Raw genomic sequence first — 57,671 nt, forward strand, 5'->3', positions numbered from 1 at the left:
TTTTGAAGTTTGGCATACGAAGCGTTCCTGTTTCGATGCCTGATTTTATCAAAAAACGCCTGTTTTTGAGAGTTTTTCTACAGCTTCAACGCCCAAAGCAGCGGCGAGCGATAGCGAGTCCAGCCCGCAGGGCGATGCTGCCTTTGCTTGTTATGTGTTTAGTTAAGACGCTCAACACTTTTTGCCCAAAACGTAATTGAACCATTAGATGCTTCAAAATCACCGACATATATACCAAGTGATTCGAGGCCATGCGACTTAATATCTTCGATGAACATCCCACCAGTAGCCCAAGGAAACCCCTTTTCTATCTCTAAGTCTTGAGGCCCCCAAAACCTAAGCTTGATTATCTCGTTGTCTTTCTTGAGATGCATATCTATGTAGGAGCTTAAGTTATCTTCCTCTACAAATTTGTATGAAAAGAAATCGATATCATACAAGTGTGGCGACTCTACAATTGGGTGATAAATTCGATCCATATTCACCTATACCTAACAGCTAATTATAAGGAAGAACGTCCCCTTTTCTTTTTTTGGGTCAATTCTTGTTAATTTGGTTTAAAATTTCTTTTTCGAGAAAAAATAGCAATAAAATCAATAAGCTAAAAAACCAAAAGAAGTTCGCCTCTCAGAAATTATGCCCTTTCCGCAGGCTCTGGGTGTTAAATCCTGATCTCCCTATACTATCTGGCAGCCCTTAAAAATCAATCAGTTAGCGATCAGTTTTCCTTGTACAGACGACGATTTTCCACTGTACACGGAAATAGCGAATTCAGGCGACGCTATCGGTGTGGATCAAGTGAACAATTCGTGACCTCACAGGCATCATCCGCAGTCACAAGTACCGATCTTAATCCTCTCTAAACCGGATAACTGTCGATGCAGGGCAGGTGATAATGATGTCGGATAGGTTATGGGCGGCCCAAAGCAACCGGGACGTGCTGTAGCGCGAAGCCCATGGGCAAGCGTAAATTCTGGGAAGGGGCGTTTGAGCAGAGGAACAGAAGAGAAAACAGGCCGCGTCGATGACCCAGGCAGGTCATCGACGCATAAAACCCTCACCTATTCAGGCAGACGGCTGGCCTTGAGAATTACGATATCTTCCTTGGGCACGTTCTGGAAAGAACCGCGATTTCCGGTAGGGCTGGTGACAATCTTGTCGACCACATCCATGCCTTCAATCACTTGACCAAATACGGCATAGCCCCAACCACTTCGGCTTTCGCTTTTGAAGTCCAGGTAAGGGTTGTCGTTGACGTTAATAAAAAACTGGGCGGTGGCTGAATGCGGGTCGCCAGTACGGGCCATGGCCAATGTGCCACGGGTATTTTTCAGGCCATTGTTGGCTTCGTTTTCGATCGCGCCGCGGGTTTGTTTGCGCACCAGACCGGGTTCGAAACCGCCGGCCTGAGCCATAAAGTTGGGAATGACCCGGTGAAACAGTAAACCGTCGTAGTAGCCATCATCGACATACTTGAGAAAGTTTTTGGTGCTCTTGGTGGCCTTAACGGCAAAGAGCTCGATGGTAAAATTACCGAGGCTGGTTTCCATAACCACTTTGGGGTTGTCGGCTACGGCCACGGAGGAAACTGCCAGCAACAGGGTTAGCAGCAGGGCATTAAGGCGTCGAATCATTCGAATGCTCCAGGGTTGGGTTGGTTAAGGTTTGTTCGTTGTTACGATAAGCCCCCGGAGTAACACCGGTCCATTTCTTAAAGGCACGATGGAAGGTGCTGGGTTCGGAGAACCCAATTTCGGTGGCTATTTCATTGATGGAGAGCTGGTTGCGCTCCAGATGATAGATGGCCGCATCCCGGCGCAGGTTGTCTTTGATCTCCTGGTAGGAGGTGCCTTCATCTCGCAGCCGGCGTCTGAGGGTCTGTGGCGTCAGGTGCAAACTGTCGGCGATCTGTTCGAAATCGGGAAAGGGGCGACTGAAGTCTTTGCCCAATCGGCTGCGAATCACTCCGGTGATGCTGTTGCCGTAATCGGGTTTGGCCAGCAGCATGGAAGGAGAGGTTTGCAGAAACTGCTTGAGAGTGCGTTCATCCTGCAGTATCGGCAGTTTCAGAAACTGGGCCGGAAAACGCAGCCGCGTCGCGGTGCTGGAAAAATGGTGAGGGCAGGAGAACAGGCGCCGGTATTCACCCTGGTGTTCGGGGGCCGGGTAGCTCAGTTCGACACTGTCCAGCGGAATACGTCGACCAATCAGCCAGCTGCCAAAGCGCGACCAGATCACCAGCAGGGATTCGGTCAGGTAATGCAGGGGGTCGGTTTGTTCATCAATATCAAAGGTGAGAATGGCTTGTTCTTTTTCCAGCTGCAGCTCGAAGGTGGGTGTGTCGGGAAACAGGCCGTAGAATCGGCTGGCCCGGCGCAAAGCCTGTTCCAGGGTGGTGCAATGGATAATGGCCAGGCTCATCATGGCAAAGCTGCCAGGACTGCTGGGAGCGGGGCCATAGCCACCAAATTCATCGTCCAGTTCATGCCAGATGGTGCGGATCAGGCGGGCGTATTGGGTCGCCGTTACCCGCACGCCCTGTTCTTTGATCAGTTCGGTCGGTAAGCCGGCCTGGTGCAGAATGCTTCGCGCAGAGCGTTGCTTGCGCTCGGCGCCGGCCAGTGCGGCCATAACAAAATGGTGTGGAATGGTGTGGTTCTGCATCAGTGAACGCGGTTATCTATTGGTATCGCACGGCAGTGTGTACGCTTTTGGCGCTATTGGCAACCGAAGCGCCCGTCGGGCCGTATGGGTTCATTATCTCCGATTTGTCTTCAAACTGTCACCGATCTGTCATCTTCGGGCGATAGCGTGAAGCTATGAAACAGAACTCAGCCGCTATCTACTACCGAACCCTCTGGTTGTCCGACATCCATCTGGGCAACAAGGATTGTCATGCCGATTACCTGCTGGACCTGCTCTCTCAGGTGCAGTGTGATCACCTGTATCTGCTGGGTGATATTGTCGATATTCTGGCGTTGAAAAAACGGCTTTACTGGCCGTCCAGCCATTATGAGGTGCTGCGGTGCTTCCAGCGTATGGCGGCCAATGGCACGCGAGTCACCTACATTCCGGGCAATCATGATGCGCCGCTGAGAGACTTCGCCTACGGTGAGTTATTGGGTATCGAAGTCTGCCCGGAAGCGATCCACCAGACAGCAGATGGCAAGCGACTGTTGCTGCTGCACGGGGATGAGTTCGACCATGCCGTGATGTTGCGCAGCATCAATCGGCTAATAGGGCTGCATGCCCATGACCTGGCCGTCTTCCTTAACCGCTGGACGCACCGTGCGCGTCGGTTGCTGGGCATGCCTTACTGGTCCTTTGCCAACTACTTGAAGGAGCATGTTAAGCAGGCACGTGATGCCATTGAGAGCTACGAATTACTGGCCATGCGCACGGCGGCAATGCGAGGCTTCGATGGTATCGTGTGCGGTCATATTCACAAACCCGAAATACGCTATGGCACTGATGGGCAGTCGCTTTACTGCAATACCGGAGACTGGACCGAAAGTTGTACGGCGATGGTGGAAACCCTGTCGGGAGAGCTTCAGTTGCTGCACTGGAGTGACTGCCAGGAAACGATAAGAAGCCACCATCCTCATGCCAAAAGCGTTGAGCAGGACACTCGCGCATTAAGCAGGGGATTGCTGTGATCAGTGTTGAAACCGCGTTGGAGCAACGTTTTCCCGGGCTTTCCAAGCGTCGTCCCAAACTGGGTAAAACCCTGACCGCTTTCTTACGCTACTTGCTGCATGAGTCAGAGTTTCGGCATTTCGAACAGAAATACCCGCACCTGCAAGGTTTCGACTTTGTTGAGCAGGTGCTGGAGTATTTTGATTTTGACTATCGGGCTTTTGATCGTGAGTGCCGTCGAATTCCCCATCAGGGCAGGGTGGTGGTGGTGGCCAACCATCCGATAGGCTCTCTCGATGGCCTGGCGCTGTTAAAATTGATCGGCTCGGTGCGCAGGGACGTGAAGGTGATTGCCAACGATCTTTTGTATCAATTACCACCGCTGCGCTCCTTGTTATTGCCCGTAGACAATATCAATGGCCGTACGCCAGCCGAAAACGTTCGGGATATTCACCGCTTTTTGCAAGACGATGGCGCGGTGGTGGTGTTTCCGGCTGGTGAAGTTTCCCGCATGGGGCCTGCGGGTATTCGTGATGGCAAATGGAACGCGGGTTTCCTGCGCTTTGCCGAGCGCGCGCAGGCGCCGATCGTACCCATGCATCTGGATGGCAGGAATTCGCTGTTCTTTTACGCGTTGTCGATGTTGGCCAAACCCATTTCCAGTTTGTGGTTGGTTCGGGAGATGTTCAAGCAGGCCAATAATCATATCGATGTGCGTATTGGTAAACCGATTTACCCTCATCAATGGCAGGGCCTGGGTCGCCCCTCGAAGGAGCTTGCTCGGCAATTAAAGAGGCAGGTGTATCGCCTGGGGCGGGGTAAAACCATGCATCGTTTCGAGGCAGAACTTGAGGCCATTGCGCACCCGGAAGAGCGGCGCCGTCTGCGCACCGAAATTCACCAGTGTCAGCTGTTGGGCAGCACATCCGACAATTTGTCCATTTACCTGTGTCGTTATCGTGCCGATTCGACCATTATGCGGGAAGTGGCCCGGTTGCGGGAGTTGACCTTTCGCACGGTACAGGAAGGCACCGGTTATTGCCGGGACTGGGACCGGTACGATCTCTATTACGATCATCTGTTATTGTGGGATGACGACGCGTTGGAGATTGCCGGTGCCTATCGCATGATGGCAAGTAGCCAATGTGTGGACGAGCAGGGGGAGATCACAGGGCTCTATAGCCAGACCCTGTTTGATCTCAACCCCGGCTTTGTCCCCATCGCCCGGCAAGGTTTGGAATTGGGACGAAGCTTTGTTCAGCCCCGTTATCAGGGCAAGCGCAGTCTGGATTACTTGTGGTACGGCATTGGTGCCTACCTTAATTTGCACCCGGAAATTCGTTACCTGTTTGGGCCGGTATCGATCAGCCATTCCTACCCGGAAAAGGCCAAGCAGTTGCTGGTGCGGTTCTATAGCGACTGGTTTTCGGATGGTGATGGTTTGGCTACCGCACTGCAACCCTTTGGTGAGGTCTTTTCATCTACGCCGAGTGCTGGCAAACAGATGCCTGACGTGAGCAGCGATGCCTATGGCACAGCCTGGAAAACCTTGCGCGCCGAGCTGGCTGAGCTGGGTGTGAAGGTGCCGGTACTCTATAAACAATACGCCGAGGTGTGTGAGCCCGGTGGGGCCCGTTTTTGCGACTTTAATGTCGACCCGCAGTTCTCTAACTGTATCGATGGGTTTATGGTGGTTGAACTGGAGCGGGTGAAAACCAAGAAACGACTACGCTATCTCGGGCAGCCCTGATTCTTTTTGCTTGTGATTGGCTATACTGACTCCTGACTTAAGCGGGGGCAAAGGATGCCAGAATCAACAGGCCGCAACAGGCGGGTCAGAGGTTATGCCAACATTCAGGGGCGGGTATTGTGAGTTGGTCTATTGCGGCGGCCCTGTCGACAGGCGCTGCTATATCGCCTGAATTACGCTCGGAATTAAAACAAGCCGTTGCCAGTCCTCCTTCGTTTCAGCCGACATGCAACAACTATCATCTGGAAACGACGTTCTGTCATATCAGTCTGGCCTGGAGTGACTGGCGAAACAAGCCTCTGGCCGAGGTCACTAGCGGCCCAAATAATGCCCGGCTCAGTCTGATCCTGTTGGGTGAGTGTTTCGAAGCGGCCAGTATCAATCCCCGAGAGTTGCTGGCGCGTTATCAGCAACAGGGTATCACTGCGCTGGAAGGGCTCAACGGGCGTTATATTGCCCTCGTGGTTGACGAAGTCCGGCAGCGATTGCAGGTGGTCACTGACGCGTTGGGCTTGCGTAAACTCTACCAATGCGAACTGTCGGGACAGCTGCTGCTGTGCAGTTCTCTGGAATCCTTTCGGGCGATCAGCGCCTTCAGGCCAAGGCTTGACCATTACGGTGCGGCGCAACTTCTGATCACCAGCCATCTGTGCGATGAGCACTCCTTGTTGGAGGGGGTGACACTGTTGCCGCCTGCCACACGCCTGCAATGCCAGGGCGCTACAGTGCAACACGAGCGTTATTGGACGCCCTCTATCGAATCTGCCGATGCTGAGCGAGACGACAGTATCGAGCGTATGATGGCCGAGGCGAGTCAGGCACTGAACTGTCGTTTGCAAGGCACGGAGCGTTTGATGTTACCGCTTTCCGGTGGCCTGGATTCGCGTCTGTTGGCCGGTCTGCTGCCGCCTTCATTGCATTCTCGCACCCACAGTTGCAGTTATGGCCATAGCCACAGTTACGACCGTCGAATTGGCCAAAAGGTGGCCAGGGCTTTGGGGCTGGCTCACCAGTCTTTATCGCTCCCGACACAACTCTATAGCGATTACCAGCAGTGTGCCCTGGGGCTGGCTGATGGTGAAATTTCGATCGAAGCCTTCCCGTTGTTTCGTTTACTGGAGGCCGGGACGCCGGGCGAAACCCTGTTAAGTGGCTATGCAGGGGATTGGATATCGGCCAAAAAACTGTTGCACGAACAGGGTTCGATGGAAGCCTCCATGGCCCATCTATGGCAGAAACTTTATGTGCGTATGGGGTTTCAAGAGGGACTCTTTGCCCAGGTGGTTTGTCACCCGGAGTTAAAGCGGGGCTATCAGCGTTTGCAGCAAACAATGCAAAGTGCGTTTGATCAGGCCCGGGCAGACAGCTTTGCCGAGAAAGCCCAGCTGCTCGAATTCTGGCATCGGCAGCGTCGCTATGTCACCTATCAGCTCAGTGCCCTGGAAGCTCGTTTTCGGGTCGTGGCGCCGTTGTGCGACAGCGAACTGGTAAAGCGCTGGCTATGCCTGCCCATGTCCCTGAAGGAGGGGCAGCGGGGCTACCGTCAGTTGATTCATAAGGTATCGCCTGCGCTGGCGGCTTTGCCGGTTGCGGGTAGCCGCCGCTACCAGTCTCTGGGACTTGAGAATACCGAGGAACGGCTGGATGCCCTGGCTCGACTGCAACAGAGTCTGGCCAGTAGCGGCCTTAATGAGGGACTTAAATGGCGGCTTAATACTGGGCTGAAAGGGGCAGGGCGGCTGTTGGTAAAAGCTTCGGGAGGCTGGTTGGGGCCCCACAATCGGGGGTTGCTGGTGCACCATGATCAGGACATACGCCAACAGAATCCCCAGTGGTTCAAGCAGCAGTTGTTTGATCCGGCAATGACCGAGGGTGTTTATGACGTACGGGCCTTGCAGCAACTCTGGGACGAGCACTGCCGTGGCTTGCAGGATCATTCTGTGCGCATCAACAACCTTATAATGCTGTCGGCTTTTCGCCGCCATTGGTCGCTATGATCGAATAGTCCGCTGGTTATCTTGCCAACCAAGCGCTCGCTTGGTATTTTGTTCTGATGCTCGATAAAAGCGGAATGTCACAATAACACAGCGTGCCGGTACCCAAAGCAGTACAAGGGCCGGCGGTTAGAACAATAAAAAGAGGTGAGCAATGAGTCAGGCAGGTGCAGTGGCGGTAGAGTCACCAGTAGAGACGGTCGCGGATACGACTTACAAAACGCCGCTGGAGATGTTTTACCATTGGGAAAGCAGTCGACCACAACAGATTTATCTTCGCCAATCCACCGGGGACGGATTTAGGGAACTCAGTTGGAAAGAGGTGGGTGATCAGGCGCGAAGAATTGCCAGCGCCCTGAAGGATAAAGGCTTTGAGCCCGGTACTCGAATTGCCACTTTGTCCAAAAACTGCGCCGAATGGTTTATTGCCGATCTGGCGATCATGCTCGCAGGATATGTGAGTGTCCCTCTTTACCCTTCACAGCACGCCGATACCATTGCCTATACCTTGCGTCACTGTGATGCGCGGGCGATTTTTATTGGTCGGTTGGATGACTGGGAATCTATGGAACCTGGTATTCCCGGCACGGTGATTCGTATCGGTTTTCCCTACGAAACCATGCCGGTCGATCATCATTGGAATGATCTGTTGCGTTTATATCAGCCGATGCAGGAGAGTCCACATCGTGATGCTGATGAACTGATGACCATTGTTTATACCTCCGGTACTACGGGTAACCCCAAGGGAGTAATGCACAGCTTTGCCAATTTTGGTTTTGCCTGTACCCATTCCGTTGGGTTCCTGCCTTTGAAAGAGAGCGATCATTTCTTCTCGTTCCTGCCTTTGTCACACATCGCCGAACGCTTTTTCGTTGAAGGTAACAGTCTGTACTGTGGCGCTCAGGTTTCCTTTACTGCCTCGTTGGAGACCTTTGCTGAAGACCTTGTGTCGGTGCAGCCTACGGTGTTTTTTGCTGTCCCCCGGCTTTGGACCAAATTCCAGATGGGGATTTTGCAAAAAATGCCTCAAAAAAAGCTGGATCGTTTATTGAGCATCCCCCTGCTCGGATCCTTTATCGCGAGCAAGATTCGCAAGAAGTTAGGGCTGGGGCGGGCGCGAGTCATCGTCTCCGGCGCGGCGCCCATTGCCCAGGCCTTGCTGGACTGGTATCGCCGAATCGGTATTCGTATCAGCGAAGGTTATGGCATGACGGAGAACATGGCTTACGGGGTGATTAATCTGCCCGAACGTTATCGTCGTGGAACACTGGGGCATATCCATGTGATGCCCCACAATGATGTAAAAATTTCCAGCGAAGGTGAAATACTGTTCCGTAGCAAGGCACTTATGCAGGGCTATTATCGGGACGTTGAGAAAACCAATGAGGTATTACAGGACGGTTATTACCACACCGGAGACCAGGGTGAGATTGATGCCGATGGCTATCTGAAAATTACCGGCCGCATTAAGGACAGCTTTAAAACCGCAAAGGGTAAATTTGTCTCACCGGCACCCATTGAAAGCCTGATCAGCGAGAATGAGCTGGTCGAGCAGGTCTGCCTGGTAGGCCGTAGCCTTGCCCAACCGGTGGCGTTGATCGAGCTCTCCGAGCATGGGCAAACGCTTCCTCACAGCGAAGTAGAGGCGGCGTTGGAGCGTTCACGGCAAGAGGTGAATCGACGGGTTGAGCATCACGAGCAGATCGATGCCTTTATGGTCGTGAATCAGCCCTGGACGATTGAGAACGGTATGATGACTCCGACGCTTAAAATAAAGCGTAATAAAGTGGAAGAGGTCTACCAGTCCTGGATCGAAGCCGGCCGTGTGGCTACGGTTGAGTGGGAGCCCCAGTAAGCTTGTTGTCGTGTCCGCGTTCGCACTTCCGGTTAGCTTCCAGCATAGCGGTATCGTTTTATATCGTTGTGCTGGTTTTGTACTGAAAAACCGGCCTGTAACTCTGAGCGTTATTGCCATTCTTTCGTTGCTAATGAGCTTGTAAGCTTTTCAGAAGACAATCAATCACCAATGGAGTACCACCATGAGCGGTGCCTTATCTGGCCTCAAGGTCCTCGACTTTTCTACCCTGCTTCCAGGGCCCTACGCGACCATGATGCTAGCCGATATGGGCGCCGAGGTTCTTCGTGTGGAATCCCCCACACGCCCTGATCTGGTCAAGCTACTACCGCCCATGGATCAGGGAGTTTCTACCGCGCATAGCTACCTGAATCGCGGCAAGGGTTCCCTGGCGCTGGATCTGAAAAACGCGAAAGCGATCGATATCATCAAAAAACTGGTGCAGGAATACGACATTCTGGTTGAGCAGTTTCGCCCGGGGGTTATGGCCCGGTTGGGGCTCGATTATGACACCCTGAGAGAAATCAATCCGCGGTTGATCTATTGCTCCATTACCGGCTATGGCCAGACCGGACCTTATAAAGACCGGGCCGGTCACGACATCAATTATCTGGCGACAGCCGGGGTCAGTAGTTATACCGGTCGCCGTGATAGCGGGCCGTGCCCTATAGGGGTTCAGGTCGCCGATGTTGCAGGGGGCAGTTTCCACGGTGTGATGGGAGTTCTGGCGGCGGTTATTGAAAGGAACAGCAGCGGGCAGGGGCAGGCAATCGACATCAGTATGACCGATGCCAGCTTTGCGATGAATGCCATGGCCGGTGCCGCCTGGTTGGCCGGTGGTGTTGACGCGGGATTGGAGTCTACGGTGCTCAATGGTGGCAGTTTTTATGATTACTATCGCACGCGTGATGATCGTTATATGTCGGTTGGCAGCCTGGAGCCCCAGTTTATGGCTCAGCTCTGCCAGGCGCTTGATTGTGCCGACCTTGCCCACCAGGGGCTATCCCCTGATCCAGCTGTGCAGCTGCAGATCAAACAACGTTTTGCGGCCAAGTTTGCCGAGCAGGATTTTGACCATTGGCGGGCATTGTTTGCCGAGCTCGATGCTTGTGTGGAACCGGTACTGTCACTGGATGAAGCGAGTCAGCATCCCCAGTTGAGAGCCAGGAATATGGTGGTGGAGGTATCCGGGGAGGGGCGCAAAGCTCAACCACAAGCCGCCTGTGCCCTGCGTTTTTCGCGCAGTGAAAACCGGGAAAGTCATCAGGGTGTCTCACTGGGGCAGAACGGCGAATCGGTTCTTTTAGGTCTGGGTTATAGCGAGGCTGAGATAGCCGCGTTACGCCAGGAAAAAATCACGCTGTGATGCGGCTGCTGTGACGAACAGCTATTGCTGAGAGGCTGTCGAGGTTCGGGATTGGGTGGTGCGACGTTGATTAAAAAATAATGAATCACCCGCGCGCTGCTTGGCTATTTTTTTCGCATCGTTAGCCAGGCAAGCCACTTCATGGTGGCTGTTGCAGTGCTGGCTGTCTGGTTGGGCGACGCCGATCGATAAGGATACCAGAGGAAAAAAGGTTTGCTTGCCCGCTCGATCCTGTCCGGTAATGCCGCCCTCTTCCAGAGCGGGGGCATCGTATAAGCTGCGAGACCGATGGCGGAAGCGAGTCAGTACCTGATCGCATAAAACTCGCCACTCGGAAACTGTCATTAATAGTAAGAAATCATCACCACCGATATGAAACACCTGGTCTTTGTCTGAATCGCAGAGCTCGGCCAGAACATCGGCAAGCAGGCAGATCATGCGATCACCACGTTCGTAGCCATAACTGTCGTTGAACGCTTTGAAATGATCGATATCGACGTAAGCCACGTAGAAAGGGGTGTGTTCGCGCAGGTGCAGGCTAATGGCTTCGTTGGCAATGGTACTACCTGGCAGAAGAGTCAGTGGGTTGGCATAGCGTGCGTGCCTGAGCTGAAGGTCTGTGACCTGCTTTAATAGGTCCATGATCGAACCGGTACCCAGGTAACGACCCTGTCTGGTGACGATAAAGTCGGATCGAACCGAAGAACGATCACTCTCTGCGATTCGCTTGCTGACTTCTTCCAGTGCGGTGTGTTCTTCCAGTACCAAAGGGGCCGGATCCATAAATTGGGCAACCTCTTTCTTGTCGTAAACCTCTTTACCAAAAGGATTGAGATAGAGCGATAGAAAACGCTCATGATTGAATAGGCCTACGGGCCGATCCTGGTCGACGATAGCGATGGAATGCAAATCCTCGTTTTGGCGAAAAATGTCGGCAACTTCACCCAACAATGTGTCGGTGGTTACTGCAGGCCGAATGTGGGTGATACTACCCAGATCCTGATGATGCTGAGTATCCAGGATGGAGGAGAATTCAGATTGAAAACAGGCTTTGTTGATATAGCGAGCCGGCTTGGGTGAGGGGCGGCCAAAATAATAACCTTGCTGAAACTCGAGGCCGAGTTCATTGAGTACCAGATGTTCCTCTACCCGTTCGATGCCCTCGGCAATAACACAGCAGTCGATCGAACGTGAGACCTCCAGGATTGACCTGACAAACTCTCGTTTCACGTTATTGCTGTCGATCTGTTCGATAAAGTGACGATCAATTTTAACAAACTGGGGTTGCAGCTCTGACCAGGATTTGAGTCCGGAATAGCCTGCTCCCAAGTCATCGAGCGCTACCTCAAAGCCCAGTTCCCGATAATGGCGAGTGGCTTCTTTCATCAGCGCGTAGTTTTCGATAGGCAGTTGCTCGGTGATTTCAATGACTATATCTCGGGAATCCAGCCCTACCTGATGAAGCAGTTCGAGTGTTAGCCCGCTGCGGAAATCCTCTTCGATTAAGGTTTCCGGGGTTACATTCAAGAACAGCTTACCCTGCAAATTGAGTTGCTTGAAACGCCGGATAGAACGCTCACGGCAGAGTAGCTCCAGTTCCAGTAGTCGTTCGCAACGTTGGGCGGTATTGAACAGTGTGAGAGGAGAGTGTAAAGGGCTGCTGTCGGGTGCTCGTATCAGAGCCTCGTAGCCAATGATGCAACGCCGTTGACTGTTGATGATGGGCATAAAGAATGGTGTCAGCAAGCGGTTCTGGAGAATGATATCCAGCTCTTTAATCATACAGTCTTGCTTGTCTAAAGACTGACTTACTGCAACGGGAACAGCTTTCATGATTAGTAATAGATCCCAGGTTAAAAATTTGCGTCGAAATCAGGCTGCTTGGCGGCAGAAGCAATCGTTCTTGTATAGCTATTAAATGAGTAATTCGTTTTCAAAGGTACAATGTCATCATATTTATATGACGCGCCAATGACAATCTTCCGCATTAACGGAGTAAGGAGAAAGATAATAAATACGTATTGCTGTCATATAACTGCAACAGAATTTTCATAGGGTGACCTGGTTTTCATATTTTACGGTTGATATCGATGCGAATTGTGACGCTGACGTGGTGGAGTGCAGCGATGCTACTGCTCTCGATTGTTGGGATGGCATTAAGTGTTGCCTGGGGGTTTCGGCAACTGCAAACCCCCTTTGCCGCTAATGCGGCTTATTTTTATCTGGTGGAGAAAGTATCCGTCGACACTCGGCAACGGATTGAAAAATATCTTGATTCCGGCGATGCAGCACAGTTACAAGAGGCTCAGAGCTTTCTCGATGGTGAACTTAGAGAAGCGTTTGAGATTCTGCCTGAAGCGTTGCAGGTGTTGATCAGTCCGGCACTGGACGGCTTGCGTCAAGGCGTGAAGACGGATCTGCGAGCGGCGGGTAAATTGGCTGGGGATCAACAGGGTTTGCTATTGCAAAACGAACGAGAAACCCTCGATGCATTGACGTCTCTGCAAGAGTATGCGGCCGCCGCACCTGAGGCCGAACCGGCAACACTGAATGCCTACCGAACAGCGGTTTATACATTGCAGCTTTCTGTGGCGCGTCGGGCTATTGTTCGTTCGAGTTATTTTGACAGGCCTTCCCTGGCGGGTCGCCAGCAGTTATTGAGCGATAGTGAGCAGATTGTCGGTCTCGCCAGAAGACTGGCAGATTTACCTGCGCTGGGGGTTTGGGTCGAGGCCGAGGTCGATGATTTTGCGGCCATGATGGGCAGCGAAGATTCTGGAACGGAACGCATCGAGCAGGGGGAAGAACCCAAAGCCGAGCTGAGTTACCTCGCTGGCCGTTATGTCGCCGAGCTCAACAGATCATTGAGCAATATTGATAATGCCCGATTGGCGAGTGACAAGGTCAATGCGTTGCTGGCTGAGCTTGAGCAGACCCTGCAGCAGGGTCAGGATCTATTGAGCGAACTGAAGGCGCAGATAGAACAAAGGGTTATGGCCATTGTTGTCTTACTGCTCGGTGTGCTCACTGCGGTCGGTTTGTTGGCTTCGGTGGTACAGCGCAGTCTGGTCAAGGAGATCGATCAGGTCGGTGAATTCCTCAGTCTGTTGAGTGGTGGCGACTTTTCTCGCCAGCGCAGGAGCCCATCACGCTTTCCTGAACTGCGTAAGCTAAGCCATTGTGCGAATCAGGTGCAGCAGTATATGAAGGACGTGGTGGGTACGATTCGTCAGGAAGTGATCACTCTTGATCGTTCCAGCGGTGACATTGAGCAGGTTGCAGAGCGCATACACGCAGGCATTCAACACCAGAACCAGCGTACCGGTGATGTGGACAGGGCGATCGAGCAGCTTGCGGACTCCTTCCAGTTGGTTGCAACCCATGCGGCTGAGGCACAACGGGCGGCGGATGAAGGCTTGAGTTCAGCGGGCGAGGGTACTCAGGTCGTGCAGGCGTTGGAAGATACCATTATCAAGCTGGCCGAAGATGCCGATCAGGGCGGCCGGGTGATGGCCAGGTTGCGGGACGATTCGCAAAATATTGATCGGGTGTTGAAGGTGATTATCGCTATCGCCGAACAGACCAATCTGTTGGCCCTGAATGCGGCGATTGAAGCCGCCCGGGCTGGCCAGCATGGACGCGGCTTTGCCGTGGTAGCTGATGAGGTGCGCCAGCTTTCCCGTCGCACCTCGGAATCGACCCAGGAGATACGCGATATTATCCAGAGCTTGCAGGACTCCTCCCTGCTTGTGGTGGAGTCTCTCGAGCGACAGCAGGCACAGGTCACTCGTTCGGTCAGCGGTGCTCGCGCGGCTACCCGGCAACTTACTCAGGTATCGGCGGCGATTGAACGGATTCACGGCATGAATATATTGATTGCCCAGGCCTCGGAGGAGCAAGCGAGTTCGGCATCGGCGGTGAGTCAGAATGTTACCCAGGTGCAACAGATGTCAGCCCATGTGGTTCAGGAAACCGGTCAGGCGCACGAGCAGAGTAAACAGCTGGCGTCGGTCAGCAACGATCTGGGTTTGCTGGTAAACCGTTTCAACATTTAGCAGGGTGGGGTATGGGGTAGCGCGCAATCTATTGTCAGGCCTGACTTGGCTAACAATAGATTGCGTTTGGATCTGCGGCGCCCTAGTTCTCCAGTTTGAGATGGCTGGTATCTGGTGGCGGGGGATCGTTTTTGGGTGTCGGTTCCACCAGGTTGCCTTGCATGGGGCGTAACGACAGGTGGCTGGTGTCAGGCGCCTCAGTGTCATCCTGATCGTATTCTTCCTGCATATCTGAACCCGCAGGGGCGATATTCCAGTCAGGGGTTTCCATTTCGACCTGATCACTGGCGGTTCCTACCAGGGCTTGTGCAGGACGAGGCGCAGTCGCTGGAGCAGCGTTGGTTGGCGAGCCGAAACTGGCTGGAGATGAAGGCGCGGGAGAAGGCGTCGGTGAAGGCGAACTGGCAGGTTCCGGGGCCTTGGGCTGAAAGGCCGGCGGTTCGGCTTCCGCAGTCACCGGTTGTGCCAGTGGGTCAATCCACTCCTGGCCGCTGGCCATATCGAACAGATGACCGCGGACACCGGCCTTGGTGAAAGCCTGCAGGTATTTTCGGCCTACCGGTAATTCCAGGTTGTTTTTAATAACAGCGGCCTTGCCCGAGAATAAGCGGTCAAGTTGCGCGTCATTGGCTTTGAAGAGCTTGCCGAGGTTTACCCGAGCCTCTGCCGGGTTGACACCCTCAAGCAGTTCGCCGCTAAAAGAGAGTTCATACAGCGTTGTCGACATGGTGTCGTAGGATCCTTTCGCTATCCAACGGATTATAGTTGCTACTCTAAGGAGCAGCCCCCTGCGCTGTCAATTATTACCTGGCAGGTAGTTGATTATCTATCTGCGCTGCGACGGACATCTTATAAAGTGGTTTACGCCGCTCCTTTGTGCAACACGACCCTCTTTCTGTCCGTTGATGCCTTGAGTCGCGGGTCACAATGACCAAAATCTCAGACTGTAGGCCAACTCCGTTGAATGACTAAGCGTTTACCGCTTGTGCCGGAGTTGGCAGGGGCTGACGAGCAAAAGTCAGAGGGTGCTTGGAAGAGGTGTTTGGTGTGATCTGGTTCAAACTTTAAGTTGGTGAGAGCCTGTCATCTTTCTGTCATATTTTCGTCATACCCTAGCTGCGCCTTCCGCAGTTAACAGTAGGGAATAGTATGCGAATCAACATTATAGGAAACCATTTGCAGCGAGTTTTGGGTCTTGGTCCTAACCAGCAATCTGTGCGTCGCTGGTCTGTTTATTTTCTGGCGTTGTTACTGGGTTCGCCTTTGGCAACAGCCGCTGAGGAAAAAATGCTATTTTCGATGGCGGGTTCTAATACCGTGGGGGCTGTGCTGGGCCCCGAGTTGGCAAAAGCTTATCTACGAAGCCTGGGCGCTAGAGATATCAGCCAGATAGCGGGAACGGTCGCTAACGAATCGGTGATCCGGGGTTGGCACCAGGAAAGTGATAGCTGGTTGACAATAGGGGTTGAGGCTCATGGTTCCTCTTCCGGCTTTAAGGCGCTGAAATCCAATAACGCGCAGTTGGCTGCCGCTTCCAGACGGGTCAAGACGAAAGAGGTCAGGGCGCTGGAGGAGAGCTTCGGGAATTTGCGAGGGGCCTCCTCGGAGCACACGGTGGCACTGGACGGCTTGGCCATCGTTGTTCATCCCGAAAATCCCATTGGCTCGCTCAATCTGGAGCAGGTGGCCCAAATCTTTGCCGGGAATATAACAAACTGGACAGAACTGGAGGGGCCTGACCTGCCCATCTCGCTCTATGCCAGGGACGATCTGTCCGGGACCTGGGATACTTTCAAGAGCCTGGTGCTGGCCAAGCGCTATAAACTCTCGGAGAAAGCCCGTCGCTTCGAATCCAACCAGGAACTCTCTAATTTAGTCAGCCAGGATCCCGGGGCCATCGGTTTTGTCAGCCTGAATACCATCGCTCCGTCGAAACCCCTGGCGATCGCGGCCTCGGCAACCAGCCCGGCGATGTTGCCCGAGCCCATTCGTGTGGCGACTGAAGACTATCCGTTGGCCCGACGTCTGTATCTGTATCTGCCGGAAAAAGCGACCAATCCTCAGGCCCGGTCTTTTGTAGACTTTGCTCTGGGAGATGCCGGGCAGCAGATTGTTGCCAGTACGGGTTATATGTCCCAGGAGATTCGTGCCCTGGATGCGCCTATCGTAACGGAGGCCCCCAGCCGTTATCTTGAGCAGATTAAGGGCGCCAGAAGGCTGTCGGTGAACTTTCGTTTCAGCGAAGGTAAAGCCCAGCTGGATAACAAGGCGGCTCGTGACCTGCAGCGCCTGGGAGCCTTTAGTCAGAATCTGGACCGGGATCAACGCCTCTTGTTATTAGGATTTGCCGAGGAAAACGGCAATACGCGCAATGCACAGCTGCTGTCAGATCTGCGTACGGGCGTGGTCAAGCGTGCACTGGTTAAGGCCGGGGTCTCACGCAAGCAGCTGGATGCGGCGGGAATCGGCGCCTTTATGGGGCTCAGTGATCAACAAAATCTGGTGTCCAAAGTTCGTAATCGCCGGGTAGAAGTGTGGCTGGTTAATTAAGCCCCGACGGTTCAAACATCGTTCGTAGAGCCCTTTTTGCAAGGGCTCTATTGAAGATAGCAAGCAGAGTGATGAGCAAATCATTCCAGAGAGGAATGGGGTGCCAGGCAATCGTTTAACGCTTGCCTGGTTGTTTTTTCGCAGGTCGTTTACCCCCTTTGGCATTACCGCCGGCTTTGCTATAACCGGGCTTCTCCTCCGGGGCCTGGTATAAGAGATAGAGCTCGGTCAGCACCTGGGGAAGCTGTTGCGCCATGTCGGTGATCAGTTGGGGGTCAGAGGCCATCTCGGCAAACTCTTCACTTTCTTCAGTGAACAGACCGGACAATACCAGTACGGGCAGTAACAGCTCGCTGGCCAGTTGTTCATCTCGTTCGTACCAGCTTTCTTCGTCGAGGAAGAGGGCGGCGGCAAAGCCAACACACCAGGCACTGAGATCGGAGTCAAAAAGCTCCTCTTCGCTGTCGAACTGGCAAGGTAGTAGCAAGTCGCTGTCGGAATAGAGCGTACGATGGATGGCGTCTTTGAGCTCAACAAGTGCATCACAGATACCTTCAGGGCGAGCGCTGTCGGGAATGTCGCCACCAAACAGTTCCGTGATCCACTGGTTTTCGGGGATCGTATTGGGGGCAATGTTGAGGGCGGTCAGAAAGCCATGGCTTTCCATCAGCTCGAGAGCATCTTCCGGGAGTTGGTCGGAGTTAAAGTATTGCTCTAGCTTTGCGCTGAAAGGCGTATCCTGCGTCATGGTCGATTCCGTGCCAGAAAAGCTGCATTGTAGTCCCTCGCTACGCAATGGGAAAGCGAACACTGTATCGGTTTGGCGGCTGATAGGTTTCCGTTTTTGAGGTTGCCAATGCCCGGTATAAACCGCCTTAGTGGAGATGCAGAGAGACATCAAGCCTCTGTCAGGCACTTGATAAAGAACTTCTTGGCCACCATATTGAAAGCTCTGGTTTTTCTTAACGGAGTTTGGATGAAGCCCAATCTAATAGTTGGTATTGCCGCGCTCGGTAGTTGGTATCTGGCAACGATAATGTTTTCGCAAGTGCCTGTGCCATCCCAAAGCGCGCCCGCAGAGCGGGAGGTTATCGACGATGTTGCACTGCCTGATTTCGCGGAAATTGTCGATGTGAAAGAGAAGAAACAGCAATTCTTTGCTTTTCTTTATCCTTTTATTGAGCAACAGAACCGGCTGATGGATGAAAAGCGCCAACGGTTGATCGCCCTGAAAAACCAGGTGCGACTGGACGATGCCGATGTTCGCTGGCTGGCGCAACTAGCGACAAAATACAGGGTGAAATGGAAAGCAGACGAAACCTCTCAGGAAACTTCACAGCTACCTTCCAGCCTGTTTGATGAGCTTCTGCAGCGTGTGGATCAAATCCCTCCCTCCCTGGTGATGGCCCAGGCGGCGAATGAATCGGCATGGGGCACATCCCGCTTTGCCCGGGAAGGCAATAACCTGTTTGGCCAATGGTGCTTTAAGTCCGGCTGCGGGATTATTCCAGCCTCTCGACCGGAAGGAAAAACCTATGAAGTAAAGCGTTTTGGTTCGGTTGCTGGCTCGGTGGCGGGATATTTTCATAACATCAATAGTCAGCCGAGCTACCACCAGTTGCGAGAATTACGGCGAGGATTTCGCCGGGTGGGTCGTGGCCATGAAGCCGGTGAATGGCTTGCTGAAGGGTTGCTGGCCTATTCCTCTCGCGGAGAAGCCTATGTTGAAGAGATTCAGGCCATGATTCGAAGCAATGGTTTATCCCGTTACGACCAGGGGCTGTTGGGCAGTCCAAGCCTGGCAAGTGAAGTGCGAGGCACCGATGCCGGCTAGGGAAACTCTTGCCGGGTACCTCAAGGCTTGAAACAGAACCCGTTGTAGCGAGGTCTTGTTGGCAATACGACAGTCTATGGGGAAATTGAATGAAAGGTTTTAGCTGGTTGTTGCGACTCTGTGGAACCTTGCTCGTGCTGCAGAGTTTGCCGCTGTCGGCGGCACCTGCGTCTGAGCTTTGGCCGCTGTGGCAAGCCCATGATGTCAGCAGCACATTGAAACCGGATCATGGTGCCTGGCAAAGGATGCTGGATCGTTATCTTGTAGAGGGGGCGAGCGGCAGGTTGTTTGACTATCGGCAGGTGAGCGGGCAAGACAAGGCTTTGTTGTCGGACTACCTCAAACAGATGGCGGCTCTGGATCCCCGACTCTTGAACAGGGAGCAGCAGTTTGCCTATTGGGTGAATCTATACAACGCGTTGACCGTGGACCTGATACTGCAGCATTACCCGATAGAATCGATTCGCTCATTAGGTGAGGGCTGGCTGAGTTTCGGTCCCTGGGATGATGAGGTGATCAGGGTTCAGGGGCAGGCATTAACGCTTAATGATATCGAGCACCGCATTCTTCGCCCTGTGTGGCAGGATCCCCGTATTCATTACATCGTCAACTGTGCCAGCCTCGGGTGTCCCGACCTGGCTCGAGACGCTCTTGATGGCACCAACAACGAAACACAGCTGGAACTGGCCGCAAGGCGCTTTATTAATCAGGACAAAGGCCTGCAATCTGGTGGCAGCAGTCTCAGGCTGTCGAGTATTTACGATTGGTACGCTGTCGATTTTGGCGATGCAGCGGGGCTCGTCGCTCACCTCAAACAGTATGCTGAACCTGAGCGCCAGCGATGGCTGGAGGGTAACCCCAGCTTCAGCTTTGGTTACGACTGGCAGCTCAACGAAGTGAAGTAATCGACTTCGGCTTTTAACTTGGCTGTGACTGGCGCTATAGATTGACGATATTGACCAGAGGAGCCGATCCCTTGGTTTGTTCGTCATCACTGCCCTGGAATTGAAGGGGCAGATCCGGTTCGTCGAACGCGGTATCGCCATCTTCAAACGGGCTGTCCTGGGTTTTCAGGTGTTGGAAGTCGAACAGTTCGGTATCCGCCATGTGAGAGGGAACGATGTTTTGCATGGCGGTAAACATGCTTTCGATGCGGCCAGGAAAACGCTGGTCCCAATCATTCAGCATCTGTTTGATCGCCTGGCGCTGCAGGTTTTCCTGGGAGCCGCACAGATTGCAGGGGATGATGGGGAATTGTTGCATCTCGGCGTAACGGATAATGTCTTTTTCGTGACAATAGGCCAGGGGGCGTATCACCATCTGCTGGCCGTCGTCGCTGACCAGTTTGGGCGGCATGCCTTTCATCTTGCCGCCATAGAACATGTTTAGCAGCAGGGTTTCCAAAATATCGTCACGGTGGTGCCCCAGGGCAATTTTAGTGGCACCAAGCTCGGTTGCGGTGCGGTAGAGAATGCCCCTACGCAAACGTGAGCAAAGGGCGCAGGTGGTTTTTCCTTCGGGCACCTTATCCTTGACAATGCTGTAGGTGTCTTCCTCAACAATGTGGTACTCGACGCCCAGGGCATCCAGGTAGTTGGGCAGTACTTCGGCGGGGAAGCCGGGCTGTTTTTGGTCGAGGTTAACGGCAATAATGTCAAAATTTACTGGAGCGTACTTTTGCAGGTTACGCAGTATATCAAGCATGACAAAACTGTCTTTCCCGCCGGAAAGACAGCACATCACCCGGTCACCATCGGCGATCATATCAAAATCGGCAATGGCGCGTCCTACATGGCGGCGCAAGCGTTTATAGAGTTTATTCTGGTTAACGCTTTTAGTAGCCGAGGTGTTATCTGGAGTGTTGGGTGACATGCTGGACATATTGCTCGTATACCTGAAGACCGGGTGGCGGTCGAAGAAAAAGGGCGCCATTATAGCGGATGCCTGACGCGCAGGTAAGCTCAAAAAATGTTCTATTGTGGAGGTGGGTGTGGAGTCGTTTGAACGAATCAGGGAACGAGCGATTGGCTTATGGGGAGAGCAGGCCTTGCAGGCGAGATTGCCGGTGCTGGCCACGACCAGCGAGCTGATCGATCATACGGATAACTATTATTTATCGGCTATCGTGCGCCGCGTATTCCGTGCGGGGCTTAAACATTCCCTGGTAGATAGCAAATGGCCCGCTTTTGAAGAGGCCCTGTGGGGATTTAAGCCGCAGAGCCTGGCGTTACTAAGTGAAGAGCAGATTGATGCTCTGATGCAAAACAGGGCGTTGATTCGCCACCGAGGAAAGTTAAGGACGATTCCCCTCAACGCTCAGATGGTGCTGGATATTACCGCCGAACACGGCAGTGTAGGGCGGTTTCTGTCAGATTGGCCGTCCAGTGACATCATCGGTTTGTGGCGTTACCTGACCAAGCGAGGCGCTCATTTGGGAGGGCGTTCTGCGTCTGCTTTTTTGCGTATGGTGGGAAAGGATACCTTTATGCTGTCTAACGACGTAGTAGCCGCACTCAAGGCTCAGGGCGTAGTGGAAAAAATGCCGACGGCTCAACGAGATCTGTTACTGGTGCAAGAGGTATTCAATGGCTGGCAGGAGCAATCCGGGGCGCCATTGAGTGAAATCAGTATGACCTTGGCCTGTAGTATCTCGTCGCCGCACTAGTTCGAAGCCCCCCTTGACCTGTATCAAACGCAGCGGGCCCAGAGGCCACTACACTAGTAGCTAGTAGTCTATAGTTTTACCTTTGCTAGTCCCTTTTATTAACCGCTATCAGGAGTGCTCATGAAGTACGCACAGGTGCGCGAAGACCTGCTGAAGAAGCAGGAAGAATTGGAAGATCGTCTTGGCCGTATTGGCAAGCATTTAACCAAACCGGGTAATCAGGATTGGTCTGAGCAGGCGCAGGAACGAGAGAATGATGAGGTTCTTGAAGCCATAGGGCAGGAGGCTGAGTATGAGTTGCGCAGTATCAAGCTGGCGCTGCGTCGTATGGATGAAGATGAGTATGAAGTCTGCGATAGTTGCGGCGAAACCATCCCTGAGGCTCGTCTGGAGGCTATGCCCTATACCCGCCACTGTATTAGTTGCGCGGAGAAACAGCAGGGTTAGCCTTTCCTTTATCTGTTAGAGTATCAAGTCTTGGCGGATTTTAAGCCCTGTCATGGTGACGCTTTCCAAGCGCCGCCATTGGCGGGAACTCAATGGTTGAGGCTTGCTGCATCGCAGGAGGAAGTTGACTATGCAATGGAAAGTGTTTGTTTTGCTTGTTCTGACCCTTGGGTTATCGGGGCAGGTTGCTGCGGCTGACAGCTATCAGATGGAATTTATCCTCCATTACGATGGCAAGCAGGAGCAATACCAGTATCGCAACCGCTTTGATCACCCCTATTCGTCTTTTAGCGGTAAAGAGCTCAGCTATGTGAAAAACGTCGAGACCAGCGTGACCTCTGGAACGGTGGTGACCAACCTGACCTCGGGCAAGGTGGATGACGGATTCCGCGTCAGTTTTACATTAAAAAATCCGGCCTTTAACCTGCGCCAGCTCGCCGAGTTGGAGTACCAGTTTTCTCGCACCCTTTTGATCTCCCTGAAAGAGCAATCCGGAGGTGTTCAGGTACCTGAAACCCGGGTTATGCAAGGCAAGGGGCTGATCAATATCAAGGCGGGCGAGAGCACATTGATACATGAGGATGCGGGCGCTGGCTTTCGGGTCGAAGCGCGTTTTATTCCCCAGGAATAATTTTCCCAGCTCAGCTCAGCACCTGGCTAGCCTGGGCGGTTTTCCATAAGCGCATCAGTTGTTCGATACAGCGTTTTAGGAGCGCCGGAGCCTGTTCCATCGCATTTTCCAGTGTTAAAGCACTATCAACGATACTGTGGATGCTGGAAATGCCTTCGGCGTGTGTTAATTCGGCACCTTGTCCAATTTTTCCCACCACAGCAATGACCGGAATCTTTCGGGGGGCGGCCAGACGGGCGATACCCACAGGCAGCTTGCCTTCCAGTGTCTGGTGGTTGATTTCCCCCTCACCGGTGATGATAAGGTCGTACGCCTCAGAATCGAGTCTGGCTTCCAGTTGCAGGCTGTTAGCAATGATTTGAAAGCCTGGCTGTAAGCTCACACCCTGGATAAGTTCCAGACCCGCTCCGAGCCCTCCAGCGGCCCCGTATCCGGATTGCTGGAAACGTTCGGTGTTGATGTTGTAATCACGACAGGCGATGCGAGCAAAACGTTCAAGCGCTCTCTCCAGATTGTCCATATCCTGAGGTTTGGCACCTTTTTGCGGAGCATAAATGGCGGTAGCGCCGTTAGGGCCAAGCAAAGGGTTGGCAACGTCACAGGCAATGTCGATGGTGACTCCGGATAAGCGTGGATCGAGTCCGCTAAGGTCGATATGTTCCAGTTCCAGAAGGCCTTGGGCACCGGCCGAAACAGGATTGCCCTCGGCATTGGTCAGGCGCGCGCCCAAGGCCGAGAGTGTTCCCGCTCCGGCATCGTGGGTTGCGCTACCGCCTATGCCCAGAATGATATGCTGACAGCCTTGATCCAGCGCATCGCTAATGATTTCACCGGTACCGAAAGTGGTGCAGTGCATAGGATTCCGTTGAGAGGGTGCAACCAGAGGTAATCCGGATGCACTGGCCATCTCGATAATGGCCGTGTTGCCATCGCCCAGGATGCCGTAATGAGCCTTAACGGGAGCACCCGTTGGGCCGCACACTTGCCGTTGGAGCAGGCGACCGCCGGTGTTGGCTATCAGGGCTTCGACGGTGCCTTCACCCCCGTCCGCCAGAGGGCATTGATGAACTTCAGCATCGGGATACTGACTGAGAATGGCTTGTTCGGCAATTGCACAGAATTGTGCGGCGCTGAGCGAACCCTTAAAAGAGTCAGGGGCAAGCAGAACTTTCATAGATAGGGGCCTTGCTAATGATGACCCCTATGTTGTATCAGGATCTGGGCACTAAGGCCATGTTGCCCGGTTGTTCGGGGCTGGCGCCAACTGTCTATGCCGCCTGCATATGGGGGCAGCGTGTGAGAAACAGGTTACCGTCGGGATTGGTCGGGTGGTAGTAGTGCCACCAGATGTTGGCCAATGTATTGGTGTCTCTGGCGTCGACACCATCAAGGTTAGCGCCGCAGCGAAGATAGTTGAACCAGGCGATAGCCGTGGCGTAAGCCAGGTTATAAATCAGCTCCTGATGTGGATTGCACAGGAACTGACGCTGGCTGGCCATCCCCCTGACCAGGCTGGCCTGATCAGGAAAATGGACCAGATAATCATCCCAGACGCGTTGATGAACCTCGGCCGATATTCGATATAGCCCAAGTCCGCCATGGTCGTCACAGAGTTGGTCGCCCAGTTCACTCTCGGCGGCAGCTGTCCCTACCAGTAATTGCAGCGCTGCAGGGCTGAAATTGCCGCATAGCTCAAGAGTAGGCCGGACAACTTGTTCCCCCAGTTGATCAGCATTGATTCCCATCGATTCCCCCCAACATCCAGTTATCGAACATCATAGGTTATTCAGCATGAAGTTAGCTGTTGAATCTAATTTTAGACTTAACAGATAAAGCTAACAGGCTGTTTTATAGGATTTTTATGGGTTTTTGGGAATGATTGGCTATGTCCATAACTAACACTTAGTCGATTTGCTTATTTAAGGCACCTCTGATTAATTCAGATAGATCTCTGCGGATCCTAAAAATGGTTTTTATCAAGGCGAAGCCCGCCGTTCATGTCGAGACCTGGACAAGGGTTTCAACACCGAGAAAATCATTTTTAGAACCGCCCTACGGGGCTTTCAGGCGACCCCAGACTCTTTGTTACGCCTTATTTGAAAGGTCTAGACCTTACTGCCAAGACGTGCCGCGATTCCGGATTCGCCTGAAAGCCAGAGTTCATCTGAATTAATCAGAGTTGCCTTAAGTGTTCAAGAACCCAATATATAGCGCAATCTTGTGGGGCTGATAGCCTAAAAGGCGCATAGGGTATAGGTTGGAATACCGAGATCCTGAAGCTTTTGACTGCCACCAAGATCGGGCAAGTCAATGATAGCGGCAGCTTCATAAATAGTGGCATCAAGCTGCTTGACCAGCGATGCTGCGGCGCAAAGGGTACCGCCGGTAGCTATCAGGTCGTCCAGTAGCAATACTTTGGCAGCGGCAGGGATGGCGTCTTTGTGAACCTCCAGCACCGCTTGACCGTATTCGATATCGTACGCTTCTTCCAGAGTTTCAGCTGGAAGTTTGCCTTGCTTGCGAAAGAGCACCAGGGGTTTGTTGAGCTCGTAGGACAGAACCGAACCGAGCAAAAAGCCACGGGCATCAAGAGCGGCAATATGAGTGATGTCGGTCTCTACATAACGCTGTATAAAGCTGTCGGCAACCATTCTTTGCGCTTTGGGAGATAGGTACAGCGGAGTGATATCGCGAAAGGTAACCCCGGGTTGTGGCCAGTCTGGAATGGGGCGCACGAGGGATTTGATAAAGTACTCGTCAAAAATCATCCGGGATCCTTAAGCGGAATTACAACGATTGAGCGGAATCTTTTGGATTGTCGATCACGCGGCCGCCGGCCAGTGCACACAAGCGTTCGGAATCAATGATGTTGATATCCTTGCCGTTGGCTTCGATCAGGCCATTACGCTGAAAACGGGTGAAAACCCGGCTGACGGTTTCAACGGCAAGCCCCAGATAGTTGCCCATTTCATTGCGAGACATCGACAGGCGAAAGGCGTGGGAAGAGTAGCCGCGGCGTCGGAATCGTGCAGACAGGTTAACCAGGAAGGTTGCGATACGCTCATCGGCGTTCTTCTTGCTGAGCAATAGCATCATCTGTTGGTCGTCGCGAATGCGGCGGCTCATCAGCAGCATTAACTGCTTTTGTAACTTGGGCAGTTTGTCGGAAAGCTCATTGAGGCGTTCAAACGGAATCTCGCAGATCATAGTGGTTTCCATGGCCTGGGAAGAAACCGGGTAGGTGTCGCCATCCATACCGCTTAGACCGAGGATTTCACTGGGTAGCTGAAACCCCGTGATTTGCTCTTCGCCTTCGTTGGTTGAGGTATAGGTTTTCAAAGCCCCGGAACGCACGGCGTAGATTGAGGTGAAGGGATCTCCTTCAAGAAACAGGTGTTCACCCTTTTTTAGTGGGCGGCCCCGCTTGATGATGTCGTCCAGTTGATCAATTTCATCCATCGCCAGGGCAATCGGCAGGCAGAGGGAACTCAGACTACATTCCTTGCAGGCGACATGGTTGACGTGCTTCACGGTGAGTTTAGAGCTCATAGGCGGGGACAAGACCCTTTAATATGTCAGATTATATTCCGACATATTGTAGGGGAAATTACTCACAAAACAAACAGAGCACGCAATGCACTTTTGTGGACAGTGCTCTGGGAGGATTTACTCATAGAACGTTATGCTTGCAAGCCAGGGCTAGATAACCTTCGAAAAGCGTCCCTTGTTGCTTTCCTGGCCCAGATAATGGTCAAACTGCATGCAAATATTGCGAATCAGCAGGCGGCCTCGACCAGTGACCTCGATACCCTGTTCATCGAGGGTGATCAAACCGTCTTCGGCCATGGGTTTTAATTGATCCAGCTCTGCAGCGAAGTAATTCTTGAAGTTGATATCCCAGCGTTGCTCAACCGCAGCAAAATCCAGCTCAAAATGGCAAATGAGTTGGGAAATAACCGCCTGACGAATAAAGTCATCCTTGTTCATGACCAGACCGCGTTTGATGGCAAACTGATGGTTCTCGATGCGGTTCATGTACATCTTGATGTCGGCATGGTTTTGGCTGTAAGCCCCGTTCACCTGACTGATAGATGATACGCCCATGCCGACCAGATCGCAGTGAGCATGGGTAGTGTAGCCCTGGAAGTTACGGTGCAGGGCTCCGGACTCCTGGGCGATTGCCAGCTCATCGTCCGGACGCGCGAAATGATCCATACCAATATAGACATAACCGGCGTCCAGCAAGCGTTCGGTGGTGCTTTGCATGATCGCCAGTTTTTCCGCAGAAGAGGGTAAATCCTCCGCATTGATGCGGCGCTGGGGCATAAACCGCTCTGGCAGGTGGGCGTAATTGAACACCGATAGACGATCCGGGGCGATCTCGATGACCCGCTCTAGAGTCGTCATAAAGCTCGCTTCGCTTTGAAAGGGCAAACCGTAGATTAAATCGATATTGATCGACTGAAACTGAAGCGTGCGTGCGGCGTCAATGATGGCCATGGTGTCGGCTTCGGATTGTTCGCGATTGACTGCCTTTTGCACTTTGGGATCCAGGTCCTGCACGCCCAGGCTGCAGCGATTGAAACCCATTTCACGCAGTGCATTCATGGTCGCCCAATCCGCTTCGCGAGGGTCAATCTCGATGGAAAAGTCACCCTCGGTTTCGTCTACCAGGTTGAAGTGTTGGCGCGTTTTCTTCATTAACGCCTGCATCTGCTCGATGCTGAGGAAGGTGGGGGTGCCGCCGCCCCAATGGAGTTGTTCGACGCGTTGTTCGGTACTGAAAAGTTCGGCCTGCATTTCGATTTCTCGATGCAGTAACTCTAGGTAGGGAAGCGCCTTGCTACGATCTTTGGTGATAACTTTGTTGCAGCCACAGTAGTAGCAAACATGGGTACAAAAAGGCAGGTGGAAGTAGAGTGACAGAGGGGTGTTCTTGGTGACACTTTCGCGCGCAGCCTGGCGATATTCATCAATACTGAAAAGTTCGTGAAACTGCACCGCGGTTGGATAAGAGGTGTAACGAGGCCCGGCACCTTCGTAGCGCTTGATCAGTTCGATATCCCAAACCAGCTTGTTACTGCTCATTGAATGCTCACTTCCATTTGTTGATGTTGGGGCGCATGAAGAGGAGGCTCAACACACAGCCAATCAGACCCACAGTTTAGTCGTAGCGGGTATGGAATGTGTTGATTCCCATCAAGCGCGGACCGACAATTGATGAAACAGCTGCATTAACCACTGCTGATGGGGGCCGGGTAGCGTCCAGAGACCGAACAGGATAACCAATACACCCGCCAGGCTACGGGTGGTCGGGTTTTGCATAAAGGCGGTCAACCGAGAGGATACCAGACTGGCAGTAACCAGCAGCGGTAAGGTACCCAGACCAAAAGCCAGCATCAGCAGGGCCGAATTGAGCGCGCTGCCCTGGGTTGCCGTCCAGATCAGGGTGCTGTATACCAGGCCACAGGGTAGCCAGCCCCAGAGCGTGCCCAGCAACAGGGCTGAAGAGGGCGATTTTACCGGCAACAGTCGACGCGAATAGGGCTGCAAGGGTTTCCATATCACGCCACCAATTCGCTCGATAGCGACCAGTCCGCGCCACCAGTTGGCCAGATAAAGCCCCATGGCAATGAGTAACAAACCAGCCAGTGTTCGCATGCCAATGATCACTGCACTGCCTTGTTGCTGCAAGGCCCAGCCCAGACTACCCATTAGGGCTCCGGCCAGGGTATAGCTGGCAATGCGGCCCAGGTGGTAGCCCAGTACAATGGGTAACAGCGCTTGCTTATTGCCTGAGGGGAGTCCCGAAGAAAGCGCGGCCATAATGCCCCCGCACATTCCAACGCAATGAGCACCGCCAAACAGGCCCAGTGTGAACGCAGTGAACAGCAGTGAAACATCAACCATGAGGCTTATCGGAGTCTGAGTCAGCTGTGATTCGATCGGTTGGAGCCGCCGGATCGGTACTGCTGGGCGATCCGGCTGTGTCGTTGCTCTGCGGAGTCTCTGGAGAGCGGGGGGTAGGCTCTTCATCAAACAAAATGCTATGGGCCGGACCTTCGAGGTCGTCGAACTGACCGTCATCGACTGCCCAGAAAAAGATCCATACGCCGATTGCTACAAACAGCAGGGCGATCGGTATGAGTAGGTAGATCGATTCCACAGTTTACTCCGTACTGCGTTACAGGCTTTTGCTGGCAGGGCGGCGTCCAAGGCGCAGGGCATTGCCGACCACCACCAGAGAACTGCTTGCCATACCGATAGCCGCCATCCAGGGCGCCAGAAATCCACTGGCTGCCAGAGGTAGGGCAAGCAGATTATATCCCAATGCCCAGGCAATGTTTTCACGAATGATGGTGCGGGTTTTGGCCGCAATATCCAGGGCGTCCGTCAGTTGGTTCAAATCGCCCGAGAGTAACACCATGTCGGCATTGGTTTTTGCCAGATCCGAAGCGCTGCCCATGGCAACTGAAATATTGGCGGCTGCCAGCACCGGTACGTCGTTGATGCCATCACCCACCATCAGAACCTGTGCCCCTTGTTGCTGCAGGGATTGTAAGCGTTCCAGTTTGATATCCGGGGTCGCGGCAGCCATGGCGGAATCGATGCCCAGGCGCTTGGCCATGGCATTTACGACGGTTACTGCATCACCACTCAATAGCTCGACCTGATAGCCTTTTTGTTGCAGAGTTGCGATGGTTGCTGCCGCTTCGGATCTGAGTTGATCATCCAAGCGAAACCAACACAAAGGCTCGTTATTGCCTGTCAGTAAAATCCACTGGCCTTCAGGTCGGGGTGGTGCGGGCAGCGGGTTCTGGCCGCAGGCAAATGAGGGTTTACCCAAACGATAGCGTTGTCCGCCGATAACCCCTTCAACCCCTTCACCGGTCACATGCCGCAGTTGCTCGGCAGCTTCGATGCCATTTTGGTGGAAAACCCGTGCGATGGGGTGTTCTGATTCGGCTTCGAGCCGGGCGGCAAGTGTTAAACCCTGATCTACGTCGAAGTCGTTGAGGCTGACAACCTCTTCGAGGCTGAGCTTGCCCTGGGTAAGGGTGCCTGTCTTATCAAACAGGATATGGGTTACCCCGTTGAGGGCTTCAAAAACGTGTCCGCGGGTAACCAGTAAACCCTGGCTATGGAGAAAGCCCGTAGCGGTAGTCAGTGCGGTAGGCGTAGCCAGCGAGAGGGCACAAGGGCAGGTGACGACCAGCACTGACAGGGTGATCCAGAATGCATCGTCGGGGCGTTCCAGGTACCAGAACGAGAATACGCTGCCAGCGGTCAGCAAAACAGCGGCTACGAACCAGCTGGCGACCTGGTCAGCAAGTTTTGCCGCCTTGGGCTTTTCCTGCTGGGCGCGATCGAGCAGGCGGACAATGGCCGACAAGCGGGTTTCGGTACCGATATCGGTAATTTCAATCATCAGGCTGTTTTCAATATTGGCACTTCCCGCTATCAGGTTGTCACCCGGGGTTTTGCGGATGGGCATATATTCGCCGGTCAGTGCCGATTCGTCGACGCTGCTATCACCCTTTAGCACCAGGCCGTCGGCCGGGACGTTCTGCCCCGGGCCAACCCGTACCCGATCTCCCACGGCCAGCTCGGTAATGGAGATCCTCTCTTCAACCTCGGCGCCTTCCTCATTCGTCACAAGTCGAATGGCACTGGCCGGCAGCAAACTGAGTAAGGCATTGCCACTTCGATTGGTGCGATGGCGTGCACGCATCTCCAGGAATCGTCCGAGCAGCAACAGGAAGGTAAACATGCAGACGGAGTCGAAGTAGACTTCGCCGCTGCTAAAAAACATCGCCCAGCTACTGGCGATATAGGCGCCGCCAATGGCGATGGAAACTGGTACATCCATACTCAGGTGGCGGGTTTTGATATCCCGCCAGGTGGCTTCGAAGAAGGGACGGGCGGCATAAAAGACGACGGGTGTGGCGACCAGGAAACTGACCCAACGTAGGAAATCCCGGTGCTCGGTTTCCATGCCCTGTATAGCGCCGGCATAGAGCGCAATGGCATACATCATCACTTGCATCATGCCGATGCCACTGACCGCGAGTCGGCGAATGGCAAGGCGATTTTCGCGGCTGGCGATCTCATCCTGCTGACTGGGCAAGTAGGGGTGTGGTCGATAGCCGATGCTGGCGATACGTTCCAGGATATCGCTTAGCAGCAGCTGGCCTGGGCGCCAGCGAATATTGGCTTGATGGGTACTCAGGTTAACCGAGGCGGACTCAACCTCGCTAAATCGGCTCAATTGTTGTTCCAGCAGCCAGGTGCAGGCGGCGCAGGTGATCCCTTCGATAATCAGGGTGGCTTGCAGGGTGCCATCGGAATGGTTGTGCACAAAGCCCTGCTGCAAGGCAGGTTGATCGTAGAGTTTCAGTTCTGCCCGGTACTCATCCGCGACAGGTTCAGGAGTCACTGCTACGTTGGAGCGAAAGCGGTAATAGTTACCCAGGCCGCCCTGGTCGATGGCTTCTGCCACCACCTTGCAGCCCATACAGCACATAGGGTGGGATACGCCGGCAATGGTTGCCTCAAACGGCACGCTGCCGCGCATCACTTCGCCGCAGTGGTAGCAGGCCGTAGACTGATCAGTCATTGTTATCAGGGGCCGGTATAACCAATTTGGATATCTGTATTACCGTCGAAGTTGTGCTGGCCTTCGATTAGCCAGCCTTCCTCAGAGGGCTTGTAGGAAACCTGGTCTTCAATGGTTTCCAGGTGCAGATAGCGACGGCCACTCAGTTCACGCTCAAGTTGTCCGGTATAACGACCGGCCGAAACCTGCTTCACATCGATGATCTGGTCCTGCTTGGCCTGGGTTGGAGAGAGGAAACTCAGGCGAAGCGAGGGGGGGAGTTGTTCACCACGGCTGCGCAGCTGCAGGCTGACTTCACCGGTCAGTTGATCAACCTTGAGGTCGGCGCCAATCTGCAAGGTCTCGGCGCGTTGGTTACGAGCAATCACCTGATTAATGGCTTTGCCGCTTTTGTAATACTCGTCTTTGACCAGGCTGTCCTGGTTCGTGAAAGCCACGATGAGCATGGTGGTGCCCAGGCATACGGAAGCCATAGGGATGCCAAACACAAACCAGAACCAGCCCTGGCGATACCAGGGCGCTACAGGTTCGTCAGATTGTTGGGTTGAATAAGCGCTCATGGATAATGACTCATACTTTGTTACTACGTGAAGGATTGGCGATTGTACGGTTTACAGGTCGGTAGGACCAATAAATCGGCTGTCATGTACTCCAGTGACGCTGCTGTCGTCGGTGGAAATCACGGTGAACTCAATATCACTGGAACGTTTTGTGATATTAGCCGGGTCAACTTCCAGACGAACCGGAATAGAGGCGACATCCCCGGAGCGCACCAGAACCACTTCGTCACCCTGGTAATTAAGCCCTTTGAGGCCGCTAGCAGAAATTTTGAAATGGTGATCACGACCATCCATATTAGCAACCTTCAGGGTGTAAACGTTCTCAATCATGCCCTGACTGGTTTCGTTATACAGGCTATTGCGGTCTCGAAGCACCTCCATCGAAAGCGGTACGCGAGTATTCAGGGTGTAAATAACGATGCCAATCATGACCAGCAGCACGGCCAGATAACCCAACAGGCGAGGTCGCAGGATATTGGTTTTGCCGCCTTCCAGGTTGTGTTCCGTGGTGTAACTGACCAACCCTTTGGGGTAGTCCATTTTATCCATGATTTCATCGCAGGCGTCGATACAGGCCGCACAACCGATGCATTCGTACTGTAGACCATCACGAATATCGATGCCGACCGGGCAGACGTGCACGCAGACCTTGCAGTCGATGCAATCTCCTAGCCCCTGTTCTTTGTAATTAGTGTCCTTTCGACGAGGGCCTCGGCTTTCACCACGTTTGGGATCATAGGAAACAATCAGGGTGTCCTGGTCAAACATAACCGCCTGAAAACGAGCATAGGGACACATGTAAATGCAGACCTGTTCCCGCAAAAAGCCTGCATTGGCGTAGGTGGCGACCGTAAAGAAGAGAATCCAAAAGGCAGCCCAGGGCCCAATTTCAAACGCCAGTAAGCTGGGAACCAGCTCGCGTATCGGAGTGAAGTAACCCACGAAGGTGACACCGGTGGCAAAGGCAACCACAAACCAGATGCCATGTTTAGCGGCTTTACGCAGAAATTTTTCGACACTCATGGGTTGTTGGTCGAGTTTGATGCGGCGGTTACGCTCGCCTTCTGTAACCCGCTCGGCCCACATATAAACCCAGGTGTAAACGCTCTGGGGGCAGGTGTATCCGCACCAGACGCGGCCGGCTAGCACGGTAATAAAGAATAATCCCATGGCGCAGATAATGAGTAACCAGGACAGCAGCATGAAATCCTGGGGCCAGAAGGTGGTGCCAAACATATGGAATTTACGGGCCGGAAGGTCCCATAGGACAACTTGCTGACCGTCCCAGTTAATCCAGGCAAAGCCAAAATAAAGGATAAACAGAAACCATCCACCGGCCATTCGCAGGGTTCGGTAGATCCCTTTGAAAGAGCGGGTGTAGATCTGCTCTCGGCTTTGGTATAGGTCGACGACTTCGATGGATTCTACAGGGCTGCTACCAGTTTCCTTGGGATCTACGGGTGTGTTCATGTTGCATCCAGGCGGTAAGATCAAAAAAATCCGGCAAGCTGAGTCCAGCGAGGAGGAGTGGCCGGTTTTCCATAAAGCTGGCAGTCAGCGCTATGGAAAACCGGCTGCCCGGGAGGGCAGCCGGGTATAGCGTTACTTATTCGACAGGCTGTAGATGTAAGCTGAGACAAGGTGGACCTTGTCTTCACCCAGAATGTCATTCCAGGCAGGCATTACGCCGTTACGGCCGTTACGAATGGTGTAAGCCACACGAGCAGGTGATGAACCATAGAGCCAGATGTTGTCGGCCAGGTTAGGCGCACCCAGCGCCAGATTACCTTCACCGGCAGCACCGTGACAGGCGGCACAGGTTGCATCGAATACGACCTTGCCTGCGGCTAGCTGAGCGGCATCGGCATTTTGCTCGAGACCGCTCATGGAGCGAACGTAGGCGGTGACATCGGTCACGCCCTTGTCACCAATCACGGCCCCCCAGGCTGGCATCTGGCCCTTACGTCCCTCAGCGATACTGGTTTTAATGGCATCGGCGCTGCCGCCATATAACCAGGAACCATCGGTCAGGTTAGGGAAGCCAAAGGCACCACGGGCATCGGAGCCATGGCACAGGGCGCAGTTGTTGGCAAAAATGCGCTGCCCCATCTGCAAGGCCTGCTCGTCTTTTGCCACATCTTCAACGGAAAGGGCGCTGAACTTGGCATAGATCGGGCCATATTCTTTCTCGGCTTGCGCCATCTCTTCTTCGTATTGGCCGATCTGGGTCCAGCCACCGATACCGGGGAAATTACCCATGCCTGGGTAGTAGATGAGGTAGACAACACCAAAAATCAGGGTGCCGACAAACATCTTGAACCACCAGCCTGGCAGGGGGTTGTCGTATTCCTCGATACCGTCGTAACTGTGACCCGTTGTTTTACCGCCACCCAGGGTTGTGGTGCGGTTGGCAAACAGAATCCAGGTGATCAGTCCGACGCACGTGGTGGTCAGGATGATGATCCACCAACTCCAAAAGCTATCCATTATTCTTCTCCTGATCAGAGTTTTCTAACGAGTCCGGGTCGTCTGCGAAGGGCAGGTTAGCCGCTTCGTCAAAGTCTTTTTTCTTGCTGGAGCTGTACGCCCAAAGGACAACGCCGATGAACGCAAGCAGCGCGAAAACAGTAGCCAGACCTCGTAATGTATTGATATCCACTGTGATTACCGCTTCTGAGAAATGACGGTGCCGAGGTTCTGCAGATAAGCAACCAGTGCATCCAGCTCGGTTTTGCCGCGAACGGCATCGCTGGCGCCTGCTATATCCTCATCGGTATAGGGAACGCCTACGGTACGCAGAGCTTCCATCTTGGCGGCGGTGTACTTGCCGGTGAGTTTGTTCTCAGCCAGGAAAGAGTACGCCGGCATGATGGAGGTCGGGACCACATCACGGGGGTTGATCAGGTGCGCACGGTGCCAGTCATCGGAATAACGCTGTCCAACACGAGCCAGATCAGGACCGGTACGCTTGGAGCCCCACAGGAAGGGGTGCTCGTAAACGCTTTCACCGGCAACCGAATAATGGCCGTAACGCTCGGTTTCTGCACGGAAAGGGCGAATCATCTGTGAGTGGCAGCCGACGCAGCCTTCACGGATATAGATATCGCGACCTTCCAGTTGCAATGCATTGTGAGGCTCAAGGCCCTCAACAGGCTCGGTAGTCTCTGCCTGAAAGAACAGAGGTACGATCTCAACCAGGGCGCCAAAGCTGATGGCGATGATGGTAAAGAAGATCATCAAGCCGATATTTTTTTCGACAATTTCGTGATTCATGATTCTGTTCCCCTTAGGCCATCTGCGCCGCAGCGTTCGCTTTAACCGGATCGGCGTTACGGACGGTGGCCCAGGTGTTATAAGCCATCAGAAGCATGCCCAGCAGGAAGAAAGCACCGCCGATCGCACGGACGATGTAACCAAATTCACTGGCCTGAACTGATTCGATAAAGCTGTAAGTCAAGGTGCCGTCGGTATTTACTGCGCGCCACATCAGGCCCTGAGTAATACCGTTTACCCACATGGAAGCGATGTACAGAACGGTACCGATGGTCGCCAGCCAGAAATGGGTATTGATCAAGGATACGCTGGCCATCTCATCTTTACCCCAGAGTTTGGGGATCAGGTGATAGAGGCAGCCGATCGATACCATGGCAACCCAGCCCAAGGCACCGGCGTGTACGTGACCAATGGTCCAGTCGGTGTAGTGGGAGAGGGCGTTGACGGTCTTGATGGCCATCATTGGGCCTTCAAATGTCGACATACCGTAGAAGGAGAGTGATACCACCAGGAAGCGCAATACCGGGTCGGTGCGCAGCTTATGCCAGGCGCCACTCAGGGTCATCATTCCGTTGATCATGCCACCCCAGGACGGTGCCAGCAGGATCAGCGACATCACCATGCCCAGGCTCTGAGCCCAATCCGGGAGAGCGGTGTAGTGCAGGTGGTGAGGGCCAGCCCAGATGTAGATAGCAACCAGAGCCCAGAAATGCACGATAGACAAACGGTAAGAGTAAACAGGGCGACCTGCTTGCTTGGGTACGAAGTAGTACATCATGCCCAGGAAACCGGCGGTCAGGAAGAAACCTACCGCGTTGTGTCCATACCACCACTGAATCATGGCGTCTTGAGCACCCGCGTAAACAGAGTAGGACTTCCACATGTTAACCGGAATGGCCATGTTGTTAACAATATGAAGCACGGCGACGGTGACAATAAAGCCGCCGAAGAACCAGTTGGCAACATAGATGTGCTTGCCCTGACGCTTCATGATGGTGCCGAAGAAGACAATCGCGTAGGAGACCCAAACAATGGCGATGGCAATGCCAATAGGCCATTCCAGTTCGGCGTACTCTTTGGAGGTTGTCAGGCCCTGAGGCAGGGTGATAACAGCAGCAACGATGATTGCTTGCCAGCCCCAGAAAGTGAAAGCGGCCAGACTGTCAGAAAACAGTCGAGCTCGACAAGTACGCTGCACGACGTAGTACGACGTAGCGAAGAGGGCACTACCACCAAAGGCAAAAATAACGGCGTTCGTATGAAGCGGACGCAGGCGGCCAAAGGTTAGGTAAGGTTCAAAGTTTAGGTCAGGAAAAACCAACTGGGTAGCGATTAACACTCCCACTGCCATTCCAACGATCCCCCAAATGACCGTCATAATGGCAAACTGGCGTACGACCTTATAGTTATAAAATGAAGTATTGGTTACCGTACTCATCTTTCAGGTTCCATCAGTTGCACGTGCTGTTTTGTCATAACATCAACCCGAACGCGGTCCAAGCGTAGGTGTACGCTCTTTATTTATAATTTTTATTGTGCGGAAGTTGTCCGCTGAGGCTATGACTCTTTGTAAGCAGGCGAAGGTCGAAGAGCTTCGGCCGCTTGGCTCCCTTATAAGGCGGTTCCGATTACCAAGGCAATCGATTCCGGCTGCGGAGGATAAGTGTTGCGCGTGATATATGTCAACAAGCATCCACAGGGCCTTTGTACCAAACCACTCTAGGTTGCTGCTTGATCTAAATCAATCTTTTATGGACTGTGTCGCTCAATGGAAATATAGCAACGGATTAATCGGCTTTTGGCTGAGGTAGCCCGGCTGTGTTCAGGAGTTGCTCATAGTCGGTCAGCACCAGTTTTCGGGCGTCTATATCGATTAAACCTTGCTGTTGGAATTTGCTCAGCGCACGGCTCAGGGTTTCTTTCGGCAATCCCAGGAAGTTGGCGATATCATCACGCCGCATGCTCAGGGTCAGGGTCGGGTAATCGAATCCGCGTCGGCGGGTGCGTTGCTCCAGGTTAATAAAGAAAGCAGCCACGCGTTGGTCGACATTTTTTCTTCCCATGAGTGTGGTAAAGCTGAGCTGGCTGTGGAAGCTCTCCATGCTGAGCATGGTAAAGAGATTGCTGCGCAGTTCCGGTACTTTGTCGGCGTAGTCCATTAAACGTTGATAGGGGATTTCGCAGACATAGCTTTGTTCCAGGGCAATGGCCTTGTATGGGTAATGGCCTACGGCCATGCCGCTGTAACCCACCAGCTCACCGCTAAAACTGAAGCCGCATACCTTTTCTTTGTGCTGCTCATCCGGTAACACCAGCTTGAAGGCACCGGCGCTAATGGCGTAGATGGCATTAAAGGCGTCGCCTTCGCCAAACAAGACCTCTCCTGCAGCAAGTGGCACCCGGCGCTGAAGGAGACCTTCTATCAGGTCAAACTGGTTGCCGGATATTTCGAGTGGATTGCACAGAGGGAACAGGGCGCAGTGTTCGCATTGGACGTACTTGTCCTCTTCTGCTTTGGTGCAGTCTCTTTTGGGGCAACTGGGCTCTGTTGGTTGAGTCATCGGGCGCAAGTCTAGGGTCAAAATGCCATCTTAAAGCAGTCGCAATCTGTCGGCTTTGATAATTATCAACTTTCACCAGAAAGCGAACGGGTTGTTATTGCTACTGCTTGCCTTTGCCTTTGCCTGGCAAGCAGTGCAGTCATTGATTGATTAATTAATGGGAAAGAACGGTGGCTTTCTCTTCAACTTCGAGCATTGGCTTGATGGCTTCCAGTAACTGCCGACGTTGCGGTGAATTTTCCCACATTTGCCAGGACTGGACATTCGCCCAGTTAATGATGACGAGGCGATGATTGGGGTTAGCAACATCTTTCAGCGATTCGCTGGAGATAAAGCCTGGCGCCTGAACAACGCCTGAAATGGTTTTTTTGATGGCTTCTTCGTAGTGTGGGCCAAGGCCTTCTGCTATTACTCGTTCGATGACGACTTTGATCATTGATATTTCCTTACTGATCGCTACTTATGAATTATCTGTCCAGATAATCTCTTTATAACCGAACTGCCTGCTAACGCAAGTACTTACCTTCTGTATTCTGGTGTTTTTCAGGTAATTAGGCCGAAGGTCTTACAGGGCTGTGAATTGATCAGGGCAGGCAGCTGAATCGTTTGGACTCAGGCTTTTGGTTCCGATGGTGGCTCTGGTAAAGTAGCGGCTTTCATTGTTAATGATCAAAGGGAATGCCTTCGATGCCCCACAACCCTACCCATGTATTGGATGCTTGCGGATTACTCTGTCCGGAACCTGTTATGTTGCTGCATAACAAGGTTCGTGAGATGGCATCGGGTGAAGTGTTGGAGGTGATCGCCACAGATCCATCAACCACTCGGGATATTCCAAAATTTTGTAACTTTCTGGATCATGAACTGCTTTCCCAGGAAGAGCGTGATCGCAAATATTTCTACTATATTCGCAAGGGTTAGAGGGTCAGGAGGTTAGGCAGGGTTCCTTGCTATTGAGCTAACTTGCCAGCACTTTATGATGTCGTTGCTGTTTTTCATGTGTTTTCGTGGGTATCAGATGGATGTCTGATTGCGGCGGAAAATACGAAATAAACGCCATCCTAATAAGAGTGCTGCGGTGCTGAGGCCCGTTAATAACCCGATCCAAAACCCTGCAGGCCCCATAGCCCTGGTGATATGGTCGGTTAACCCCAGGGTGTAGCCCAAGGGCAGGGCGATGACCCAATACGCGATCAGGACGATCAGCATCGGCATTCGAGTGTCTTTGTAGCCTCTCAGGCTGCTGGCTGCGGCTACCTGCAGAGCATCCGGTACTTGATACAAGGCCGCGAACAGCAATAAATAGGAGGCAATTTCTATTACGCCATTATTGTCCGTATACAGCGACACAATCTGCAACGGAAACAGTATTAGCAGGATGGCGGTTGTTGCTGAAAGCAGGGTGTTAAAGCCCAGGCCCGTCAGGGAGGCTATTTGGGCACGGTAATAGTTGCCGGCCCCCACTTCATAACCTACCCGGATCGTCATGGCCAGGCCGACGCTGAGCGGTAGCATATAGGTGATCGAAGATACGTTGAGTGCGATCTGGTGCCCGGCAATGATTTCAGTTGGCAGTCGGCCAATGAGTAATGCGATTACGGAGAAAATGCTGGCTTCGACAAAAATGGTGATGCCGATAGGGGCGCCCAGGCGGGTCAGGGTAAGGATACGATTCAATTGGGGCTTAACGGAACCTTTAAGCAGGCCCAGCGCCCGGTGTCCTTTGTCGAAGGATATGTAACAAATCATGCAGGTGAGCATGGCGGTAGCTGACAATGCGGTAGCATAACCGCAGCCGGCGGCTCCCAGTTCCGGAGCGCCCCACTGGCCATAAATAAACGCGTAATTAGCCGGGATGTTGAGGCCAAAACCGACGAAAGCGAAGATCATTCCTGGTTTGGTTTGGGAACGGCCTTCACAGTAGCAGCTTAATGCCAGATAGATGGCCATCATCGGAAAGCCCCAGCTAAAGGCATCTAGATAGCGGCTAGCTTCAACCGCAACAGGCTGGGTAACATCCAGCCACTGAAACGCAAGGTCAGCATTTCTGACCAGCATGACCGCAAGGGCCCCTGCGATAATGGCTATCCATATTGATTGATGCGCTGCAGGTGCAATTTCAGCATGTTTTCCGCCGCCGGCTAACTGCGCCACTGTGGGCACTAATGCCATTAACAGACCCCGCATAAACAGGAAGATGGGTATCCATATACTGTTACCCACTGCCACGGCGGCCAAGGTGGTGGCATTATAGTTACCAGCCATCAGGGTATCGACCAGTCCCATGCCACTGGTGGCAATCTGGGCGGCGATGATCGGGGTGGCTAGGCTGATTAGCTGCTTCAGTTCAATTGAAGCCTGACTGCGCCATGAAGGCTGCATGGGTGAGCTCGTAAAGTTGGAATCGCCGGTTATATTACCTCGACCCGACTCTGGGTGGTATTGTTGCGAATACCTATATAACCATAGCTTGCGGCTTCGGCCGCGCTAACTTAAGCTGCTGCGCCTTCGATGATTCTCTTTAGGAGTGGGGCCGCCCCATCATGAAAATTGTTGCCGATGAAAATATGCCTCTGGTGGAAGAGTTTTTCTCAGGTTGGGGGGCGATTGAACGAGTTTCAGGTCGAGCCATTGGTCCAGAGCATGTTCGTGACGCGGATCTGCTCTTGGTGCGATCGGTGACACCCGTAAACAGCGCATTGCTAGAAGGCAGTAATGTGCGTTTTGTTGGCACGGCCACCATAGGCACGGACCATATTGATCTGGATTATTTGCAGCAACGCAATATCGGATTCAGTGCCGCACCAGGATGCAATGCGCAGGCGGTCGTGCAATATGTTTTTTCGGTGTTGGCATTAGCTTGTGACTGGCGCCAATGTCGCCTGAAGGATTTAGAAGTGGGTATTGTGGGAGCGGGCAATGTGGGTGGCTTGTTATACCGACAGTTAACTGCCCTTGGCGTGAAATGTCTCATCAGCGATCCCTTCCTTGATGATCCTTCGTTGCCTCTTTGCAGTCTTACCGAGGTGTTGCAATCCTCGGATGTGGTTAGTCTACACACACCTTTGACCAAGACGGGGAAATATCCAACAAAGCATCTTGTTAATCGGAATAATTTGCCAGTCCTGAAGCGAGGGGCATTGTTGATTAATAGCGGGCGCGGCCCCGTGATTGATGAGCAGGCATTACTCGAGTTTTTGCTGCAACGCGGAGACCTAAGGGTCGCGTTGGATGTTTGGGAAACCGAACCTGGTATTAATCGACGGGTTTTACAGCAGGTGGACATAGCAACCCCTCATATTGCCGGGTATAGCCTCGAAGGTCGATTGCGGGGTACGGAAATGATCTATCAAGCAGCCTGTGAGTATTTTGAGAAACCTGAGCAGTACTCTCTTGCTCAATTGATGCCATCACCTTCCTTGGAGGGAGTGCGAGTGCAGGCTCAGGAGGATGCTCAGTCGATGGCATTTCGATTGGCGCGGTTGCTTTATGATGTGCGTGATGATGATCTTAGAATGCGTCGACAGTTGGCTGCTAGCAATGACGTTGCGTTGTTATTTGATCGTTTGCGTAAGGAGTACCCGTTGCGGCGTGAAAATAGCAGTCTGGAGGTTGAATTCGATAAGCATTCAGACGATCGAAATGGTTTTATTTTCGGTTTGGGTTTTAATCTCGTCGGAGCAACTTCTGGTCCGCAGAGTAAGGGAGAATAATAAGGGTGAATCGACATTTCCGTTTGGGTTTGATAGTTAATCCACTGGCCGGTATCGGGGGCGCGGTTGGTTTAAAAGGTAGCGATGGAGATGAGATTGTCGAGCAGGCCTTTGCGCGTGGAGCGCTTCCCCATGCAACAGAGCGCACTCGAATCGCCCTGGAGATGCTGCGTGAATTACAACATCAGATTTCCGTCTTTACCTACTCGGGCGAGATGGGAGAAAGCCTGGCTCGGGAAATGGGCTTTGACGTTGACGTTATCGGTGAGATCGATAGCGGAAAAACCACTGCAAAAGATACTGAGCGAGCCGCCAGAGAACTGCAATCGCTTGGAGTGGATCTGATCCTGTTTGCGGGAGGGGATGGTACCGCCAGAAATATTTGCCATTCGGTGGGCGAAATGCAACCCGTGCTGGGGATTCCTGCCGGGGTCAAAATTCATTCCGGCGTTTATGCGGTAACTCCTCAGGCAGCGGGAGAGGTCGTCGCTCAATTGATTACCGGAAAATTGGTTACAGTTGCGGAGGCGGAAGTTCGAGATATCGATGAAGAGGCATTTCGTGGTGGTCAGGTGAAAGCGCGTTATTACGGCGATATGCTGGTGCCTCGAGCCCATCAATATGTGCAGCGAGTCAAGCAGGGTGGACGTGAAGTCGAGGAGTTGGTGCTGCAGGATATTGCGGCCAGTATCATCGAGGAGATGGACCCTGAGGCCTTTTATGTGATTGGACCCGGAACTACCACTAGGGGACTGATGGATGAAATGAATCTGGGGAATACCCTGCTGGGTGTTGACCTGGTCAAGGATCAACAGCTGATCGCCTCTGATTTGAGTGCGCAGCAATTGCTGGAACTGACCGAAGGGGCAGAAGTGTACATCCTGGTTACCGCTATTGGTGGGCAGGGGCACATACTGGGGCGTGGTAACCATCAGATATCCCCTGAACTCATACGTCGAGCTGGGGTCGATCATATTCGTGTCATTGCCACTAAATCGAAGCTGGCCGAGCTGGAGGGTGCACCGTTGCAAGTGGATACCGGAGACCCCTCGCTGGATGACCTGCTATCTGGACATGTTCAGGTGATAACCGGGTACAGGGATGCGGTGCTGTATCCGGTTGGCTGGAAACAAGCCACCGATTCAGAGTCAGCGAAACCTGAGGTCCAGGATAAATGCACAAAGCCCTTACACCGAGACTGATGTAAGGGCTCTTCGAGAATTGCTTTTCGTTAGTTAGCTGCCTGCAGGGCAGCGATACGCTTTTCCAGCGGAGGGTGGCTCATAAAGAACTCAGCCATGCTTCTCTTGCCGTTGATACCAAAAGCCACCAGAGAGCCTTCCAGTTCGGGTTCCTTGTTGTTTTGCAGCCGTTGCAGTGCGGCAATCATCTTGTGGCGCCCGGCCAGCTCGGCGCCCCCAATATCGGCTTTGTATTCCCGTTGGCGGGAGAAGAATGCGACGACGATACTGGCCAGAATACCGAACAGCATCTCCAGTACAAAAACCACCCCCATATAGGCAAACATACCCAGACCTTCGCCGTTGTCATCGTTTTGACTCAGAACGCCGCTGATGATGTTGGCGATGATGCGGGCAATAAAGATGACGAAGGTGTTAACAACCCCTTGAATAAGCGCCAGGGTGACCATGTCACCGTTGGCAATATGGCTTACTTCATGACCGAGAACCGCTTCGGCCTCGTCCTGGTTCATATTGTTGAGCAGGCCGGTACTGACGGCGACCAGAGCGTCATCGCGCTTCATGCCGGTAGCGAAGGCGTTAATATCCTCGGCGGGATAAATCGCCACCTGAGGTGTGCCTATGCCGGCCTGTTGGGCCTGGCGCTGCACGGTTTCCAGCAACCAGCGCTCGGTATTGTTCTGGGGTTGATCAATGACTGTGGCGCCGGTAGAGCGAAGCGCCATGGTTTTTGAAAGAGCCAATGAAATAAGCGAGCCACCAAAGCCGAACGCTGCGGCGATCATGAGAAGTCCGCTGGTGCTTCGACTGTCGATACCCAGCAGGCTCATAACGATGCTTAATACAAGCAATACGGCCAGGTTAGTGATGAGAAAAAGTCCAATACGCATCATAGGGTCAGGTTTCCTTTAAATGTAAAACGTCAGATAGATAAAATTATGTGGTCAAAGGGGTGCTTTTCAACAGATCCTGTGTAAAGGCATCGAAAAAGAGCGGTAACTGTTGGTAAGTGGAAGGCGGCACGTCAATCGTACCGGGTATCCAGCAGCCGCTTTAAATTAAAGCGTCAGAAGAGATAGGGGTAATTATTGGTTTTACCGGATAGGCTGGCGAAGTTACCCTGATTGTTTGCCGAACATACCTTGCAGTAGCCGTTGCAGTGCCAGGCTGTTGTGTTGCTCCAGGGCCGTGCGCAGTTGGTGGGCCAGGGTGCCTTGTTGTAGGGCGACACTGGCTGGCAGATTCTCCAATGGTTCTATAGGAAGCTCGACGGGTCGGGCCAGTGCCAGAAACGCCCGCTCAGCGAGCACGGCCTGACCCAGGCCATCCTGGCGCGACTGGTCGTGGTAACGCAGATAGCTTTCATCGGCTAACCACAGCATACAGCTGAAGCAGGCCAGATGGCGGGCACTGGGAATGCCAAACTCATCGAGTTCAAAATCGCCAATAATCTCGTCGACATAGATATCGCCCTTGCGTGGGAAATAACTATAGAGCTTGAGCAGAATACGGGCACAATCCTGGTAGAAATCCTCGATATGAATATCAGCCATCGTGGGTTTTGGGTCCTGTTGATTTAGCTTTAAAAGGCTTCCGAATGTTTGGTTATATTTTATTGACTGTAGGTTTTGAGGAAATGGGCCAGTTTTTCAATGGCCATCTCCAGGTCATCCACCCTGGGTAGCGTGACAATACGGAAATGGTCGGTAGCTGGCCAGTTAAAGGCGCTGCCGTGAACCAGCAGAATTTTCTCCTGGCGAAGCAGATCCAGTACCATGCGTTCATCGTCATAGATTGGATAACGCTTGGGATCGAGTTTGGGGAACAGGTACAAAGCGCCTTTGGGTTTGACGCAGCTGACGCCGGGAATATCATTTAACATCTCCCAGGCCCGGTTGCGCTGTTCCAGAAGCCTTCCACCAGGCAGAATAAGGTCGTTGATGCTTTGGTAGCCCCCGAGCGCGGTTTGGATCGCGAACTGGGTCGGGACATTGGAGCACAGGCGCATGGAGGAGAGCATATCCAGACCTTCTATATAGCTCGTTGCGCGTAAGCGGTTGCCGCTGATAATCATCCAGCCGGAGCGAAAACCGGCGGCTCGATAGGATTTGGAGAGGCCGTTAAAGGAGATGATTAACAGGTCGTCAGCTAACGAAGCCAGTGCAGTATGGGTCGCATCATCGTAGAGTATGCGGTCATAGATCTCGTCTGCATAAACGATCAACGAGTGCTCTCGAGCGATTTGTAACAACTCTTCAAGCAGCTCGGGCGGGTAGACAGCGCCCGTAGGATTGTTGGGGTTGATGATCACCATACCGCGGGTTTTATCGGTGATCTTGCTGCGAATATCTTCCGGATCCGGATACCAGTCGGACTGCTCATCGCACAGGTAATGAATGGGTTTGCCGCCGGACAGGCTGACTGCAGCGGTCCATAAGGGGTAGTCCGGGGCTGGGATGAGCATTTCATCGCCGTTGTTTAGTAGAGCCTGCATCGCCATAACGATCAGCTCGCTGACGCCGTTACCGATGTAGATGTCCTCGATGCCGACGTTCATTACGCCTTTCTTTTGGCAATCTTGCATCACAGCCTTACGGGCACTAAACAGGCCCTTAGAGTCACAGTAGCCCTGTGCCTGGGGTAGGTTGTGAATCACATCCTGGATGATCTCTTCTGGCGCATCAAAACCAAAGGGGGCTGGGTTGCCAATATTTAACTTGAGAACTCGATGGCCTTCTTCCTCAAGGCGTTTGGCTTCCTGTAGCACTGGTCCTCTGATGTCATAACAGACTTCGGCCAGTTTCCCCGATTTTCTAATATCCTTCATACCTACTCGTTTGCTCCTGTCATTACCGGTTTGTTTTTGGTCTGTACCGGGATGCCTATCATACGGTGTGAATGTCTCCGATGCATCCTTGTGAGAGCCGGTGTAAGACCGGTGGTACAAATTATTGATAATCTGCTTGCTTAAATACATTGTGTGCAATATAGTTTTGGAAAATAAAATAGAGAGACCGTTATGAAAACAGATCTGTTCGCAATTGAATGCCAAACCATCAAAGGGGAAAATGTCACTCTGGACGAACATCGAGGCAAGGCCCTGTTAGTGGTGAATACCGCTAGCAAATGCGGTTTTACGCCTCAGTACAAAGGCTTGGAGTCATTACACAAGAAGTACCAGGATAAAGGCTTGGTGGTACTGGGCTTTCCCTGCAATCAATTTCGCGAGCAGGAGCCGGAGGGGGAGGGAGAGATCGCCAGTTTCTGCGAACGCAATTTTGGTGTCAGCTTTCCTCTGTTTGCCAAGGTTGATGTCAATGGTGAGAATACACACCCTCTGTTCTCTGCCTTGAAAACTGCCGCACCGGGTTTGCTAGGCTCCAGAGGGGTCAAATGGAATTTCACCAAGTTCCTGATAGCTCCCGACGGCAAGACAGTAAAACGCTTCGCCCCTATTACTCGTCCTGATAAGATTGAAGCAGAAATTGAGAAGCTGCTAAAAGGCTAAAATTAATGAGCACAATGGATCAGTTGAAGCTGGACAACCAGCTTTGCTTTGCTCTGTACGCCAGTTCCAGAGCTGTGACTCGTCTCTACAGGCCGCTGTTGGAGCCTCTGGGGCTGACCTATCCTCAGTATCTGGTTCTGCTGGTGCTATGGGAGCGTCGCCCTCAGGCCATCAATGTCAAAGAGCTTGGGGAGCAGCTGTTGCTGGATAGCGGTACCTTAACCCCGTTGCTAAAACGTCTGGAGCAATCCGAGCTGATTACTCGACAGCGCTGTGAGCATGATGAGCGGGCAAGGATGATCTCTTTGACTGCGAAGGGCACGGCTCTCAGAGTACAGGCCAGCTGTATCCCCGGCAAATTGATGCAGTCATCCAGCATGCCGGCGGTGCAAGTCAGTGCTCTTCGTGATCAGCTTAAAACGCTGCTCTCGGCAATCGGGCCGGCAGAGATGTAGCGGCCGACAGGTTTCTTTCGCTGGTTTGTTTGAGCGCCGGTGCACCTGCCTATTTGGTGACCGATTGTCCGGTCGTTTCGATGTTTATAGGGTTGGCTGAGTATTGAAGGTTTGTTGGCCCCATCTGTTGATGCTTCTGGCTAGTTCATCTTTTCGAAACGGTTTGGAAATGTAGTCGTTCATGCCAGCATCCAGGCATTTTTGTCGATCTTCGCTAAGGGCGTTGGCGGTCAGCGCGATAATGGGTATCTCCTGGTAGGAGGGCAGGGAGCGTAATTGCCGGGTAGCTTGATAGCCATCCATCAGTGGCATGTTGCAATCCATAAAGACCAGGTCGAACCTGTGCGCGCCGCAGAGCTCAATCGCGTGTTGGCCGTTACTGCATAAGGTAACCTTATGTCCCAATCTTTCCAGCATAGCCTGTGCGACTTTTTGGTTGGTTTCGTTATCTTCAACCAGAAGAATGTCTACTGAGGCGTTAATTGACTCACAAGCAGTCTTGTCAGACGGCTGATGGACGACATGATATTCCATCATTCCTGCTAACAAATGAAACAGTTCATTACGCTGAAGCGGTAATATCAATTGGGCGTCGAAACCATGGGTCTTCAGTTCGGATTCGGCCAGTAGGTCTCGTTGAGGGGCTGCAAAGATAATACTGATCTGTGGAGTGAATTCCCGGACCACTTTTGCGTTTTCTTCGGATTCTACGATGGCAAGTACATAGTTTGTATCCTGCTGTTGTCGTGCGTGAGCTTGAAGCCCTCTAGGGTCACTGAGAGACTGGTGAGGAATCTTCCAGTACGCCAAATGCTTTTCGAGCGTGTCAATTAGGCCGTGTTGGCAGAGGCAGAGTACGGCATCCGCGTTGACTCGTTCAGGGAAAGATGGCGCCGCAACAAGTGCCTTGCTGTGCGCGAAAGGAATAGTGGCGCGAAACGTACTGCCATGTCCCGGGCTGGATTCAATTTCCAAAGAGCCTTTCATGGCATCGGTCAATTTTTGACAAAGAGCCAGTCCCAAACCGGTGCCCCCATACTTGCGAGTGGTTGCCGTATCGGCCTGGGTAAAAGGCTTAAGGATGTCTTCCAGAACGTCTTCATCGATACCAATACCGGTATCATTGACCTCAATGTTAATCGTCAATCCATCCTGTGTTTCGTCGATATAGGTAACGCAAAGCTGGACTTCGCCCTGTTCGGTAAACTTAATGGCATTGGATAGCAGGTTAGTGGTTAATTGGTGCACTCGTACAGGGTCGCCTACCACCCGTTCCGGGAGGGTGGGGTCGATATCGATCGATAGATAAAGCGATTTGCTGGCTGCGTTGTCGCTCAATAACCTGGCCGCTTGTTCGATGCAATTGCGAAGATCAAAATCGATTTGCTCCAGAGTCATTTTTCCTGAATCAAACTTGGCCAGGTCAAGAATATCGTTAAGTAGCTGGGTCAAAATGGTGGCTGAGCTATAGGCCGTTTCGAGCTGGTGACGTTGTTGCGTGGGTAGGTTTCCCTCCAATGCCAGGCTGATCATTCCGAGCACGCCGTTGATAGGTGTGCGAATTTCATGGCTCATATTTGCCATAAAGACCGAACGTGCATTGGCCATTGATTCTGCATCATTGCGCGCCTGGTCGAGTAGTTCATTGCTGGCGATAAGTTTTCGGTTTGCCCGGCTCAAATCGGCGGTGCGTTGTTCAATGGTCGATTCCAGTTGATTGAGGTGCTTTTGCAGCTTGTCTTCGGCCGCAAGACGACGGTTAAGGTTGCCCTGAATACTGGTTATATGTTGATTGGTGGCTTCGACCAATACCCCTATTTCATCCGCTTCATGTCCATAGGGGCACGGGATAGCATCATCATCATGTTCCGGATCTCGGCGACTGATCGAATCGATCAGTTTGACCAGAGGTTTGGTTAGCATGATGTAAAAGAGCACAAGCAGGATAAATGACAATGTCAGACTGCGCACAAAGCCACTCATCAACGTAAAACCGGCACGCTTTAAAAAAGCAGATCCAATTGCAATCGTATCCACTTTAAGGTCGAGGTACCCCAGTTCTTCATCTGGGTCATGAAGTACTTGTAAGTGTTCCCTGTATTCACGACTACTACCAAAGAGTATGTCGCTTAAGTCTCTGTAGCGGGAATCGCTACGCTCCCGCCTAGCAAATGCTAGCGTGGTTTGGGTGTTATCGACGATTTCGGCGCTGATAATAATCGGGGATTCAAGCAAGCCCAGTACCAGTTCCTGTGCAAGTTCGGAATCAATGTTATAGGCAATGCGAGAGGCGGGGTTGTGGGTGATATCTATAATGGCGCGCACTTGGCTGTCTATAGAGCGCTTTTCGTTTATATAGTCAATCCATACTTGTGCGATGCTCAGGATAGTGCCGAGGAGAAAAGCCAGGATGACAGTATTTCGAGCCTGCTTGTAAGAAAGCCGGTCGCTTAAACGGATATTCATGGGGGGCTGTTTCATAATACTGCGTAATTGATACAGCGATTAGCGGCGAGGGCTAATCATAGACATTCTTCTTTTTCCAGGGATCATCTTCTGAAGTGTCTTTTTCAAGTTGTTGGCTAAGCTCGTTGGTTTTATTCATTTGAGCTTTCTGCTTGTCTGTCATTTGCGAGAGCTTATCTTCTTCTTGCAGGTGCTTTATCAGGGCGCGGAGCTTTTTTATCTGTTCGGTATACTGGTTATTATCATTATTCTTAGTCAAGTCGGCAGAGGCCCGCATATAGTGGTGCAAGGCAAGCTTTATTTTGCCATCTCGTCGTGCCTGGGATGCCATGTTACGCAAAGCTTCATACCCTGTAACGACCAAAAAGTGTTTGATCAGTGCGTTGTATTTCTGTGCGTCAGCTTTGCTGATCCTACCCGACTTGGCACCAGTAACCAGAATTTTGTGAGAGTCCTGGAGCAGGCTTTTGATCTCTTGCGCTTGCGCTTCACTGGTAATTTGCCTGGGCTCCGCTGGAGCAGATGGAGGCGTGTTTATCTCCTCTCGGGTGATTTCTATGCGCTTTTGAACGTTAACCTGCTGCTCCTTGGTTGCAAAGGGTAGCATCTGATTCAAGGCAAACAGTTTTTCTGAGAGTAAAAATGTCAGCAAACCTTTTTGCTGATAGTTGAAGGGGAGATCAGCTTGTATGTAATCAATGCGCCGAATACGGTCGTTGCCCTCGGCGATCTTGCGGGCTCGCTGGATTTTGGCGTTTTCCATTGCATGATTAATGTAGGCAACGCCTATGAGGCCCAGTACAACAAATACTATGATGCCGCTAATAACTAGGGGATCCACTCCGTTACTCCCACCTTCGGTTAACTATTAATTCACTATAACCGATGGTATCTAACAATTGTAGCCATGCGTCTAGTGTCTCATTCAAGAGGGAGGGCTTTGATGCGGACTTTTAAAGATAAAGCTGGGGAGATACTTGCAAGGGGGATAGCTACTGGGTAGGGAGTACCTGCGCCACAGAAGGGCGCAGGTATAGAGGAGTTGTAAGCCAAGTTTGAACTTAGTGGTATTTTACATCTCCAGAGTGATCAGCACGGATAACCGTCCCGGCAGTGCCGTTTACGATATCAAGTGCTTGATCCAGGGAACCGATGCCCCCGATTTTACCGCCTGCTCGAACAAAAGAGTTGGCTGCTTCCACTTTGGGTCCCATGGAACCGGCGGCGAAGCCATGCTCTTCCATCTGCTCGGGGGTCGCGGTCATGATGGTTTTCTGGTCAGGCTGACCCCAGTTAATGGCTACGCCTTCGACATCGGTCAACACCAGTAGAGCGTCGGCCTTCAGATCGACTGCCAACGTGGTGGAGGCGCGGTCTTTATCGACAACGGCCTCGACACCTTGCCACTTACCGCTATCGTCCTGAGATACTGGGACACCACCACCGCCAGTGCAGATAACCATGGTGCCAGTATCAACCAGCTGCTTAATGGAATTAAGCTCGACAATGGATTTTGGCATGGGAGAAGGGACAACGCGGCGGAAATGCTCGCCATCGGCCTTCATGAAGTAGCCTTTGGTGCGGGCCAGTTCAGTCGCTTGTTCCTGGCTATAGACCGGGCCTACGAACTTATCAGGATCGGCAAACGCAGGATCTTTCGGGTCGACCACGGTTTGAGTGAATAGTCCGGCGATGTTGGCATCAGGTAGCTCGTTACGCAGCGCCTTTTCAAATTCATAACCGATCATACCCTGGGTTTCAGCGCCGAGGACGTCGAGAGGGTAGTTGCTTACCTCACGGTAGGCTTCGTTTTGCAAAGCTAATAGACCTACCTGGGGACCGTTGCCGTGGGTTAGTACTACGGTGTGTTCTTTAGCGACCTTGGCGATGGCTTTGGCTGCTTTCTCGATATTACGCTTCTGGTTTTCGGCTTCCAGAGGCTCACCCCGTTGAAGGATGGCGTTGCCTCCGAGTGCAATGACGACTAACATTTTGAACTCCTCTGAAGAGGGGCGTAGCTACCCGTTTCCGGGTAGCTAGCATTTAGAACTGTCTAGAATGCGACAGGGCTTATTCGCCGAGAGTGGCGACCATAACAGCCTTGATGGTGTGCATGCGGTTTTCTGCTTGATCGAAAACGATAGAGGCGGCAGATTCGAAGACATCATCGGTTACTTCGAGACCGTCGAGGCCGAACTTCTCAAAGATCTCCTCACCAACAGTCGTTTCGCGGTTGTGGAACGCAGGTAGGCAGTGCATAAACTTCACGTTGGGGTTGCCAGTGGCTTCCATCGCTTCTTTGTTGACCTGGTATGGCTTAAGTTGCTTGATGCGCTTTTCCCACACAGAATCAGGCTCGCCCATGGATACCCAAACATCAGTGTAGAGGAAGTCAGCGCCCTTAACAGCAGCCTTGACATCTTCGGTCAGAGTGATGGTCGCGCCAGTGGTTTTGGCAATCTCTTTCGCGATCTGGATCAGCTCTGGAACCGGACGGCACTCTTCGGGAGCAGCCATGCGGAAATCCATACCCATTTTGGCAGCACCGATCATCAGGGAATCGCCCATGTTGTTACCGCCATCACCCAGGTAAGTAAAGGTGATATCGTTCAGTTCCTTGCCGCTGTGCTCTTTCATGGTCAGGAAGTCAGCCAGAATCTGGGTGGGGTGGAACTCGTCAGTCAGACCGTTCCATACAGGTACACCAGCGTACTCAGCCAATTCTTCCACAACGGCTTGGCCAAATCCACGGTATTCGATGCCGTCGTACATACGGCCCAGAACGCGTGCGGTATCTTTCATGGATTCTTTCTTACCAATCTGTGAGCCGGTGGGGCCGAGATAGGTAACGTGAGCGCCCTGATCGTAGGCAGCAACTTCGAAAGCGCAGCGAGTACGGGTAGAGGTCTTTTCGAAAATAAGGGCGATATTCTTACCAGTTAAGCGCTGGACTTCATTGCCAGTATACTTAGCAACCTTGAGGTCGTCAGAGAGACGAATCAAGAACGCAATCTCACGTGGAGTAAGATCTTCGAGCTTCAAGAAGTGGCGGTTGCGAAGATTAAAAGCCATGGTCAAATTCCTTCTTTCAAATGAGTGGGTTATTTCGCACTCAGGGTTTTGTGATCTGGGTGCGTTTGTTGATGAGGTGGCCGGGTTAGCGGCCACCCGATTGGTTAATTAAATACCATCACGTTCCATTGGGCAGCTCATGCAGCGAGCTCCGCCACGACCGCGACCGAGATCTTCACCTGGAATTGGAAGTACCTTGATGCCGGCTTCTTCCATTTTCTTGATGGTATACACGTTACGCTCGTAGCCAATAACCACACCAGGACGTACAGTCAATACGTTGTTGGCGTCGTTCCATTGCTCACGCTCTGCTTCGAAGACATCACCACCGGTAGTAACCAGTCGTAGCTCTGGAACACCCAGGGCGCGAGCGATGGCGTCGGTGAAGCGGTCTTTAACACGGGTGAAGACGATTTCACCTTCAGCATTGCCAGGAGTCAGTTCCCAGGCGGCGATGTCGTCACGCATGATGTCCGGGTATACCGTGAAGCAATCCAGGTCCATGTGGGTCATCACCGTATCAAGGTGCATGCAGCTGCGGGCTTGAGGCAGTTGCAAGGCGATAACCTTGGTTGCCTGACCAGTGCGGAACAGATTCTGAGCCAGCAGTTCAACACCCTGTGGAGTGGTACGCTCAGACATACCGATCAATACGGCACCTTTACCGATAACCAGTACGTCACCGCCCTCAATGGTAGAGAGTTCGAAGTTGCGATCTTCATCACCGAAGTAGATCTCAAAATCAGCATCTTTAAACATTGGGTGGAACTTGTAGATGGCGCGCATGTGAACAGTTTCACGTTTACGAGCAGGTTTCATCATAGGGTTGACAGAGACGCCACCGTATACCCAGCAAGAGGTGTCACGAGTAAACAGGTGGTTGGGGATTGGGTCCATGATGAAATCAGTCTGTCCCATTACCTGCAGGGTTGGGCTGCCCAATTCAGAATTGAGCTCTGCAACAGTCAAGCCGCCAATGAGGTGAGAAGCCAGATTGTTGTTGTCCAGGCTGCTGTAATAGGCACGTACTTCCTTGGCCAGGGCTGGGCCGTAGCGGAATTGAGAAATCTGGCGGTCAAGGATCCACTCTTTGGCTTCAGGGATTGCAAGGGTTTCTGCCAGAACTTCCTTGAGCAGAAAGACCTCTACACCTTCATCGCGCAGGGTTTGTGCAAAGGCGTCATGTTCTTCGCCAGCTTGCTCTACCCTGAGCACGTCATCAAAAAGAAGGTCTTCGCAGTTGGTTGGGGTCAAGCGACGCAGTGAAAGCTCCGGACGATGTAGCAGAACTTTGTGCAGTTGACCAATTTCAGAACCTACATAAAAGCGAGACATATTTTTTTCTCCTTGCTATCGAAATTTGCGACCTTCATACGACCTTTTGGAAATCCTGTAAGATCGTTAATAATGCAGACCGCTGCGAAAATTCATGTTGTCAGGTTAGTCCTCTAGGTCACCGTTGGCATTACGTAGAAATACCGAATCTGCTGGGTATGGATACGCATAGCCTAAGTGGTGTCACTGCTTTAGAGGGCTGAATCAATAAATTGTGGACGTTAAAGGGTGCAAAAATGCTCAGGTCAAGCAACCTAGCGTATTCTTTTGTTTAGTACTCTTGTTTAATTATGGACAGCGAAGCCTTACTGTCCAGATACTTTTTATAGCATATATACATTCTTTCACGACCATTATTTCTTTTTAATGACAAATCAGAGCGTTAGCTCTTGGAAGAGCTAACGCTCTGGGTTTGAACGCCCTGTTTTGGGGCGCAATGGCGAGCGTCTGTTTCATGGATCTGTGTTATTGGAAAAAATATCATTTGCAAACTAGTCTGAACGCGAGAGGCGTATATGTTGGCTATAAAGCAATTAAAGTTAAGTTGTGCAGAGTATAAGCAGTTATAGCTTGTGAATCTCTTCGCCTGATCGTCTATAACTATATGCAGACTGGATGTAGTTAGGCGGCTGTTTTATCGATATTGTGATGATGTGAGTATTCGATTATAAAATATGAGTGTTTTATAGGGATTCGATATATTGTAGGGCTGACTAGAGTGGGTTTGATCATCAAGGAATCGTTGGATACAGCGCTTTACATTTGCTGGTTGCTTGCAATGTCTTGGATGCGCAGTGGTATGGAAAGATTGACCTGTATCATAAAGGTGACCATTCTTTGTCGTCTTACCCCCTGTTTCGCGCCATTACTTCGGTAAACCCCTATCGACTTGTTACAAGTGCGAATGGTCTTATCGGTAATTGAAAAAAACATTCTTTGAGCAATTAACTTTAGGTCATGTTTGTTGGTTGTAAGGTGTGGATGAGTAGCCGCTTTGCAGTTGACAGCATGGGTTTTAAGCAACACACCTGACGTGGGTGTAAGGATGCAAGCATGAGTAAGTTTAAGTTCCCAACCGCCTATACGGTGCTGTTTGTGTTGATTGCGGTGGTTGCCGCATTAACCTGGATAGTACCCGCTGGCCAATACGATCGTGTGATGAACGAGGACCTGGGTAGGGAAGTGCCGGTATCGGGTACCTACAAGCAGGTGGAAGCTAACCCTCAGGGTCCGGTTGATGTCATTCTGGCCCCAATTGATGGTCTGTATGACCACAATAGCTACGAAGCTAATGCGATCGATGTCGCGTTGTTCGTACTGATCATTGGTGGCTTCCTGGGTGTGGTCACTAAAACCGGTGCTATCGACGCAGGTATTGAGCGGGTTACGCATAAGCTGGAAGGCCGCGAAACGTTGATGATACCTATATTAATGGCGCTGTTTGCGGCTGGGGGTACGGTATATGGTATGGCCGAAGAGACCATTCCTTTCTACACCTTATTGGTTCCAGTCATGATTGCGGCCCGTTTCGACTCCGTGACCGCGGTTGCTACTATCCTGCTTGGCGCTGGTATCGGAACCCTGGGTTCTACCATCAACCCTTTCGCTACCGTTATTGCCGCTAATGCTGCCGGTATCCCGTTCACTGACGGCATGATCTGGCGTTTGATTATCCTGCTGGCAGGTTGGGCGATCTGTGTGGCGTTTGTTATGCGCTATGCCAAGCGTGTCCAGGCTGATCCTTCTCTTTCTATTGTTGCCGATATGAAAGAGTCTAACGAAGAGCATTTTCTGGCCCATAAAGATGGCGCTGAAGCAATTGAGTTGACCGGCGTACGCAAGTTTATTCTGGTCCTGTTTGCTGCCACCTTCGGTGTCATGATTTACGGTGTAGCGGTTGCCGGTTGGTGGATGGCCGAGATCTCTGGTCTGTTCCTGTTCTCAGCTATTTTGATTGGCTTGCTGTATCGCCTGAGTGAAGAGGATTTAACCTCCAGCTTTGTCGATGGAGCCCGTGATCTGTTGGGTGTTGCTCTGATCATCGGTATTGCTCGCGGTATCGTGATCGTGATGGATGCCGGTAACATGACCGATACCGTACTTTATCATGCAGAACAAGCCGTTAATGGTCTGTCCTCTGTGATGTTCATCAATGTGATGTACTGGCTTGAGGTGGTGCTGAGTTTCCTGGTGCCTTCTTCTTCAGGTCTGGCTGTACTGACTATGCCTATTATGGCGCCATTGGCTGATTTCTCAGGTGTGAGTCGTGACCTCGTAGTTACTGCTTACCAGAGTGCCAGCGGTATCGTTAACCTGATCACTCCTACCTCTGCTGTTGTAATGGGTGGTTTGGCAATCGGTCGTGTACCTTACGATCGCTGGTTGAAGTTCGTAGCTCCTCTACTACTGATCCTCACTGTGTTGATCACTGTGGTATTGAGTGTAGGTGCGATGGTCTGATTAATTGATCATCTAGCCCTTTGAAAAGCCCGGCCTAGTGCCGGGCTTTTTGTTAGCGCATATATCCATATCGCTAGGAAGTTGTGGCGTACAATTCTTAAGTGGTATTGATTAGTGTTTGGCTGTCTGTAGCATTCTGCTACAATGTGATCTGTTGAACGTTCTCGATAGGTGTATGTCATGGCTAAAGCATCTTCCCCGGTTCGCTTGCAAAGCGAATTAATGGAATCGGCAAAGCTGGCAGGTGAACGCTTGCACCGTAGTACTGCCGAACAAATTGAGTACTGGGCCAGTATCGGCCGCAGTGTCTCCCATCTCGTTAACCCAGACAGCTTGCTCGATGTAACCACGGGGCTGGCTAAGCTCAAAATTGAGCCTGTCAGTTCTCCGGTGATTGATCCGGATGTTGTGTTCGCCGCGTTGGAGCGGGACCGGGCTAGTGGTGTATTGCAATTGGGTGTGACTAGCAGTGCCAAGCGTTATCAGGTTTCAAGTAGGCACCCCGGTATGCTGGAGCAGATCGATGAGTTGGGTGAGGTAACCGTAGGCCAGTTTGATAATGGGCAGTTTGTGCCTATTAAGGGTGTCGATTGAATGTTTCCAGGCAGTTGTGGCTTTTAGCGGGTGGAAACGGCGCCGGAAAGAGCACCTTTTACCGAACCCGCCTGGAGCCTCTAGGAATACCCTTTGTTAACGCAGATCTTATTGCTCGTGAGCTCTATCCTGATACCCCTGAAATTCATAGCTATGAAGCCGCAATGGTGGCGGAGGAAAAGCGTATGGGCTTGCTGGAAGAGGGGAGGAGCTTCTGTTTTGAGACCGTCTTCTCGCACCCATCTAAAATAGATTTCGTTGCCCGCGCCAAGGCGCTAGGGTATCAAATCATACTGGTTTTTATTCATTTGGAGTCTTCGTCGCTAAATCAGGCGCGTGTCTCTCAGCGCGTTGAGGAAGGCGGGCATAATGTGCCTACCGATAAAATTCAGCAAAGGATTCCCAGGTTGCTGGCCAATATCAAGGTGGCTATTCCGCTGTGTGATCAGGTGAGATTGCTGGATAACTCCAGATTGGATGATCCGTTTAGAGTTGTGGCAACGTTGCGTAGAGGGTGTCTGGAAGTTGAGCGGGGGCCTTTAATTGGTTGGGTGGAAGACCTGCTTGTTAATTAGCGCTGGGTGTTTGATGTGTGTCGAATAAGGTCTAACTCAGCTATTCGCTACAGCAACAATTTGTTATAATTCTTTGTTTTTTTGGTCGTTAGTGCTTTCGTGCTAACTTTGGTTTGCGGTCTTTTTAACTGCTTGTATTAATTAGGTTAATTGTAAGGGGTTACCTTGGGTTTTAGTGATTCGCCAGTGATTGCAGTGATTGGGCTTGGTTATGTTGGCTTGCCATTGGCTGTAGAGTTTGGAAAGCAATATCGAGTTATTGGTTTCGATATCAATCCAGTGCGTATCTTAGCATTAGAAGGCGGTGTTGATTCCACCCTAGAAGTTGAAGAGGGGGAGTTAAAAAAGGCAAATCAGCTAACCTATAGTGGAAACGAAGCTGATTTACGTGAGGCTAACATATATATAATTACTGTCCCCACACCCATTGATACCCATAAACGCCCCGACCTTACACCATTGATCAAGGCGAGTGAGTTGGTAGGCCGGGTGATCAA

At 52.2% G+C, this 57,671-nt stretch carries 53 protein-coding genes (1 of these 53 running past the window's edge); 21 read left to right on the forward strand and 32 right to left on the reverse strand.

The features are described from left to right. Positions 1–158: 158 nt before the first annotated feature. The 3 genes from MIB40_RS08665 to MIB40_RS08675 form a co-directional block, all read right to left on the reverse strand. Entirely contained in the window at positions 159–479 is a 321-nt protein-coding gene (locus MIB40_RS08665; protein ID WP_249693090.1) for a hypothetical protein, read from the reverse strand. Between the two features lie 582 nt (positions 480–1,061). Then, positions 1,062–1,634, reverse strand: a complete 573-nt coding sequence (locus MIB40_RS08670; protein WP_249693091.1) for a peptidylprolyl isomerase — start codon at positions 1,632–1,634, stop codon at positions 1,062–1,064. Further along, entirely contained in the window at positions 1,618–2,664 is a 1,047-nt protein-coding gene (locus MIB40_RS08675) for an AraC family transcriptional regulator (RefSeq protein ID WP_249693092.1), read from the reverse strand. Before MIB40_RS08675 ends, MIB40_RS08670 begins: the two co-directional genes overlap by 17 nt. A gap of 155 nt (positions 2,665–2,819) precedes the next feature. Between MIB40_RS08675 and MIB40_RS08680 the strand changes: the two genes are divergently transcribed. From MIB40_RS08680 to MIB40_RS08700, 5 genes are all read left to right on the forward strand, one after another. After that, positions 2,820–3,656 carry a UDP-2,3-diacylglucosamine diphosphatase gene (locus MIB40_RS08680; RefSeq protein WP_249693093.1) on the forward strand — a complete coding sequence of 279 codons (837 nt, stop codon included), beginning with the start codon at positions 2,820–2,822 and terminating at the stop codon, positions 3,654–3,656. Then, positions 3,653–5,386 carry a GNAT family N-acyltransferase gene (locus tag MIB40_RS08685; RefSeq protein WP_249693094.1) on the forward strand — a complete coding sequence of 578 codons (1,734 nt, stop codon included), beginning with the start codon at positions 3,653–3,655 and terminating at the stop codon, positions 5,384–5,386. Before MIB40_RS08680 ends, MIB40_RS08685 begins: the two co-directional genes overlap by 4 nt. A 119-nt stretch (positions 5,387–5,505) precedes the next feature. Then, positions 5,506–7,383, forward strand: a complete 1,878-nt coding sequence (locus MIB40_RS19735; RefSeq protein ID WP_249693095.1) for an asparagine synthase-related protein — start codon at positions 5,506–5,508, stop codon at positions 7,381–7,383. 151 nt (positions 7,384–7,534) lie between these two features. Next, positions 7,535–9,235, forward strand: a complete 1,701-nt coding sequence (locus MIB40_RS08695; protein ID WP_249693096.1) for an AMP-binding protein — start codon at positions 7,535–7,537, stop codon at positions 9,233–9,235. Positions 9,236–9,419: 184 nt separating this feature from the next. Further along, positions 9,420–10,601: a CaiB/BaiF CoA transferase family protein gene (locus tag MIB40_RS08700; protein ID WP_249693098.1), complete on the forward strand. Its 1,182-nt coding sequence runs from the start codon at positions 9,420–9,422 to the stop codon at positions 10,599–10,601. Between the two features lie 21 nt (positions 10,602–10,622). Here MIB40_RS08700 and MIB40_RS08705 read toward each other — a convergent pair whose 3' ends face one another. Further along, positions 10,623–12,383, reverse strand: a complete 1,761-nt coding sequence (locus tag MIB40_RS08705; RefSeq protein ID WP_249693099.1) for a GGDEF domain-containing protein — start codon at positions 12,381–12,383, stop codon at positions 10,623–10,625. Positions 12,384–12,727: 344 nt separating this feature from the next. Here MIB40_RS08705 and MIB40_RS08710 point away from each other — a divergent pair, with 344 nt between their 5' ends. Then, entirely contained in the window at positions 12,728–14,656 is a 1,929-nt protein-coding gene (locus tag MIB40_RS08710) for a methyl-accepting chemotaxis protein (protein WP_249693100.1), read from the forward strand. Between the two features lie 82 nt (positions 14,657–14,738). On the opposite strand, the gene MIB40_RS08715 is transcribed toward MIB40_RS08710, so the two are convergent. Beyond that, positions 14,739–15,383 carry a hypothetical protein gene (locus MIB40_RS08715; protein ID WP_249693102.1) on the reverse strand — a complete coding sequence of 215 codons (645 nt, stop codon included), beginning with the start codon at positions 15,381–15,383 and terminating at the stop codon, positions 14,739–14,741. 422 nt (positions 15,384–15,805) lie between these two features. Between MIB40_RS08715 and MIB40_RS08720 the strand changes: the two genes are divergently transcribed. Continuing rightward, positions 15,806–17,206: a substrate-binding domain-containing protein gene (locus tag MIB40_RS08720; RefSeq protein ID WP_249693103.1), complete on the forward strand. Its 1,401-nt coding sequence runs from the start codon at positions 15,806–15,808 to the stop codon at positions 17,204–17,206. A 115-nt stretch (positions 17,207–17,321) separates the two neighbouring features. Here MIB40_RS08720 and MIB40_RS08725 read toward each other — a convergent pair whose 3' ends face one another. Next, positions 17,322–17,954, reverse strand: a complete 633-nt coding sequence (locus MIB40_RS08725) for a YecA/YgfB family protein (RefSeq protein WP_249693105.1) — start codon at positions 17,952–17,954, stop codon at positions 17,322–17,324. A 228-nt stretch (positions 17,955–18,182) separates the two neighbouring features. On the opposite strand from MIB40_RS08725, the gene MIB40_RS08730 reads away from it, so the two are divergent. Then, positions 18,183–19,040, forward strand: coding sequence for a glucosaminidase domain-containing protein (locus MIB40_RS08730; RefSeq protein WP_249693107.1), 858 nt, complete (start codon positions 18,183–18,185; stop codon positions 19,038–19,040). Positions 19,041–19,129: 89 nt separating this feature from the next. Then, positions 19,130–19,945, forward strand: a complete 816-nt coding sequence (locus tag MIB40_RS08735; protein WP_249693109.1) for a DUF547 domain-containing protein — start codon at positions 19,130–19,132, stop codon at positions 19,943–19,945. A 34-nt stretch (positions 19,946–19,979) separates the two neighbouring features. On the opposite strand, the gene ttcA is transcribed toward MIB40_RS08735, so the two are convergent. After that, a complete protein-coding gene (gene ttcA / locus MIB40_RS08740; RefSeq protein ID WP_406566446.1) occupies positions 19,980–20,921 on the reverse strand; it encodes a tRNA 2-thiocytidine(32) synthetase TtcA in 942 nt (313 codons plus the stop codon). A gap of 109 nt (positions 20,922–21,030) precedes the next feature. Here ttcA and MIB40_RS08745 point away from each other — a divergent pair, with 109 nt between their 5' ends. The 3 genes from MIB40_RS08745 (at position 21,031) to MIB40_RS08755 (ending at position 22,783) form a co-directional block, all read left to right on the forward strand. Then, positions 21,031–21,705: a DNA-3-methyladenine glycosylase I gene (locus tag MIB40_RS08745; protein WP_249693111.1), complete on the forward strand. Its 675-nt coding sequence runs from the start codon at positions 21,031–21,033 to the stop codon at positions 21,703–21,705. Between the two features lie 120 nt (positions 21,706–21,825). Continuing rightward, a complete protein-coding gene (locus tag MIB40_RS08750) occupies positions 21,826–22,152 on the forward strand; it encodes a TraR/DksA family transcriptional regulator (protein ID WP_249693113.1) in 327 nt (108 codons plus the stop codon). Positions 22,153–22,282: 130 nt separating this feature from the next. Further along, positions 22,283–22,783: a hypothetical protein gene (locus MIB40_RS08755; RefSeq protein ID WP_249693114.1), complete on the forward strand. Its 501-nt coding sequence runs from the start codon at positions 22,283–22,285 to the stop codon at positions 22,781–22,783. Between the two features lie 10 nt (positions 22,784–22,793). On the opposite strand, the gene MIB40_RS08760 is transcribed toward MIB40_RS08755, so the two are convergent. The 16 genes from MIB40_RS08760 to MIB40_RS08835 form a co-directional block, all read right to left on the reverse strand. Continuing rightward, complete coding sequence (locus MIB40_RS08760) at positions 22,794–23,957, reverse strand: glycerate kinase (protein ID WP_249693116.1); 1,164 nt, start codon at positions 23,955–23,957, stop codon at positions 22,794–22,796. A 94-nt stretch (positions 23,958–24,051) separates the two neighbouring features. After that, positions 24,052–24,528, reverse strand: a complete 477-nt coding sequence (locus MIB40_RS08765; protein WP_249693118.1) for a hypothetical protein — start codon at positions 24,526–24,528, stop codon at positions 24,052–24,054. 489 nt (positions 24,529–25,017) lie between these two features. After that, complete coding sequence (locus MIB40_RS08770; RefSeq protein WP_249693120.1) at positions 25,018–25,551, reverse strand: adenine phosphoribosyltransferase; 534 nt, start codon at positions 25,549–25,551, stop codon at positions 25,018–25,020. A gap of 19 nt (positions 25,552–25,570) precedes the next feature. Continuing rightward, a complete protein-coding gene (gene fnr / locus MIB40_RS08775) occupies positions 25,571–26,332 on the reverse strand; it encodes a fumarate/nitrate reduction transcriptional regulator Fnr (RefSeq protein WP_249693122.1) in 762 nt (253 codons plus the stop codon). A 150-nt stretch (positions 26,333–26,482) separates the two neighbouring features. Beyond that, positions 26,483–27,871 carry an oxygen-independent coproporphyrinogen III oxidase gene (gene hemN, locus MIB40_RS08780; protein ID WP_249693124.1) on the reverse strand — a complete coding sequence of 463 codons (1,389 nt, stop codon included), beginning with the start codon at positions 27,869–27,871 and terminating at the stop codon, positions 26,483–26,485. 111 nt (positions 27,872–27,982) lie between these two features. Further along, on the reverse strand, positions 27,983–28,693 hold the full coding sequence (locus MIB40_RS08785) for a sulfite exporter TauE/SafE family protein (protein WP_249693126.1): 711 nt from the start codon (positions 28,691–28,693) through the stop codon (positions 27,983–27,985). Next, positions 28,686–28,949, reverse strand: coding sequence for a cbb3-type cytochrome oxidase assembly protein CcoS (ccoS, locus tag MIB40_RS08790; RefSeq protein ID WP_249693128.1), 264 nt, complete (start codon positions 28,947–28,949; stop codon positions 28,686–28,688). Before ccoS ends, MIB40_RS08785 begins: the two co-directional genes overlap by 8 nt. Positions 28,950–28,967: 18 nt before the next feature. Then, the gene (locus MIB40_RS08795) at positions 28,968–31,400 is read right to left on the reverse strand and encodes a heavy metal translocating P-type ATPase (protein WP_249693130.1); all 2,433 of its coding nucleotides are present in this window, start codon (positions 31,398–31,400) and stop codon (positions 28,968–28,970) included. A gap of 5 nt (positions 31,401–31,405) precedes the next feature. Further along, on the reverse strand, positions 31,406–31,960 hold the full coding sequence (locus MIB40_RS08800; RefSeq protein WP_249693132.1) for a FixH family protein: 555 nt from the start codon (positions 31,958–31,960) through the stop codon (positions 31,406–31,408). Positions 31,961–32,011: 51 nt separating this feature from the next. Continuing rightward, the gene (gene ccoG / locus MIB40_RS08805; RefSeq protein ID WP_249693134.1) at positions 32,012–33,430 is read right to left on the reverse strand and encodes a cytochrome c oxidase accessory protein CcoG; all 1,419 of its coding nucleotides are present in this window, start codon (positions 33,428–33,430) and stop codon (positions 32,012–32,014) included. 132 nt (positions 33,431–33,562) lie between these two features. Further along, positions 33,563–34,447 carry a cytochrome-c oxidase, cbb3-type subunit III gene (gene ccoP / locus MIB40_RS08810; protein WP_249693136.1) on the reverse strand — a complete coding sequence of 295 codons (885 nt, stop codon included), beginning with the start codon at positions 34,445–34,447 and terminating at the stop codon, positions 33,563–33,565. Continuing rightward, positions 34,440–34,619: a cbb3-type cytochrome oxidase subunit 3 gene (locus MIB40_RS08815; protein WP_249693137.1), complete on the reverse strand. Its 180-nt coding sequence runs from the start codon at positions 34,617–34,619 to the stop codon at positions 34,440–34,442. The genes ccoP and MIB40_RS08815 overlap by 8 nt, the downstream gene beginning before the upstream one ends. 5 nt (positions 34,620–34,624) lie before the next feature. Beyond that, positions 34,625–35,233, reverse strand: a complete 609-nt coding sequence (ccoO, locus tag MIB40_RS08820) for a cytochrome-c oxidase, cbb3-type subunit II (RefSeq protein WP_249693138.1) — start codon at positions 35,231–35,233, stop codon at positions 34,625–34,627. 13 nt (positions 35,234–35,246) lie between these two features. After that, positions 35,247–36,671 (reverse strand): cytochrome-c oxidase, cbb3-type subunit I, encoded by a 1,425-nt coding sequence (gene ccoN / locus MIB40_RS08825; RefSeq protein ID WP_249693139.1) that lies wholly within the window; start codon positions 36,669–36,671, stop codon positions 35,247–35,249. A 349-nt stretch (positions 36,672–37,020) separates the two neighbouring features. Next, the gene (locus tag MIB40_RS08830) at positions 37,021–37,794 is read right to left on the reverse strand and encodes a helix-turn-helix domain-containing protein (protein ID WP_249693143.1); all 774 of its coding nucleotides are present in this window, start codon (positions 37,792–37,794) and stop codon (positions 37,021–37,023) included. Positions 37,795–37,948: 154 nt separating this feature from the next. After that, on the reverse strand, positions 37,949–38,230 hold the full coding sequence (locus tag MIB40_RS08835) for an antibiotic biosynthesis monooxygenase family protein (RefSeq protein WP_249693145.1): 282 nt from the start codon (positions 38,228–38,230) through the stop codon (positions 37,949–37,951). A gap of 251 nt (positions 38,231–38,481) precedes the next feature. On the opposite strand from MIB40_RS08835, the gene tusA reads away from it, so the two are divergent. Then, entirely contained in the window at positions 38,482–38,715 is a 234-nt protein-coding gene (tusA, locus tag MIB40_RS08840) for a sulfurtransferase TusA (protein WP_249693148.1), read from the forward strand. 93 nt (positions 38,716–38,808) lie between these two features. Here the strand turns inward: tusA and MIB40_RS08845 are convergent, their stop codons facing one another. Further along, a complete protein-coding gene (locus MIB40_RS08845) occupies positions 38,809–40,176 on the reverse strand; it encodes an MATE family efflux transporter (RefSeq protein ID WP_249693150.1) in 1,368 nt (455 codons plus the stop codon). Positions 40,177–40,337: 161 nt separating this feature from the next. Here MIB40_RS08845 and pdxB point away from each other — a divergent pair, with 161 nt between their 5' ends. Both pdxB and MIB40_RS08855 read left to right on the forward strand, forming a co-directional pair. After that, positions 40,338–41,507, forward strand: coding sequence for a 4-phosphoerythronate dehydrogenase PdxB (gene pdxB, locus MIB40_RS08850; protein WP_249693152.1), 1,170 nt, complete (start codon positions 40,338–40,340; stop codon positions 41,505–41,507). A 5-nt stretch (positions 41,508–41,512) separates the two neighbouring features. Further along, entirely contained in the window at positions 41,513–42,709 is a 1,197-nt protein-coding gene (locus tag MIB40_RS08855; protein WP_319941646.1) for an ATP-NAD kinase family protein, read from the forward strand. A gap of 29 nt (positions 42,710–42,738) precedes the next feature. Here the strand turns inward: MIB40_RS08855 and htpX are convergent, their stop codons facing one another. From htpX to MIB40_RS08870, 3 genes are all read right to left on the reverse strand, one after another. Beyond that, entirely contained in the window at positions 42,739–43,602 is an 864-nt protein-coding gene (htpX, locus tag MIB40_RS08860; protein WP_249693154.1) for a protease HtpX, read from the reverse strand. 222 nt (positions 43,603–43,824) lie between these two features. Beyond that, positions 43,825–44,262 (reverse strand): hypothetical protein, encoded by a 438-nt coding sequence (locus tag MIB40_RS08865; RefSeq protein WP_249693156.1) that lies wholly within the window; start codon positions 44,260–44,262, stop codon positions 43,825–43,827. Between the two features lie 59 nt (positions 44,263–44,321). Next, positions 44,322–45,536, reverse strand: coding sequence for a pyridoxal phosphate-dependent aminotransferase (locus MIB40_RS08870; protein WP_249693158.1), 1,215 nt, complete (start codon positions 45,534–45,536; stop codon positions 44,322–44,324). A gap of 192 nt (positions 45,537–45,728) precedes the next feature. On the opposite strand from MIB40_RS08870, the gene MIB40_RS08875 reads away from it, so the two are divergent. Together MIB40_RS08875 and MIB40_RS08880 are read left to right on the forward strand one after the other, a co-directional pair. After that, positions 45,729–46,217 (forward strand): glutathione peroxidase, encoded by a 489-nt coding sequence (locus tag MIB40_RS08875; RefSeq protein ID WP_249693161.1) that lies wholly within the window; start codon positions 45,729–45,731, stop codon positions 46,215–46,217. 5 nt (positions 46,218–46,222) lie between these two features. After that, the gene (locus MIB40_RS08880; RefSeq protein ID WP_249693164.1) at positions 46,223–46,672 is read left to right on the forward strand and encodes a MarR family winged helix-turn-helix transcriptional regulator; all 450 of its coding nucleotides are present in this window, start codon (positions 46,223–46,225) and stop codon (positions 46,670–46,672) included. A gap of 84 nt (positions 46,673–46,756) precedes the next feature. Here the strand turns inward: MIB40_RS08880 and MIB40_RS08885 are convergent, their stop codons facing one another. From MIB40_RS08885 to arcA, 5 genes are all read right to left on the reverse strand, one after another. Beyond that, the gene (locus MIB40_RS08885) at positions 46,757–49,153 is read right to left on the reverse strand and encodes a response regulator (RefSeq protein WP_249693166.1); all 2,397 of its coding nucleotides are present in this window, start codon (positions 49,151–49,153) and stop codon (positions 46,757–46,759) included. A 37-nt stretch (positions 49,154–49,190) separates the two neighbouring features. Next, a complete protein-coding gene (locus MIB40_RS08890; RefSeq protein ID WP_249693168.1) occupies positions 49,191–49,979 on the reverse strand; it encodes a hypothetical protein in 789 nt (262 codons plus the stop codon). A gap of 220 nt (positions 49,980–50,199) precedes the next feature. Continuing rightward, the gene (gene arcC, locus MIB40_RS08895) at positions 50,200–51,129 is read right to left on the reverse strand and encodes a carbamate kinase (protein WP_249693170.1); all 930 of its coding nucleotides are present in this window, start codon (positions 51,127–51,129) and stop codon (positions 50,200–50,202) included. A 79-nt stretch (positions 51,130–51,208) separates the two neighbouring features. Next, positions 51,209–52,210: an ornithine carbamoyltransferase gene (argF, locus tag MIB40_RS08900; protein ID WP_249693172.1), complete on the reverse strand. Its 1,002-nt coding sequence runs from the start codon at positions 52,208–52,210 to the stop codon at positions 51,209–51,211. A 108-nt stretch (positions 52,211–52,318) separates the two neighbouring features. Next, positions 52,319–53,545: an arginine deiminase gene (arcA, locus tag MIB40_RS08905; protein WP_249693174.1), complete on the reverse strand. Its 1,227-nt coding sequence runs from the start codon at positions 53,543–53,545 to the stop codon at positions 52,319–52,321. 1,053 nt (positions 53,546–54,598) lie between these two features. Here arcA and MIB40_RS08910 point away from each other — a divergent pair. The 4 genes from MIB40_RS08910 to tviB all read left to right on the forward strand — a co-directional run. Further along, positions 54,599–56,005, forward strand: a complete 1,407-nt coding sequence (locus MIB40_RS08910; protein WP_249693176.1) for a YfcC family protein — start codon at positions 54,599–54,601, stop codon at positions 56,003–56,005. Positions 56,006–56,185: 180 nt separating this feature from the next. Further along, entirely contained in the window at positions 56,186–56,599 is a 414-nt protein-coding gene (locus MIB40_RS08915; protein ID WP_249693178.1) for a ParD-like family protein, read from the forward strand. Beyond that, complete coding sequence (locus MIB40_RS08920) at positions 56,596–57,174, forward strand: zeta toxin family protein (RefSeq protein ID WP_249693180.1); 579 nt, start codon at positions 56,596–56,598, stop codon at positions 57,172–57,174. Before MIB40_RS08915 ends, MIB40_RS08920 begins: the two co-directional genes overlap by 4 nt. A 165-nt stretch (positions 57,175–57,339) precedes the next feature. Further along, positions 57,340–57,671, forward strand: partial view of a Vi polysaccharide biosynthesis UDP-N-acetylglucosamine C-6 dehydrogenase TviB gene (gene tviB / locus MIB40_RS08925; RefSeq protein WP_249693182.1) — the 5' end (the start) only. 946 nt of this gene lie beyond the right edge of the window; the window shows 332 of its 1,278 coding nt (coding positions 1–332); its start codon is at positions 57,340–57,342; the stop codon falls past the right edge of the window.

The sequence above is a fragment of the Aestuariirhabdus haliotis genome, from assembly GCF_023509475.1.
GTDB classification, from domain to species: Bacteria; Pseudomonadota; Gammaproteobacteria; order Pseudomonadales; family Aestuariirhabdaceae; genus Aestuariirhabdus; species Aestuariirhabdus haliotis.

Excerpts from the sequence above, each read along its gene's own strand:
- MIB40_RS08665 (WP_249693090.1), bottom strand. The coding sequence starts at position 479 with ATGGATCGAATTTATCACCCAATTGTAGAGTCGCCACACTTGTATGAT.
- MIB40_RS08670 (WP_249693091.1), bottom strand. The coding sequence starts at position 1,634 with ATGATTCGACGCCTTAATGCCCTGCTGCTAACCCTGTTGCTGGCAGTT.
- MIB40_RS08675 (WP_249693092.1), bottom strand. The coding sequence starts at position 2,664 with ATGCAGAACCACACCATTCCACACCATTTTGTTATGGCCGCACTGGCC.
- MIB40_RS08680 (WP_249693093.1), top strand. The coding sequence starts at position 2,820 with ATGAAACAGAACTCAGCCGCTATCTACTACCGAACCCTCTGGTTGTCC.
- MIB40_RS08695 (WP_249693096.1), top strand. The coding sequence starts at position 7,535 with ATGAGTCAGGCAGGTGCAGTGGCGGTAGAGTCACCAGTAGAGACGGTC.
- MIB40_RS08700 (WP_249693098.1), top strand. The coding sequence starts at position 9,420 with ATGAGCGGTGCCTTATCTGGCCTCAAGGTCCTCGACTTTTCTACCCTG.
- MIB40_RS08705 (WP_249693099.1), bottom strand. The coding sequence starts at position 12,383 with ATGATTAAAGAGCTGGATATCATTCTCCAGAACCGCTTGCTGACACCA.
- MIB40_RS08710 (WP_249693100.1), top strand. The coding sequence starts at position 12,728 with ATGCTACTGCTCTCGATTGTTGGGATGGCATTAAGTGTTGCCTGGGGG.
- MIB40_RS08715 (WP_249693102.1), bottom strand. The coding sequence starts at position 15,383 with ATGTCGACAACGCTGTATGAACTCTCTTTTAGCGGCGAACTGCTTGAG.
- MIB40_RS08720 (WP_249693103.1), top strand. The coding sequence starts at position 15,806 with ATGCGAATCAACATTATAGGAAACCATTTGCAGCGAGTTTTGGGTCTT.
- MIB40_RS08725 (WP_249693105.1), bottom strand. The coding sequence starts at position 17,954 with ATGACGCAGGATACGCCTTTCAGCGCAAAGCTAGAGCAATACTTTAAC.
- MIB40_RS08730 (WP_249693107.1), top strand. The coding sequence starts at position 18,183 with ATGAAGCCCAATCTAATAGTTGGTATTGCCGCGCTCGGTAGTTGGTAT.
- MIB40_RS08735 (WP_249693109.1), top strand. The coding sequence starts at position 19,130 with ATGAAAGGTTTTAGCTGGTTGTTGCGACTCTGTGGAACCTTGCTCGTG.
- ttcA (WP_406566446.1), bottom strand. The coding sequence starts at position 20,921 with ATGTCCAGCATGTCACCCAACACTCCAGATAACACCTCGGCTACTAAA.
- MIB40_RS08750 (WP_249693113.1), top strand. The coding sequence starts at position 21,826 with ATGAAGTACGCACAGGTGCGCGAAGACCTGCTGAAGAAGCAGGAAGAA.
- MIB40_RS08755 (WP_249693114.1), top strand. The coding sequence starts at position 22,283 with ATGCAATGGAAAGTGTTTGTTTTGCTTGTTCTGACCCTTGGGTTATCG.
- MIB40_RS08760 (WP_249693116.1), bottom strand. The coding sequence starts at position 23,957 with ATGAAAGTTCTGCTTGCCCCTGACTCTTTTAAGGGTTCGCTCAGCGCC.
- MIB40_RS08765 (WP_249693118.1), bottom strand. The coding sequence starts at position 24,528 with ATGGGAATCAATGCTGATCAACTGGGGGAACAAGTTGTCCGGCCTACT.
- MIB40_RS08770 (WP_249693120.1), bottom strand. The coding sequence starts at position 25,551 with ATGATTTTTGACGAGTACTTTATCAAATCCCTCGTGCGCCCCATTCCA.
- fnr (WP_249693122.1), bottom strand. The coding sequence starts at position 26,332 with ATGAGCTCTAAACTCACCGTGAAGCACGTCAACCATGTCGCCTGCAAG.
- hemN (WP_249693124.1), bottom strand. The coding sequence starts at position 27,871 with ATGAGCAGTAACAAGCTGGTTTGGGATATCGAACTGATCAAGCGCTAC.
- MIB40_RS08785 (WP_249693126.1), bottom strand. The coding sequence starts at position 28,693 with ATGGTTGATGTTTCACTGCTGTTCACTGCGTTCACACTGGGCCTGTTT.
- MIB40_RS08795 (WP_249693130.1), bottom strand. The coding sequence starts at position 31,400 with ATGACTGATCAGTCTACGGCCTGCTACCACTGCGGCGAAGTGATGCGC.
- MIB40_RS08800 (WP_249693132.1), bottom strand. The coding sequence starts at position 31,960 with ATGAGCGCTTATTCAACCCAACAATCTGACGAACCTGTAGCGCCCTGG.
- ccoG (WP_249693134.1), bottom strand. The coding sequence starts at position 33,430 with ATGAACACACCCGTAGATCCCAAGGAAACTGGTAGCAGCCCTGTAGAA.
- ccoP (WP_249693136.1), bottom strand. The coding sequence starts at position 34,447 with ATGGATAGCTTTTGGAGTTGGTGGATCATCATCCTGACCACCACGTGC.
- ccoO (WP_249693138.1), bottom strand. The coding sequence starts at position 35,233 with ATGAATCACGAAATTGTCGAAAAAAATATCGGCTTGATGATCTTCTTT.
- ccoN (WP_249693139.1), bottom strand. The coding sequence starts at position 36,671 with ATGAGTACGGTAACCAATACTTCATTTTATAACTATAAGGTCGTACGC.
- MIB40_RS08830 (WP_249693143.1), bottom strand. The coding sequence starts at position 37,794 with ATGACTCAACCAACAGAGCCCAGTTGCCCCAAAAGAGACTGCACCAAA.
- MIB40_RS08835 (WP_249693145.1), bottom strand. The coding sequence starts at position 38,230 with ATGATCAAAGTCGTCATCGAACGAGTAATAGCAGAAGGCCTTGGCCCA.
- tusA (WP_249693148.1), top strand. The coding sequence starts at position 38,482 with ATGCCCCACAACCCTACCCATGTATTGGATGCTTGCGGATTACTCTGT.
- MIB40_RS08845 (WP_249693150.1), bottom strand. The coding sequence starts at position 40,176 with ATGCAGCCTTCATGGCGCAGTCAGGCTTCAATTGAACTGAAGCAGCTA.
- pdxB (WP_249693152.1), top strand. The coding sequence starts at position 40,338 with ATGAAAATTGTTGCCGATGAAAATATGCCTCTGGTGGAAGAGTTTTTC.
- htpX (WP_249693154.1), bottom strand. The coding sequence starts at position 43,602 with ATGATGCGTATTGGACTTTTTCTCATCACTAACCTGGCCGTATTGCTT.
- MIB40_RS08865 (WP_249693156.1), bottom strand. The coding sequence starts at position 44,262 with ATGGCTGATATTCATATCGAGGATTTCTACCAGGATTGTGCCCGTATT.
- MIB40_RS08870 (WP_249693158.1), bottom strand. The coding sequence starts at position 45,536 with ATGAAGGATATTAGAAAATCGGGGAAACTGGCCGAAGTCTGTTATGAC.
- MIB40_RS08875 (WP_249693161.1), top strand. The coding sequence starts at position 45,729 with ATGAAAACAGATCTGTTCGCAATTGAATGCCAAACCATCAAAGGGGAA.
- MIB40_RS08880 (WP_249693164.1), top strand. The coding sequence starts at position 46,223 with ATGAGCACAATGGATCAGTTGAAGCTGGACAACCAGCTTTGCTTTGCT.
- MIB40_RS08885 (WP_249693166.1), bottom strand. The coding sequence starts at position 49,153 with ATGAAACAGCCCCCCATGAATATCCGTTTAAGCGACCGGCTTTCTTAC.
- arcC (WP_249693170.1), bottom strand. The coding sequence starts at position 51,129 with ATGTTAGTCGTCATTGCACTCGGAGGCAACGCCATCCTTCAACGGGGT.
- argF (WP_249693172.1), bottom strand. The coding sequence starts at position 52,210 with ATGGCTTTTAATCTTCGCAACCGCCACTTCTTGAAGCTCGAAGATCTT.
- arcA (WP_249693174.1), bottom strand. The coding sequence starts at position 53,545 with ATGTCTCGCTTTTATGTAGGTTCTGAAATTGGTCAACTGCACAAAGTT.
- MIB40_RS08910 (WP_249693176.1), top strand. The coding sequence starts at position 54,599 with ATGAGTAAGTTTAAGTTCCCAACCGCCTATACGGTGCTGTTTGTGTTG.
- MIB40_RS08915 (WP_249693178.1), top strand. The coding sequence starts at position 56,186 with ATGGCTAAAGCATCTTCCCCGGTTCGCTTGCAAAGCGAATTAATGGAA.